This is a genomic window from Streptosporangium sp. NPDC049046, assembly GCF_040649155.1.
Classification (GTDB): Bacteria; Actinomycetota; Actinomycetes; order Streptosporangiales; family Streptosporangiaceae; genus Streptosporangium.
Map to the genome: position 1 here is coordinate 287746 of NZ_JBEZEZ010000004.1, position 57305 is coordinate 345050.

Sequence of the window (57305 nt, forward strand, 5' to 3'; positions counted from 1 at the left end):
GGGACTCGGTTATCGCTCGCCGCTGTGGGTCAGTGCGCTGCTGGTGGCCCTGGCACTCGCCACCGCCGGTGTCGCCTGGGGGATTCGGCGCGGGGCGGCCGGCTCCCACGAGGAAGTCGTCGCGCCGTAGCCGACCGGGATCGAGGCGGCGCCGGGTCGATCCGATCGTCCGGCGGTACCGGCGGAGGAGCATGAGGGAGCCGCCTCCGTTGCCCGGTCGCCTCCTGCTTGTCCGGCATCGTTGTCCGGTGCCGGACAAGCGGGGCGCGGAGTTCGAAAACGAATCGGGCAATGGAGTACCAGCCGGCCGGAGGGCAGGTTTCCCCAGGTCCTGGGGTCGGATAGCGAAGGAATAGGGGGCCGATGCCAGGCTTTTCTACGTTTCGGACATGAGCACTCCGATCTTCGCGCTTTGCGATGAGTACGTCACCCGCTGGGCGGCACTGGACCCGATCGCGACAGGTGCCGAGGGCATCGTGTCCGACTTCGTAGCCGCCACCGACCACAGCCCCGCCGGTAGCGCCGCCCGGGCCGAGATGATCCGTTCGACCCTGAAGCGCCTCGACGAGCTGGTCCCGACCGGTGAGCCGGACGTCAGGGCGGCCACCCACCTGCGGGAGCGGCTGGAGGCCGAGCTCGCCTGGCACGACACGGGCGAGCCGCTGCGCTGGGTGGCGGCGCCGTACGGGCTGCCCTACCGGGTGCGCTCCAGCGTCGTCCTTCTCCCCCACGGCAACGACGACGAATGGCGTGATGTCGCCGCCCGCCTCGCGGCGATCCCGGGGATGCTCGCCGGATGGCGGGAGAGCCTGGAGACCGGTCTGGCGATGGGGCTGCGGGGTGCCCGCAGGCAGGCGCTGGCCATGGCGGACCAGGCCGACCAGTTCTCCGGCGCCGGCGGGACTCCCCCGGCCCACGACGCCTTCGTCGCCACCTACGGTGAGGGCCCGGTCAAGGAGGAGCTGCTCAGCGCTGCGGCGGCGGCCCACGCCGCGTACGCCGACGCCGGGCGCTACCTGCGCGAGGAGTACGCCCCGAGGGCGGACGAGGCCGACGGGGTGGGCCCCGAGCGCTACGCGGTCGTCGCCAGGATCAGCCTGGGCGCCGACATCGACCTGCGCGAGGCCTACGAGTGGGGCTGGGCCGAGCTGGAGCGCATCGGAGCCGAGACGGCCGCCGAGGTCGAGCGGATCAAGCCCGGGGCGACCATCGAGGAGGCGACCGCGATCCTCAACGAGACCCAGGCCGTCGACTCGCTCGAGGAGTACCAGGCGTGGCTGCAGGAGCGCCACGACCGGGCGATCGAGCAGTTGAACGGCACGCACTTCGACATCCCCGAGCCGCTGCGGCGCATCGTGGCCGAGGTCGACGTGAGCTCCACCTCCGGTGCGGCCTCCTACAACGCGCCCAGCGAGGACCTGTCGCGGCCGGGTCGCACCCTGTGGCCGGTCGGGGGCCGGACCCGCTTCGCCACCTGGAGCGAGCTGACCACGATCTTCCACGAGGGCGTGCCCGGCCACCATCTGCAGTTCGGCGCGATGCGCATGGCCGGCGACACCCTGTCCAGGTTCTCCAAGGTCTCCTGGGTGGACGGCCACGGCGAGGGATGGGGCCTGTACGCCGAGCGGCTGGCCGACGAGCTCGGCTGGTTCACCGACCCCGGCACCCGGCTGGGCATGCTCAACTGGTCGGCGCTGCGTGCCGCCCGGGTCGTCATCGACCTGGGCGTCCACCTCGACCTTCCGCTGCCCGACGGTTCGTCGTGGACCTTCGAGAAGGCCTGCGAGGTGCTGCGTGAGCAGGGCCGCTGCGAGCCGCATCGGGTCGAGGCGGAGGTGGTGCGCTACTTCGGCTGGCCTTCCCAGGCCATCTCCTACAAGCTGGGCGAACGAGCGTGGGTGCAGGCCCGCGAGGAGGCCAAGCTGCGCCTGGGCGACGCCTTCGACCTGCGTGCCTGGCACACCGCCGCGCTGGAGCTGGGGCCTGTCGGCCTGTCCAGTCTCGCGGAGGCTCTGCGCCGCATCTGCTGAGCACCGGCGATCCGGCGCCGATGGTCTCGTGACCGGCCGGCACGACCGGTCACGACCGCCCGGAGAGGTCCCTTCCGGACCTCTCCGGCGGTTCGTCGCTCACGTCTTCGGAGTGCGACGGACCGCTCCCGCTCCGGACCGTTCGGCTCAGGGCACCGACATCCCTTCGCTTTCGACCCGGTCGAGTTCAGGACATTTCGCCCCGGTCGGGTTCAGGACAACGGTGCCCTCGCCCCGGGGCGCTCAGGAACTCGGAGCCCTCGGCCGTACGGTGCCCAGGATCTCGGGATTCGACCGTACGGGGCTCAGGACGCCGGGACCTTCCGTGCCCGGCCGGGCAGGCGTGCATGACCGGGCGAAGGAAGGTTCTCCAGCTGGGCGCGCACCCTGGCGGCGATCGCGGGGGGCATCGTGTCCGCCAGTTCGAGCGCCTCCTCGGAGACGCTCCGCGCCGCCTCCTCCTCGTCGACGGCGAGGTACGCCGCGGTGAGCATGACCAGGACGCGCACCTGGTGGAGCGGCGCGTCGATCTTGTGGAACAGGCCGAGGGCCTGGTGGAAGCGGCCGATCGCCTGTTCGGTCTGGTCGTCGGCGAGCGCCAGCTCACCGAGCCCGAGCACGACCCTCGCCTCGGCGAGTCTCTCCCCCGCGGTGCCCGCCACCTCCAGGGCGTTCTGGAGAGTGGTCTCGGCCTCCTGGAGGTCCCCCTGGCGCAGCTTCGTGATGCCCAGGCCGTGCAGGGCGTAGGCCTCGCCGGTCGGGTCGCCGATGTTGCGCACGGTCGTGAGCGCCTGCTCGAAGACCTCCGCCGCCGACGCGAACTCCTCCAGCCTGAGGTAGGTCTCGCCCAGCCGGTGCAGGACCTGTGCCTCCACCCTGCGGCTGCCACCGATCCTGCTGAGTTCCAGCGCCTCGCCCAGCAGACGTCTGGCCTCTTCGAGTTCGTCGCAGTCGAGCCTGATCTGGGCCATGCTGTGCAGCACGTAGGCGGAGGCGACCTGGTCGCCGGTGCCGCGGAAGATGCCCAGCGCGCGATCGTAGCGTTCCACCGCGTCGTCGAGCTGGCCGCTCATCCGGTCCAGGAAGGCGATGTTGCGGATGACGAGGGCAACCCCCAGGTCGTCCCCGGCCTCCTCGAACAGCTTGGCCGCGGACTCGAAGTCGCGCCGCGCGTCCCCGAAGCGCTGCTCGGCGATGTAGAGCGACCCTATTGAGTAGAGCATCGCCGCCTGCCCCCGGCGGTCCCCGGCCTGCCGGGTGGCCGCCAGCGCTATCTGGTGGGTCTCCCGCCAGTCGTCGAAGTAGATTCTCGACTCGAACAGGGTGACCGCGCTGATCGCGAGGTCCCAGCACAGCTCGACGAACCCGGCCTGCGCCGCCTGCCGGATGCCCGAGACCAGCGTCAGCCGCTCGCGCTCGTACCAGGGCAGCGGGGCCATGACCAGCTTCTCGACCAGCCGTCCCGGCAGCGGCCAGCGTGGTGCGTCGCTGTGGACCTGCACGTAGTCTCCGCCGTACTCTCGGCGGTGCGCCTCACCGGTCAGGAAGAGCAGGCCGCCGAGCACTCTCTGCAGCGCGGCGTTGCGGTCGGCGATCGCCTCCTCGCCGGCGAGACGCTCGCGGGCGAACACGTGGATCAGGTCGTGGAAGCGGTACTGGCTCTGCACGCCGTACCCGGCGTCGGTCGTCTCGACCAGCTGGGCGTCGGCCAGGTCGTCGAGCAGGTCCTGCGCGTCGGAGGGATGGCAGTCGAGCAGCGCGGCGGCGACCCAACCGGAGAAGTGCCGGGACTCCAGGATGGCGAGGCGCCTGAACAGGCGGCGTGCGTCCTCGCTCACGCTCTCGTACGTCAGCGAGATGCTCGCCCTGATGCCCAGGTCGCCGTGTTTGAGCTCGTCGAGCCTGCGGGTCTCGTCCTCCAGTCGTCCCACGAGCTGGTCGATCGTCCAGTGCGGCCGGGCGGCGAGCCGCGCGCCCGCGATGCGCAGCGCCAGCGGCAGGTGGCCGCAGAGGTCCGCCAGCTCGGCCGCCGACTCCCGCTCCGCCTGCACCCGCTCGATGCCCGCGATTCTGGAGAGCATGTCCACCGACTGCCTGGAGTCGAAGAGCCCGACGTCGAGGTGGGCCGCGCCCGGCAGGCCCGCGAGCCGGCTGCGGCTGGTGATGATCACCGCGGCCTCGGGGTTGCCGGGCAGCAGGGGCAGCACCTGGCTCTCGCTTCTGGCGTCGTCCAGGACGATCAACATCTTGCGCCCGGCGAGCAGCGCGCGGTACATCTCCGCCCGTTCGTCCACCCCGTCCGGGATCGCGTTGCCCGGCACGCCCAGCGCGCGGAGGAAGCGTTCGAGCACCTGCCCGGAACCGATCGGATGGGACTCCCCTCCGTGCAGGTCGGCGAAGAGCTGGCCGTCCTCGTAGCGTCCGGCGACGCTGTGCGAGACGTGCACCGCGATCGTGGACTTGCCGATGCCCGGTTTGCCGACGACGGCGATGACGGGGACGGCGAGCCGCTGGCGGTCCTCCGCGGCGAACGTGAGCTGGCGGCGGATGGCCTCGACCAGCTTGATCCGGCCGGTGAAGTCGGCGATGTCGGTGGGAAGCAGACGGGGAACCGTCCGGCGGGCGGCCGGCACCTCCTGCGTCTCCGGGTGGCGCTGGGAGGATTGCTGTTGTTGCTGTTGTTGCTGCTGCTGTTGCTGCCGCCCCGGCGCGTCGATGCTCTCGTCGGAGGTGAGGATGGAGTACTCGAGCTGCTGGAGGCTCTCGTTGGGTTCGATGCCCAGCTCGTCGATCATCGTCTGGCGGGCACGACGATAGACCGTGAGCGCCTCGGCCTGGCGGCCCGAGCGATAGAGCGCGAGCATCAGCAGGCCGCGCAGCCGCTCCCTGAGCGGGTGTTCCTCGACGAGCTCGCTGAGTTCGCCCACCAGCTCGTGGTGCCTGCCCAGTTCCAGTTCGATCTCGACGCAGTCCTCGTTCACCGTGATCCGGCGCTCGCTCAGCCTGCCGACCGCGGCCTGCACGAGCCGGCTCTCCTGGCCGTCGAGGGCGGGCCCTCGCCAGAGGGCGAGCGCGGCCCGATAGTGCCTGACGGCGTCCTCCAGCCGGCGGTCGTCGCGAGCCTGGCGGGCCTGGTTCAGCAGGCCCTCGAAGTTCTGGGAGTCGAGTTCTCCCTCGGCGACTCGCAGCGTGTATCCCTGGGAGTGGGTCGCGATGACGTCGGCTCCGCCATTGGCGGCGAAAAGCCGCCGCAGCGAGGAGATACAGATCTGCACCTGCGCGCGGGAAGTGCTGGGAAGATCCTCACCGTAGATCGCGTCCGTCAGCCGTCCAATGGTGACCATTCGGTTGGCCTCCAGCAGGAGGCAGGAGAGGACGACCTGTTGCCGAGGCGCGCCCAGATCCAGGCGGCGCGCGTCGGCGAGGACCTCCAGGGGGCCGAGGATTCGATACTCCACCGAATCTCCTTGCAGAATCGCGGCCTGACCAGGAATTCTCCGCACGGTTGGTGTAAGGGAGACATCAGGGATCTAACCGCTGCCTTAAAGCAGGCAACAATAGACTCAACCCCCACCTCTCCGCGATCTTCGGACATATAACCCGGCGATCACGGCGAGCAATTTTATATGCATGAAACGTGTTCTGTCCGGGATCATACAACGTCCCTGATGGGAGAACCAGTGGGGTTTGTGAAGGTCTGGCCCAACTTGCGACTAACGTGCGGGTTTGTGACATGAACAAGCGGCCGGGCCCTGGAAGGCTCCGACCGCTCCGGTGAACTCCCACCGCCGGCGACCCGCCGGGTGGGGGTGCGCTTCATCCCCAGGGGGTGTTGCTGGCGAGCACGGTGGTCTTCGCGGCCCCGTCGGCGACCGAGGGGACGACGGCGGCGAGACCGAGGCATCCGAGAACCGCGATGGCGGAGACGATGATCCGGAGGGTGTTGATGCTCGCGAATTCCCGCATTTTCTGTACCTCTTCTTCGTGTCTCGCAGGCCGTTCACTGCTGTCCGCCTGTCTGCTTCAAAACGTAAACAGCCCCCCTATCCACGCCTTATCCGATCTCTTCTGATCCGATATCCGGCGCAAAGATAGGCTCGGGTAGCCGATGGATAGCGGGCCGAAAGCGGACGGATAGCCCTCCCGTGGAGCCTGATAGGGCCGAGGTCGCGCGATACGGGTCACGCGGCCCCGAACCAGAAGATGGGTATCCTCACCATGAGCATCGCCACGCAGGCACTTGACGGCGTCTACGGCCGATCCGCGGCCGGTGTCCGAGCTCGCCTGGAGCGCGCCTCGGGTAACGGCTGGGAGCCGGTATCCGAGGGCGAGACCGACATCGACGGAAATGTTAAAGAATGGGTGGACGAATTCATGGAGCGCGGGCTCTATCGTCTCATCCTCGCCACCGACCACTATTTCGCCGGGCTCGGCATGACCACCTCCTACCCGGAGATCACGGTCATGTTCAGAATGCACGACGATCGCATGCCTTATCAGGTCCAGGTCGTGCTGGCTCCACACTCGTACTCGACGTGCTTCGGCGTCCGCGGGTGAGTCCGCGAGCGGCGGAGTCCGTCCTCCCAAGGGAAGCGAACATGCCCGTTCAACAATTGGCGAAAGCCGGCCCCCACAACCCCGGGCAGGACGAGGGCACCCCCTCGGTCATCGCCCGATGCCTGAGCAACTTCCGCCTGGAGGTCGACGGGCAGGCCGTCTCACACTGGCGGGCCGGCAAGTCGCGGGCCCTGTTCCAGTACATGCTGGTCAACCGTGAGCGGTTCGTCCACAGGGACCGGTTGCGCGAGGTGCTGTGGCCGGAGCGGGAGGGCCACCCCTCCAGCTCGCTCAAGGTCGCCGTGCACGGCGTGCGACGGGTGCTCAACGAGTTCGAGGGGAGGGACGGCTTCTCCCTGCTCCACCAGGACCACGGGTACGTGCTGCGGACGAACAGCGCGTGGGTGGACATCGAGGAGTTCCAGCGTGCCTTCGACCGAGGCCGGAGCGCGTGGGTGGCCAAGGACTACGACACCGCGATCGCGTGGTTCCAGCGGACCGCCGACCTGTACGTCGGGGACTTCCTCTCCGGCGAGACCGGCGGCTGGATCAACGAGCAGCGGCAGTGGATGCGCGCGACCGCCCTGCGTGCCCTGACCTCGCTGCGCACCGAGGCTCTGGAGCGCGAGGACTGGCCGGCCGCGATGCACTGGTGCCGCAGGGCCCTCGACGTCGATCCCCACCACGAGACCACCTACCAGACCCTGATGATGATGCACGGCGAGCTCGGCGAGCTCGGCCGCGTCCTGAGCTGGTACGAGGTGTGCCGCCACCGGTTGCGCACCGACCTCGACGTGGAGCCGAGCGAGCGCACCGAGCGGCTGCTGGCCACGCTCATGCGCGGCCGGAGCCGGCCGCCCCTGACAGGTCGGCACCGGTGAAGACGCCCGCGACCTCCCTTGACCGGGGGCCCGATCTGGAACGCCTGCGCGCGGCGGTCGGCGAGTTCGCCCGCTACGACGCGGCCGACAGGTCATGGGAACGGCTGCTATTGGCGACCGGGCCGCGGGTCGACCCCGCGCTCGCGGCCCATCGCCGGGCACTGCTCGCCTGGTTGAACGCGTGGGGGTGCCGGCTGCGCTATCCGCGTGACGGCGATCCCGATGTCTTCGGCGCGGAGACCGCGGCCTGGTGGGAGCGCTGGAGGAAGCACCTGCCCGGCCAGGACGCCACGCTCGCGACGCTGGGCGACCCGGAGATCGACGTGCTGGGCGGGTGTTACGCGGATCTGTCCGCGATGCGGGCGACTCCGGGGGCCAGACCCCGTTCCCTGGGGCCGACCGCCGCGACCAAGATGCTGCACGCCCTGCGCCCGAGGGCGCTGATGCCCTGGGACGCGGCCATCGCCGAGGCCCTGCACGGGGCGCGTACGGCGGACGCCTACCGTGCGCACCTGCGGATGGGCCGGGACTGGGCACGGCGTCTGCTCGAGGAGGCGGGTCTCGGCGAGGGGGAGCTGGCGGTGGAGCTGGGCCGCCCCGGGCGTCCGCTCGCGAAGATGCTGGACGACTACTGCTATCTCGCGTTCACCGCGGCGACCTGACAGTCCTCGCCGCGACCGGCGAACCCGCCACTCGGCCGCGGAGACGAGCGACCCCACCGGGCTCCTCTTCACCGCGGCGCTCACGACCGGCGACCCCGCCGGATGGCCGCCGAGACAGGCGCCCCCACCGGGCTCCCCCTCACCGCGGCGCTCACGACCGGCGATCCCGCCGGATCCCGTCTTCGGAGCGGCGGGGACGCGACCCGCACGGGCCGCGTCCCCGCGCTCAACGCAGCGACCTGACCAGGCTTCGCGCGGCCGTGCGGCTCGCGGCGAGCACGGTCTTGCCCGCACCGCCGCTCCCTCCGGTGAAGGTGTAGACGCCCTTGGCCAGGGGACGCAGTGACAGCCCTCCCGTGGGGTGGTAGCACTCGACCGCGGTGACGGCCTTGACCGACCCGTCGGCCGGCCGGTATCCGATCCTGGCCTCGGCGACGTCGAGGATCCTGCTGGTGAGCACGGGGTCGGTCGGCACGGTTCCAGGGGTGATGTCCCATCTGTCGGTCGGCAGCCCGAGCAGGACCCGCCCCTCGGCGTAGGACCTGCCGTACAACCCGGACGTCTCGTCGACGAACGCGTTGGGCCCCCTGCCCGAGGTGGGGCCGAGCACGTACTGGATCACCTTGGTGCGCAGCCCCGCGTCCGACAGGCCCGTACGGGCGAGAAGGCTCTGGGTCCACGCCCCGGCGGCCACCACGACGGCGTCGAACCTGGCCGGGCTGCCCTCGGCGGGGCGGACCTCGGCCTCGGCGGTGATGCCCTCCACCTGCCCGTCGGTGACGAAGGCGCCCGACCTGGCGAGCTCCACCAGGAGCCGGTCGCGGAAGGCGTTCGGGGAGAGGTATCCGGCGCGCTTCTCGACGACGGCCACGCTCCCCTCCGGCAGTTCGCGGAACGTGCCGCGGCTGCTGAGCTCCTCACCGCTGACCAGGGAGATCGAGCCTGGCAGGCGGCTGCGTACCAGCTCCACCAGGCCCTCGGTGCCCGGCCCGAGGCCGGGCAGCAGGTACACCGAGCCGGTCTCCCGGTAGGAGGCCCATTCCCGCAGCTCCCGGTTCGAGTGGAGCTCGGCCAGGCTGTCGGCGGCCTCCAGGCACAGGGCGGGGTCGGGCTCGAAAGCCCTGGTCAGGCCCCCGGAGGCGGCGCTGGCGTCGGCCCTCCTGTGCGGTTCTCCGGTGTAGAGGTGGACGGAGCTGCCCCTGACGACCTCGCACAGGCGCCAGGCGAGCATCGCCCCGGCGATCCCACCGCCCACGACGGCGATTCTGATCATGTAACTCCTCCGTTCATGTCGCCGAGGCGGTCGCGGTGCGCGACTCGTCGGCCTTGTTCGGGTCCCGCATGCCGATCAGGCCCGCCACGGTCGCGATCGCGGAGAGCAGGGCGGCCCACAGCCACACCGAGCGCCCCACCTGGAACCACACCAGGGTGCCGATCACCGGCCCGATCGCGGTACCGAGCCCGAAGACGCTCTGCATGGCGCCGATGTAGCGTCCGCGGAGCCGCTCGGGGCCGGCCAGGGCGGGGTAGGCGAACGTGGTGGGTCCGCCGATGATCTCCGAGAGCGTCCAGACCAGGGTGCCGAGCATGAACCAGATCGGGAGCGGGGAGATCGCGTAGATGGCGTAGCCGACCGAGACGAGACCGAGGCCGAGCAGCGCGGTCAGCCGGATCGGCCACTTCTGCACGACCTTCGTCATCGCCAGCTCGCAGGTGATGACGATCAGGCCGTTCAGCGAGACGGCCGCGCCGTACCACCACAGGCTGAGGCCGGCCGCGGAGATGTCCAGCGGGAGGGTGGCCGTGTACTGGCAGTAGACGATGGAGGTGAGCAGCATCGCGAGCAGGTAGACGCTGTAGCGCCAGTCGGCGAAGACCGCGAGGTAGCCGGAACGGCCCTCCGTCGACGCCGCCTTCGCGGCCTCCGCCTCCGCCTGCCTGGCCGCGGCGCGCACGGCCTTCGGCGCGCGCCGGGGCAGCGCGAACATCACGATGCCGCCGAAGATCAGTGCCGCGGCGGCCTCTCCCCAGAAGAGCGCGTTGTAGGAGACCGCGAGCAGCGCGGCGCCGATGAGCGGGGCGGCGGTCATGCCGAGGTTCAGGCCGAGCCGGTACATCGCCGTGATCATCACGACCCGGTGTCTCGGCGTGAGCTCGGTGAGCATCGTCTGGGCCGCGGGCCGGTAGAACTGGCCGACCGTGCTGACCATGAAGACGGCGGCCAGCAGCAGGGCGTAGGTCGGGGCGTAGAGGATGGACACGATCAGCAGGGCCGAGCCGCCCATGCTGATCAGGGTGACCGCCCGGGCGCCGAGCCGGTCGGAGAGCGAGCCTCCGGCCAGCGAACCCACCACCGCGCCGGCACCGTACACGCCCAGCGCGAGCCCCGCCTGGGTGGCGGAGAAGCCCCGGTCGGTCAGGAACAGCACCAGGTAGATCTGGATGAACGCGGCCAGCCTGCTGATGAAGCCGCCGAAAAGGAGTGCCTTGACGGCGCGCGGGGCCTCTCGCAGGGTGACGAACACCCCGTCGTCCTGCTTGCGCGGGGGTGTCCCGGACAGTTCGTTCTCGTTCTCGATAACGGCGGTCATGCGGCTGCCTTCACCTTCAGGTGTGCCTCGGCGGCGTCCAGCGCGGCCCGGCACTCGTCGACGGTCGGGGATAGCGCGGTGGCGTAGGCGATACGCCCCCACAGGGTGCCCTTGGGCGGTGGTGAGACGGTCGCGCCCGCGGCGACCACCGGGATCGCCCGGTCGATCTCCGCGGGCAGGCCGGTCTCGTCGAACTCGATCGACTCGATCGTGGTGTCGTCCTCGGCGACGTAGAAGAAGCGCACGCCGCCGACGAGCTTGCGCTCGGGGGCGATGTCGGGGGTGCGGCCACAGGCCACCGCCGCCGCGGCGAGGCCGGGGTCGATCCCGGTCGTGATCATCCCGAGGTAGGGGATCATGTCCCCGCCCAGGCGCGCGTTCACCTCGATGACGCGCAGTCCCCTGGAGGAGAGCTTGACCTCGGTGTGGGTGAAGCCGTCGGTGAACCCGAGCGCGGTGTGCGTGTCCTGCAGGACGCGGCAGAACTCGGGGTCCTGCAGCAGCTCGTCCTGGGCGTCGACGAAGTGGCCCACCTCCTCGCAGTAGGGCTCGTAGCCGAGGACCTTCCTGCCGAGGAAGAGCGGGGTCACCACACCGTTCTGGACGACGGCGTCGACGCTGACCTCGGGGCCGTCCGCGAACTCCTCGACCAGGACGGGGATCTCGAACGTCGCGCCACCGGGGACCCTCAGGTCGTGGACGAAGGCGAACCGCTCCGCCAGTTCCTCCGGGTCCTCGACCTTGATGACGCCCAGGCTGCCGCCGAGGCCGCGCGGCTTGAGGATGGCCGGGTAGCCGACCGTCTCGGCGGCGCGCAGGGCCTCGTCGAGCGTGGAGACCGCGAGCGACCTGGGCTGCGGGACGCCGAGCGCGTCGAGCGCGACGCGGGTGAGGTGCTTGTCGCGGCAGCGGCGCACCATCTCGGGGTCGCCGCCCGGCAGGCCGAGGGCCTCCGAGACGTGCGAGGCGGCCAGGATCGTCGCCTCGTCCCAGCAGAGCACCCCGTGCACGGGCTCGCGGGCGGCGAGCTCCAGCGCGGCGGCGGCCAGCGCGGGGCCGTCGGCCAGGTCGGCGACGACGGTCCAGCCGGTGACGTACTCCCGCTCCCAACCGGGCTCCGCGGTCACCATGAGGTGGACGCGGTACTCGGTGGCGATGGAGCGCAGCAGGTATTCGCGGTAGTGCCGCATTCCCGTCGCGACCACGAGGAGCAGCGGCCTGGTGTCGGTGATCATGTCACGCCTCCTTGGCGGTGGTCACGAGCTGTCTGTCGGCGCCGTCGGCGCCGTCGGTGCCCTGCAGGGTGTCGAAGAACTCCTCGCGGACGGCCTCGCCCTCGGTGGGGGCGATCCTGGCCGCCGCGAAGCGCAGCAGGGGCGGCGCCATCATCGAGGTCACGACCGCGACCAGGACGATGACCGTGTAGGACGCCGTGGTGAGCACGCCCAGGCGGAGGCCCACCATCGCGATGATCACTTCGATCACGCCGCGGGAGTTGAGGCCCGCGCCGAGCGCGAGGGCCTCCCAGCGGGTCCTGCGGGCGATGCGCGCTCCGAGGTAGGCGCCGGCGAACTTGGCCGCGATGGCGACGGTGAGCACCACGATCCCGGCCACCAGCACGGCCGGTTTGGCCAGTTCCGTCAGGTCCATCCGCAGGCCCGCCGTCGCGAAGAAGATGGGGGCGAGCACCGCGGCGACGAGTGTCTGCAGGGGCGCCAGCCTGGCGACCTTCAGGTCCGGGGAGGAGCCGACCAGCGCCCCGCAGACGAAGGCGCCGAGGATGGCCTCGAAGCCCATCGCCTGGGTGGTGGCGGCCGAGAGCAGGATCATGATCGTCACCGCGGCGATCGTGGTGACGCTCCCGCCCCTGTCCGCGAGGCGCAGCACCTTGGCGACCACCCGGCGGCCGAACAGGACCGACACGACCACGAGCCCGACGAGCAGCGCGATCGCGGTGAGCGCGGCCTGCCCGGTGCGCGCCCCGGCGGTGGCGAGCGCGGAGACCACCGAGAGCAGGAACCAGCCGACCACGTCGTCGATGACGGCGCTGCTCAGGATGAGCTGGCCGATGTCGCGGTGCAGCAGGCGCATCTCCATCAGCACCTTGGCGATGACGGGGATGGCGCTGACGCAGAGCGCGACGCCGAGGAAGAGGGCGAAGACGGTGTGGTCGACGCCTTCGGCGATCATCTCGGAGGGGGCGAGGAACCCGATCCCGACGCCGAGGACGAGCGGGACGGTCAGCCCCGCCCCGCTGATCCAGGCGGCGGCCTTCCCCTGCCTGCGGATGAAGCCCAGGTCGAGGTGCATGCCCGTCAGGCCCACCAGCAGCAGGACGCCGACCTGGCCGACCGCGTCGATCATGTGGAATCTGGCCGGGTCGGTGGGCAGCAGCCAGGCGGAGAACTCGGGGGCGACGTTGGCGAGCAGCGAGGGCCCGATCAGGATTCCCGCGCTGAGCTCACCGAGCAGGGCGGGCAGGCCCAGCCGGACGGAGAGACGCCCCAGGACGGTGGCCAGCCCCAGGAGCAGCCCGAGCTGCAGCAGGAGGATCATGAGGTTCTCGGCGGGGATGACGGCGACGGGAGCCATGGCGATCGGCGCGGCGATCGGCGCGGGGATCGGCATGGGGATCAGTCACCGTTCTCGACGTAGTACCAGTTCTCCGGGCTGATCATCCCGAAGGGGTTGATCGGCTCGAAGCCGCGGAGGTTGTTGGCGACCTCGAACAGCCGCAGCGAGAAGTTGGGGATGAAGATGACGGGGACCTGCTCGGCGATGTAGTCCTGGTACTCGTAGAGCGCGGCGGGGTCGTCGCTGGTCAGGGTGCGGTCGATGAGCTCGTCGGCCTTCGGGTCGGTGTAGTGGCCGAAGTTGCCGCCGGCGTCGGTCCGGAAGAGGATCTCGCCGCTCGGGTAGTGGTAGACCCAGCCGCCGCCCCAGGTGCTCAGCTCCCACAGGCACGGGCTGTCGGGTCCGACGACGCAGGGGGCGTCCTCGGCGACCAGGACCGAGCCGTAGACCTCCTGCAGCCGCAGCTCGATGCCGGCCTTGACCGCGTCGTCACGGAACTGCTCCATCAGCCGGGTGAGCGCGGGACGGCCCTCGGCGTACCTCAGCGAGAAGCTGAGCTTGGTTCCGCCGGGGATGCCCTCCCCGGCCTGGCCGGGGCCGGTGCCGGGGTTGACGCAGACGGCCGGCGTCGTGCTGGTGTCCCAGCCATTCGCCTCCAGCAGCTCGCGGGCCCGCTCGGCGTCGAAGGGCAGGATCGGCGCGCCCTGCAGGGTGGGCGAGACCAGGTCGCTCACCGGGTAGCGGGGCACCGGCCCGTCCTGCCGGTAGGCGTAGCCGTGGTAGATGTCGCGGGCCGCCCGGTCCTGGTCGAGCGCGTGCTGCATCGCCTGCCTGATGTAGGTCTGGGCGAGCATCTTCCCCGCGACGGTCGGGTTGTTGTAGTTGAGCGGGATATAGCGGATGCAGAAGGCCGCCTGCGGGACCAGCGTGTAGTTCTCACCCAGTGGGTTGGGACCGCCCTTGGTGGGGTCGTCGGTCGGCTCGGTGCTGAAGCTCAGCGGGAGGTAACCGACCTGGATGCCGTCGGGTCCGTCCGGTCCCTCCAGCAGTTTCTGGTACTCCTCCCCGTCGGACATGAAGGGGATCTGCCGGAACTCGTCCAGGTGCGGCTTGTTCGGCCCGGAGTAGTGCTCGTTGGGGACGAAGGTGACGACGCCCTCCATGGTGTAGCTCTTCAGCCGCCACGGGCCGCTGACCACGCTCCACACCGGGCTCGTCGCCCAGTGCACCCGATCGGAGTTGTCCTCCTCGATGACGCCGCCGTTCTCGCCCATCAGGAAGTCGTAGACCGCGGCGACGTTCTCCAGGCTGTACGAGGCGTCGGAGGGCCCCTCGGCGGTGCGGTCCCATGCCTTGGGCATCGGGGTGATGGTGCTGAGCTGGTTCATCAGCACCCAGCGCTTGGAGTAGACCTTGTCGAAGGTGAAGTAGACCTTGTCCTCGGCGAGCTTGCCGTAGGAGACGAGGTTGTCGGGGAAGCAGCCCGGCACGTACTCGCCGTAGCGCTCGCCCTTGACCGCCATCATGTTCACCCAGAACAGCACGTTGTCCGCGCAGATCGTCTCGCCGTTGGACCATTTCCAGGGCTTGACGGTGACGGTGACGGTAAGACCGTCCTCGCTCCACTGCGGGGGCTCGCCGATGCTGAGGTCGTAGTCGACCTCGGGGGTGCCGTGGGTGCCGAAGAAGTAGAGCGGCCGGTACATCAGGATCTGGAACTCGAGCAGGTTGCGGGTGCCGAAGCGCTCGGGCGGGGTGAAGGGGAAGATGATCGAGGGGGGGAATCCGGGGGCGCAGGCCCAGGTCACCGTGCCGCCCTTGACGGGCCGCTCCACGTTCGGACGGGCGATGGTGTTCAGGGTCATGATCAGCTCTCAGTCCTCTGGTGGGGCAGGGCGAAGGTCTCGGGGTCGATCTCTTCGAGCAGCGACACACCGCTGCTCGCGTGGGCTCCGTAGCGCTCCCACGTCTCGTGGAGCAGGACGCGGCCGTCCGGGAGGAGTTCGGGGGTGCTGCGGCAGTGGCCCGACACGACGGCGCCGGTGTCGAGGACCATGGTGTAGGCGAAGTCGAGGGTGCCGTCGGGGGCGCAGAGCCCGGTGAGGGTCCCCCGGCGGGCGTGGCCGCCGGAGAACTCGCCCCACAGCAGGTCGCCGTCCTGGCGGTACAGGGCGATCGGGTGCTCCTCCCCCGCCGGGACGCCGCCGGTGGTGAAGCGGCGTCCGTTGTAGTCGATCATGAGCGGGCCGCCCGGAGTTCGAGGGTGCAGCACTTGGCGCTGCCGCCGGACTTCAGCAGCTCGGAGAGCTCGACGCCGATGGGCTCGTAGCCGCGCTCGCGCAGCTCGCCCATCAGGTGGGTGGCCGCGGGCGGCAGCAGGACGTGGCGGCCGTCGGAGACGGCGTTCAGCCCGAACACCTCGGCGTCGGCCTCGTTGGCGATGATCGCGTCGGGGTACAGGACGCGCAGCACGCCCTGGCTCTCCCTGGAGAAGGCCCCCGGGTAGTACATGATCTGGTCGCGGTCGAGCACCGCGAGCGCGGTGTCGAGGTGGTAGAAGCGCGGGTCGACCAGTCTCAGCCCCGCCACGGGCATCCCGAAGAACCTCTCCGCCTCGCGGTGCGAGCGGATGTCGGTGCGAAAGCCGGTGCCGGCCAGCAGGTACCGTCCCGCGTGCAGGTAGTCGCCCTCGCCCTCGTTGACGAAGACGGCCTCGCGGGTCTGGTAGCCGCGGGCGCGGAACCACTCCAGGTAGGCGGGGCCTTCGGCGGCCCGCTCCTCGTGACGGAACCTGGCCGACAGCACCTTGCCGTCGATGACCGTCGCGCCGTTGGCGGCGAAGACCATGTCGGGGTTGCCGGGCAGCGGTTCGATGAACTCCACCTGGTGTCCCAGGGCGCGGAAGGCGCGCAGCAGGCCGTCCCACTGGAGCCTCGCCAGCGCGCCGTCGACCGGTTTGCCGGGGTTCATCCAGGGGTTGATGGAGTAGACGACGTCGAAGTGGGTGGGAGGGCACATCAGGTAGCGGCGGGTGCGGGCGACCCTCAGGGTCCGCTGCGGCGCCTCCTCGGCCAGCTGTGTCATGACGCTTCTCCGTCCTGGACGAACGTGACCTTGATCTTGGAGGCGTAGTCGAGCATCGTCTCCCTGGCGTCCTCCAGGGAGGTGCCGGTGGTGCCCAGGAAGCCGAGGATGCTGTTGCCCTCCGGCGGGCGCCGGACGACGTCCCCGGGCTTGGCGGTGACCTTGAGGAAGAAGACCCGCTCGGACTCGGAGACCTCCTCCGGCACGTCGATCGCGGCGATCTTGCCCGCGTCGCACATCAGGCACATCGCGGTGATGTGGACACCGGTCGGCCGGTAGTGGCGCACCCTCGGCGCGGCACCGCGGGCCACGTCCATCACGGCGCGGATCGGGTTGTGCGCGGCGGTGATCCCGGCGATGAGGTCCAGCCCGCCGCCACCGGGCCTGATCGCGATCTCCAGCAGGTACGGCTCGCCCTGGTGGAAGCGCACCTCGGCGTGCAGCACGCTGCGGCGCAGCCCCTGGGAGTGAGCGCCGGCCCTGACCACGCGGTGGACCGCGTTCACCTGCTCGGGGGTGAGGGCGGTCGGCCCGTGGTGCACGTCGTCGTCGAAGGTGCCTCCCTCGACGGTGATGCGGTCCACGATGGAGCCGAGGTAGACCTCGCCGTCCCAGGCCACCGCCTCGATGAGGAACTCGTCGCCGTCGAGGAACGCCTCGACGAGCAGGCCGTGCGGGCCGAGATCGAGGCCGTGCGCCTCCATCTCGAACCACGACATCCCCTCGATGCCCTCCAGCGCCTGCGGGAACAGCTCCGCCATCTCCTCGGCGTCGTCGACCTTGAACACGAAGTTGCTCGCGGCACCCAGGGTGGGCTTGAGGATGACCGGGTAGCCGAAGTCGCCGGCCGCGCCGAGCGCGGCCTCCAGGTCGGTGACGAAGCGGAAGCCGGGGTGCGGAGCATCGTATTTGCGGTGCGCCTCGCGCATCAGCAGCTTGTTGCGGCTGGTCCTGGCCGCCTCGACGCCCACGCCCGGCAGTCCGAGCGCCTCGGCGACGGCCGCGACCGTGGTCACGGCCGACTCCGAGAAGGTGATGATCCCGTCGAAGCGCTCCTGCTCGTGCCACTCCTTGGCCTCGGTGATGAGGTCGTCGATGTTCTGGGAGCCCACGACGCGGTAGCGGTCCTCCGGCCAGAAGTCCGGGGTGCCGATGCCGTTGAGGACGTAGAGTTCGGCGCCGTAGTCCTGAACCTGCTGGTAGCGGGAGTGGTAGTAGGTGGCGTTCTGACGGGCTTCCATGGCGAGGAGTTTCATCGGGGGCTCCCGGGCAGTCGCGGTAGCGTGAAGGCGTCGATCGTCTCCGCGGAGGTGTCGAGGGTGAGCTCGACACCGGCCGCCTCGGCCTCGGCCGCGACGTCGATGAGGACGGGGGCGGCGCAGGAGAGGAAGGCGCGCACCTCCATCAGGAGGTCGCCGGGCTCGTCGCGCTCGGCGGTCAGCAGCCTCGAGAGCTGGGTGACGATGTTGTCCGCCGCCCGGGTGAGGCTGAACGAGGTGAGGTCGTAGCAGAGCCGGAACCTCTCGACGACCACCGCGGCCCGGCGGCGTCCGGCGTCGGTGACCTTCAGCTCCTCCCCCGGGTCGGTGACGAGGGCGTCGAGGCGGTCGGCGAGCGCGTTCCACGGCTCGCGCAACCTGCGGGAGGTGACCTTGTCGAGCCCCTCCCTGGTGAAGTTGGCCCGCTGGTCCTCGGGGCAGGTCAGGGCGAGATAGAACCGGACGAGGTCGCGCGGCACCTCGGCGACCAGGTCGGCGCCGCGGATGAGGTGGTTGCGGCTGGTGGAGAACTTCTCGTTCTCCAGCTCATAGAACTCGTTGCAGATGTTGGTGTCGGGGGTGATGTAGCGGTCGCCGTGGGCGAGCAGCATGACCAGGTCGACCATGCCCCAGAAGTAGACGTTGTCGAATCCGTGGAAGTAGACGAGGCTGTTGCCGCTCTCGGCGAGCCATGCCTGGTCGACGGGGCCCGCCGGCTCGCCGGCCGCCTTCCAGGTGCTGTAGATCGAGGCGGGCATCGCCTCGACCCACGGGTAGAGGATCTGGCCGGGCGTCTCGGCGAAGGGGGCGTCGATCCCCCAGCCCGGCGAGGGCACCGTGATCGGGATCTCGGGGAGCGGCCTGGCCAGGATCTCGCGGATGAGCTGCTTGCTGTGTCCCCTCCAGGTGCTCTCGCGGGCGGCGTAGTAGGCGGTGAGCTCCTCCCGGTAGTTCTCGATGGGCAGGACCAGGACGGTGACCTCGCGCGAGGTCACCGGGTCGGCGGGGTCGAGGACCGAGCGCGGGTCGCCCAGGTCGTCGAAGTGGTTGGGGTGGCCGCAGCCCTCGCACGACCCGCCGCAGCTCTCGGTCAGGCAGGCCGGGCACTCGCCCTTGACCAGCCCGTCGAACAGGTAGGTTCCCGCGTTCTCCGCGTACGGCATTCGCACGGTCCGCGTCTCGAACCGGCCCTGCTCGTGCAGGGCGGTGACGAAGTCGAGCACGGTACGCCGGTAGACGTCGTCGATGGGCGGCATCGGGGCCAGCGAGATGCCCATCGCCTCGACCGACCGCTGGATGCGGGCGGTGGACGTCGCGCACAGCTCGGCGGGCGTGGTGCCGTGCTTGTGGGCGGTCGAGATCATGTACGACTGGCTGTCGTCGGTGCAGGTGTTGTAGTTGACCCCGCGGCCTTCGGCCCGCAGGTAGCGGGCGTAGACGTCTCCGGCGACGTAGGGACCCGCCATGTGACCGACGTGCAGGTCACCGTTCGGCGTCGGCGTCGCGGCGATGACGATCGTCTCCGTCATCTCTCCTCCTGGTGGCGGTTCTCGAACGTGCGGGTCATGTCGTGGTCCCACCAGATGCCGTACATCTCGAAGCTGGCGGTGCCGTCGTTGACGACCCGGTGGTCGGTGCCGGGCGGGAAGTAGACGACGTCTCCGGCGGAGAAGGGGCTGCTCTCGCCCTCGCTCTCCAGAACGGCCTCGCCGGAGACGGCGATGAAGATCTCGTATTCGTGGTGGGCGTGCCGGGTCGAGGCGGTTCCCGGTTCGATGACGCACCAGGCGCCTTCGAAGGGGGCGTTCAGCGTCTCCCAGGGCAGCAGCCGCTTGGCGAGCAGCCCGTTGTCCTGGCGCAGGTGGGCGGGGTCAAAGGTACGGAGGTCCACGGGGGTTCTCCTCGAAGGTTTCCGAGAGGCTCGGCAGGGGTCAGGAGGCGATCGGGAGGGCGAACGGCGTGAGGAGCTCGGCGGCGGCGTTGTTGCCCTGGATGTCGTAGACGATCTCCTCCGCCCGGTTGGCCAGCGTGCTGAGCAGGGAGTCGGCGATGCCGTGCGTGTCCTCGTTCACGCCCTGCAGGTAGCAGGCGGCGCCCGAGCCGGTGGGCAGGGACAGCTTGTAGAAGCGATCGACACCGATCTCGCCGAGGCCGGCCTTGGTGGCGAGGTCGCGGATCAGCGTGGGCATCCGGCGGTCGAAGCCGGTGCCGAGCAGCAGGACGTCGCAGGTCAGCTCGTCGTGGTCGCCGCTCTTCCTGTCCCGGAGGGTGAGGACGATCTCGTCGCCCTCGATCCTGGCCCGGGAGATCTCGGCCATCGTGATCATCCGGATCCTCTCCTGTCCGGCGAGGCGCTCCAGATAGATCTGCCGGTAGAGGTTTTCGAGCAGGCCTGGCGACAGCCCGGCGTAGTTGGTGCGGTGCATCTCGCCGAGGAGCTGGCGTCGTGCCTCGGGACGCGACCGATGGAACTCGTCGACGAAGGAGGCGTAGAAGAGCTCGTTGGTGAACTTACTGCTCTCGTAGCCGGTGAGGCCGATGGAGCGCATGATCATCGTGCACTGGGCGTTGGGCATGCTCTGGTGAGTGGCCCACAGCATCTCGGCCGCGCTCTGCGCGCCGCCGATGACCGCGACCCGGTGCGGGGCGTCGTGGTCGATCTCGGCGATCACCTGGCTGTACTCGGTGCTGTGGATGATCCGCTCGCGGGGGAGCTCGTCGAACACCTCGGGGATGTGGGCGTCACGGCCCGCGCCGACCACCAGGGTGCGGCAGCCGATGGTCGATCCGTCGGCGAGCCGGACGATCCACCGTTCGACGCCGCCATCCTCGGCCATGACCGGCTCGACCGCCACGCAGCGCCGGCCGTACTCGATGCGCACCTGGGCGAGCGACTCCGCCACCCAGAGCAGGTAGTTCGAGATCTCCGTCCTGTACGGGGTGAAACTGCCCAGATTGACGAATTCACTGAGCCTTCCCACGGAGTGCAGGTGGTTCACGAAGGAGAATCTGCTCTGCGGGTTTCTCAACGTGACCAGGTCCTTGAGAAAGGAAACCTGGCTCTGGGCCCAGGGCAGCAGCATTCCCCGATGCCAGACCACGTTCTCGTGCTGTTCTATGATCAGCGTTCTTGTGGCCAGTTCCGGAGCGAGCTCTTCGAGGGCCACGGCGAGGGCGAGGTTGGACGGCCCTGCGCCGAGAGCGAGTAACTCGACTTCCTGGTGCTTCACGATGGTCGCCTCCCGGACGACTTCTCGGGCTCGGTGCCCGTGACGAATGGTTTTCTGGGTCTCTCCTGGTCGGCTCACTGCCAGCCGGCGCCGCCCGCCGGGGTGCGGGCCGCGGTGGCCGCGAGGCCGGCCCTCATCCCGGGCACGGCCGCGGCGACGAGAAGGGCGGTGAGAGAGTGGGCGCCGAGTGCGGGGGCGATGCGACGGACCGTGGTGCTCATTGTTCTTCTTTCCTTTCGACCGGCGATTCTCGGCGCCCTTTTTCTGTTTCGCGGGCGATCTCCGAATTTCATTTCCGGATATTTCCCGCTTCGTTCTGACACTTCGATTCTTGGGCGATCGCGGTTGGTTGCGGAAGCCCTGGAGCCTGTCAGCGCGCTGCAATGGCAGGACGCTGACAGGCCTCCTCGTCGAAGGACTCAAGACGCCCGAGCGCGAGGTCGAGGTCGGTGCCGCAGGCCACCAGCGACCACCCGGAGAGTTCGGGAACGCCGTGCAGGGCACGCAGGCACAGCCGGGCCGCGGCGCTCTCGGCCTCGTCGAGGGTGGGCCTGCGGATGAAGAGACCGAGATGGATTCCGGCGGGATGCTGCTCGCTGTAGATGTGCTCTATCCCGTCGGCGGGCTCCGCCAGTACCAGAAGGAGATGGCGGAGCTCACGCGCGGGCATCCACCCGCCGTCCGGGGCCAGGTGGCCTTCGATCTGGGGGGCACGCAGGCGCGCGTTGATGAGATACATGAATCGACCGTGGTTCGCGCGTGGCGAATCCACCAGGTGTTTCCCCTGTCAGGTCCATGGCGTGGCAGCATCATGCCAGCGCGCTCCGGCTCCCGCGCCCCGGCGCCGGCGGCCCCACACGGCGTCCCCGCGGACCCCGCGCACCGCCCCGGCAGGCCCCTCGGAGGACGCCCCCCACACCCCGCGCCCGAAGGGCGATCCCGGCGGACCGGCACGCCCCGGCGAGGGCGGGGCGATCGCGTAACCCGGTCATCACTGCGCCCGGCTACTTTTCAGGCTGTGATCGTCGTGGGTCCCGCCCACCGGATCGTGTCTCGGTCATGCTCGAACCGTGGAGGAGTCGTGCTCATGCTGCTTGGCATCGGGTCCGCCGAGGAAACCGTCTACCGCACCATTCTGGAGAACCCCTCCTTCGGGGTGACCGAACTGAGTCTGGAGCTGGGATGGCCGGTCCACCGGATCCGCGCCACCCTGGACGAACTGGCCAAGTTGTCACTCCTGCGCCCCTCCTGGGAGGAGCCGGACGTGCTGCGCCTGGTCCGCCCGGAGGTGGGACTCTCCGCGCTGCTGGCCAGGGAGGAGGCCGCGCTGCTGGCCAAGCAGCAGGAGATCGAGCGGAGCCGGACGGCCGTCGCCCAGATGATCGCCGCCTACGGCGACCACCACCCGGCGCGCTCGGACGGCGACTCCGAGGCGCTCGTCGGCATCGACACGATCCGCGGCAGGATCGAGGAGCTGGTCGGCGGGTGCCGGCAGGAACTGCTCGGATTCGAACCCAAGAGCGCCCAGACCCCGGAGAACCTCCTGGCGAGCCGCCCGCTGGACGAGGCTCTGCTCGACCGTGGTGTGGCGATCCGCATCATCTACCCCGACAGTGTCCGCAACGACCAGGCGACCACCGGATACGCGACCTGGCTCACCGGTAACGGCGGCCAGGTCCGCACCACCCCCGGGCTCCCGCTTCGCATGCTCATCTTCGACCGCCGGACGGCCCTGCTGCCGACGGACCCGGCGGACAGCAGCGTCGGCGCGGTTCTGCTGCGCGGGGCGGGCGTGGTCGCCGCCCTGGTCGCCCTGTTCGAGCAGACCTGGGGGACCGCCGGCCCGCTGGGCGAGGAGCGCAGGCGCGACGAGAAGGGCCTCAGCGACCAGGAGCGCGAGGTGCTCCGCCTGCTCTCGACGGGGCTGACCGACGAGGCGGTGGCCCGCAGGCTCGACGTCTCGGTGCGCACCCTGCGGCGCGTCACCGCCGAACTGATGGAACGGCTCGGGGCTCGCAGCCGGTTCCAGGCCGGGTGCCTCGCGGCGGCCAAGGGATGGCTGCCGTCCTGCCCGTGACGGCGCGGACCAGCCGTACGGCGATCGATCAGGGTTCGTAGGCACGCGAGCGGGGCCACCAGCCCGGCACCGCCGCACGGTATCTCTCGTAGTCGGCGCCGAACGCGCGGCGCAGGGTCGGCTCCTCGTACCAGCGGACGAACGCGACGACCGGCACGGCCACGGCGACGGCGTACAGCAGCAGGACGGGGCGGCCCAGGAGCAGCGCCTGCCCGCAGATGACCGCGAGGACCGACACGTACATCGGATTGCGGACGTGGGCGTACAGCCCGCCGACGACCAGGTGCTCGGTGGGCGCGATCGGGGCGGGGGTGCCGAGACCTTCCACGACGAACCGGACGAACGCCCTGACCAGCACCGCGGTCCCGGCGAGAACGAGTGCCGCGCCCGCCAGGCGCAGCGGCACCGCACCCCAGAGCGGCGCCGCGCGCAGGAGGTCCCCCTCCTCCCAGCGGGTGATCCACCAGGGCAGGAACCCCGCGACGGTTCCCGGCGCCAAGGCGAAGAAGATCGTGGTCCCGACCGCGGCGGATGTCCTGCGCATGGCGTCACGCTCCCGTGCCGTGGCCGCCGCAGACGTCCCGGCCTCGCCGTGCGGCAGCTAATTCACTATGCGTTGAGTTTAAGATCGCACCGAAAGGGACGTCAACGCCCGGTAGGCCCCCACTGCCATCTGGGTGAAATATGCCCGAAAGGGAAGGTTCATGTGAGGTACGGCCTCACGGAGGAAACGCGTTAACCCCGTGCACGTAGGCTGTCCCGGGCCCACAGGGGGCGTACACATGGGGGAAGACAGTGATTCCGTTACCGGCCGGCACCGGTGTGCCGTCGCGAGCGCTCCTGCCCGGAGGGGCCGCGCCGCAGGTCAGGACGTTGCTGGACATCCTCGACCAGACCACGCGACGGCACCCCCACGCGCTCGCCCTGGACGACGGCAAGACCCGTCTCGACTACACCGGGCTGCGGGCCGAGGCGAACCGGATGGCCCTGGAGCTGCGGGCGGCCGGGATCGGGCGCGGGGACCGGGTCGGGGTGCGGATCCCCTCGGGCACCGTCGGCCTGTACGTCGCGATCGTCGCCGTGCTCACCGCCGGGGCCGCCTATGTGCCGGTGGACGCCGACGACCCCGACGAGCGGGCCGACCTGGTCTTCGGCGAGGCGAATGTCCGCGCCGTCATCGGCGACGGCGGGAAGATCTCCCCCTACGGCGACCCGTACGAGCACCTGGGCGCCCCCTCCTCCGGTGACGGCGCGGCGCACCCGGCCGGCCGCGACAGGCACCCCGGTGAACCCTCCGACGAGCAGGGTGCCGGATGTGAGATTCACCACCCTCACGGCCCCGAACACCTCACGCCCGAGCCCCGGCGCACCGGCGGCTCCGAACTCGACTACGCGGCCGAGTTGCACGGCGGGGGTCCGTACAGCAGGCGCGGTGCGGACGCGACGGACGGGAGAGCGGGCGAGGAGCGAAAGCGGGTCGGCGAGCGCCCCGGCCCCGAGGACGACGCGTGGATCATCTTCACCTCCGGCTCCACCGGCAGGCCCAAGGGGGTGGCGGTGACCCACCGCAGCGCCGCGGCGTTCGTGGACGCCGAGGCGCGGCTGTTCCTCGCGAAAGAGCCGATCGGCCCCGGTGACCGGGTGCTGGCGGGGCTGTCGGTGGCGTTCGACGCCTCCTGCGAGGAGATGTGGCTCGCCTGGCGTCACGGCGGCTGCCTGGTGGCGGCGCCGCGCGCGCTGGTGCGCACCGGCATGGACCTGGGGCCGTGGCTGCTGGACATGGGCATCACGGTGGTGTCGACCGTACCGACGCTGGCGGCGCTCTGGCCCGTCGAGACGCTCGACGACGTACGACTGCTGATCTTCGGCGGCGAGGCGTGTCCCCCGGAGCTGGCCGAGCGGCTGGCCGTGCCGGGCCGCGAGGTGTGGAACACCTACGGCCCGACCGAGGCGACGGTGGTGGCGTGCGCGGCGCCGCTCACCGGCGAGGGCCCGGTGCGGATCGGGTTGCCGCTGACGGGCTGGGACCTCGCCGTCGTCGGCAAGGACGGCGAGCCGGTGGCGATGGGAGAGACCGGCGAGCTGGTCATCGGCGGGGTCGGGCTCGCCAGATACCTGGATCCGGTCAAGGACGCGGAGAAGTACGCGCCGCTCACCTCGCTCGGCTGGGAGCGCGCCTATCGCAGCGGCGACCTGGTGAGGGCGGAGCCGGAAGGGCTCGTCTTCGTCGGGCGGGCCGACGAGCAGATCAAGCTCGGCGGGCGCAGGATCGAGCTGGGCGAGGTGGACGCGGCGCTGCAGGCGCTGCCCGGGGTCGCCGGGGCGGCCTCGGCGGTCCGCACGACCGGCGGCGGACACCAGTTGCTCGTCGGCTACGTCGTGCCCGGTGAGGAGTTCGACCAGCAAGACGCCAGAGACCGCCTCCGCCACTCCCTGCCCGCCGCGCTCGTCCCCAGGATCGCCCTCGTGGACGAGCTCCCGACCCGCACCTCCGGGAAGATCGACAGGGACGCGCTGCCCTGGCCGCTGCCCGGCAGACCGGGAACGCCGGAGACACCGGACGCCGGGGTGCCGGACGTCGACCCGTGGGTGACCGAGTGCTGGACGGACATCCTGGGCGGCGTCGAGGGCGACTTCTTCGCCGAGGGCGGCACCAGCCTCGCGGCGGCGCGGCTGGTCTCGACGCTGCGGACCCGCTACCCGGCGGTCACCGTCGGCGACGTCTACGACCACCCGACGCTGGCCGGGCTCGGCAGGCACCTGTCGGCGCTCGACGCGCCGGAGATCGTGACCACCGACCGGATCGTCACGCCGATGCCGCGCCGCGCCGCGATCGCGCAGGCGGCGCTCACCGTGCCGCTGCTCAGCGTCGGCGCGCTGCGCTGGGTGGTGGCGCTCGCCGCGCTGAACAACCTGGCCGGATCTCCCTGGGCTCCCGCCGTCTCGTGGTGGTGGGTGCTCGCCGGCGCGCTGCTGTTCGTCAGCCCCGCCGGGCGGATCGCGCTCGCCGCGGGCGGCGCCAGGCTGCTGCTACGAGGTCTTGAGCCCGGCACGTACCCCAGGGGCGGCGGCACGCACCTGCGGCTGTGGTTCGCCGATCGGCTCTCCGAGCGGCTCGGCGTGGGCGAGGTCTCCACCGCCCCGTGGCTCACCCACTACGCGCGGGCGCTCGGCGCCCAGGTCGGCGACGACGTGGACCTGCACTCGATGCCGCCGATCACCGGAATGCTCAAACTGGGCAGGTACGCGGCCGTCGAACCCGAGGTCGACCTGAACGGCTACTGGATCGACGGCGACCAGGTGCGCGTCGGCGAGATCAAGATCGGCGCCTCCGCCACGGTCGGCGCCCGCACCACCCTGTTCCCCGGCACGAAGATCGGCAAGAACGCCCAGGTGGCGCCCGGTTCGGCGGTGGCGGGCTCGGTGCCCTCCGGGGAGCGCTGGGCGGGCGTGCCCGCGAGCCGGACGGGCAAGGCCCGTCCCGCGGCCGTCGACCGCCCCCCGCGCTCATGGCCCTGGGCGACGGCGTACGGGCTGTCCGCGCTGGTCCTGAGCCTCTTCCCGGTGATCGCCGCGCTGCCGGGCCTCGCCGTCCTGCTGCGCGACGGCGCACCCTCCCTCGCCTCCGTCCTGTACGGGGTGCCGCTCGCCACCCTCGCCTCGGCGGCCACCCTCGCCCTGCTCACCGTGGCGTCGGTGCGGCTGCTCTCGCTCGGCCTGCACGCCGGGCAGCACCCGGTGCACAGCCGCCAGGCCTGGCAGGCGTGGGCGACGGGCCTGCTCATGTCGATGGCGCGGGTCTGGCTGTTCCCGCTGTACGCGAGCATGGTCACCCCCGCCTGGCTACGTGCCCTGGGCATGAAGGTCGGCCGTGACGTGGAGCTGTCGACCGTGCTGGCGCTGCCGTCGATGACCTCGGTCGGCGACGGCGCCTTCCTCGCCGACGACACGATGGTCGCGCCGTACGAGCTGGAGGGCGGGCGGCTGCGGGTCGGCCACGTGCGGATCGGCAAGCGCGCGTTCCTCGGCAACTCGGGGATGACCGCGCCGGGGCGCAAGGTGCCCAAGGACGGGCTGGTCGCGGTGCTGTCCGCGGCGCCGAAGAAGGCCAAGGCTGGCTCGTCGTACCTGGGGATGCCCCCGGTGGAGCTGCGCAGGTCCGCCGAGGAGAGCGATCGGAGCCGCACCTACGACCCACCGCCGAGGCTGAGGTTCGCCCGCGCCGCGGTCGAGGTGTGCCGCGTGGTGCCGCTGATGTGCACGGTCGCCGTGGCCGTGCTCGTCGCGGCGACCGTGGAGTGGCTGGCCGGGGCGTACGGCTTCGCGGTGGCGGCGGCCCTGTCGGGCGTGGCGGTGCTGGGCGGCGGGGTGCTCGCCGCGGCGACGGCGACCGTGGCCAAGTGGGTCCTGGTGGGCAGGATCGCGGTGGGCGACCGGCCGCTGTGGAGCTCGTTCGTGTGGCGCAACGAGCTGGCCGACACCTTCGTGGAGGTGCTCGCCGCGCCCTGGTTCGCCCAGCACTGGCTGGGGACGGCGCCGCTGAACCTGTGGCTGCGCTCCTTGGGGGCGCGGGTGGGCAGGGGCGTGTGGTGCGAGACCTACTGGCTGCCGGAGGTCGACCTGGTCAGCCTGGGTGACGGGGTGTCGGTGAACCGGGGATGCGTGTTGCAGACACACCTGTTCCACGACCGCGTGATGAGCATCGATACTGTCGTCATGCGGGACGGATCCACACTCGGCCCCCACGGGGTGGTCCTGCCCGCGGCGACGATCGGGGAGAACACCACGGTCGGACCGGCGTCCCTGGTGATGCGCGGCGAGTCCGTGCCCGCCGGGACCCGCTGGTTCGGCAACCCGATCGCGGCCTGGGCCCGGCGAGGATAGCGCGCGAACAGAGGAAGCCGGTGTGGCTTTGAGCACGACCTCCACCCTCCAGCTGTACTTCCCTATGCACGGCGACGACGGCTACCGGGTGGAGCACTACGACCTCACCCTCGACTACCGGGTGGGCCCCAACCGCCTGGGCGGGGTGGCCAGGATCTCCGCGGTGGCGCTGCGGCCGCTCACCCGGGTCGCCTTCGACCTCGGTGCCCTGCGGGTGAGCGGTGTGCTGGTCGACGGCGCGCCGGCGCGTTTCACCCACCGCGGCGGCAAGCTCCACCTGTCGCCCGCCGGGCTGCGCCCCGGCCGGTTCACCGTCGAGATCCGCTACGCGGGCACCCCCCGCCCGGTGAGCAGCCACTGGGGCGGGCTCGGCTGGGAGCAGCTCACCGACGGCGTCATCGTGGCCGGCCAGCCGATCGGGGCGCCCTCGTGGTTCCCGTGCAACGACCGGCCGGACGACAAGGCCACCTACCGGATCTCGGTCACCACCGCCTCGGTGTACCAGGTGGTCGCCAACGGCGAGCTCGTCTCCAAACGCCGGGCGGCCTCGACGACCACGTGGGTGTACGAGCAGGCCGAGCCGATGTCCTCCTACCTGGCGAGCGTGCAGATCGGCCGCTACCAGCAGGCCGAGGCCGGTCCGGGGACGCGGCTGGTCTTCCCCGCCGGATACGCCACGCGGGTGCGCCACGACTTCGGGCGCCAGGAGCGGATGATGGAGGTCTTCAGCGAGCGGTTCGGCCCCTACCCGTTCGGCTCCTACACCGTGGTGGTCGTGGACGACGAGCTGGAGATCCCGGTCGAGGCGCAGGGCATGTCGATCTTCGGGGTGAACCACGTGGACGGCAGACGAAGCGAGGAGCGGCTGGTGGCGCACGAACTGGCCCACCAGTGGTTCGGCAACAGCCTCACGGTGGCCGACTGGAGCGGCATCTGGCTGCACGAGGGGTTCGCCTCGTACGCGGAGTGGATCTGGTCGGAGAGTTCCGGCGGCCTGTCGTCCGACGACCACGCGCACCGCTGGCACCGCCGCCTCTCCGCGCTCCCGCAGGACTTCACGCTGGCCGACCCGGGTCCCCGGCGGCTGTTCGACGACCGCGTCTACAAACGCGGCGCCCTCACCCTGCACGCGCTCCGGCGCACCGTCGGCGACGACTCCTTCTTCGCGCTGCTCAGGGAGTGGACGGCCGGGCACCGCCACGGGACCGTCACCACCGACGCCTTCACCGCGCTCGCCGCGCGCCGCACGACGCGGCCGCTGGACGACCTGTTCGCCAGCTGGCTGCACGGCCGCCCCCTGCCCACCCTCCCCTGAACTTCGTACATCGGACGACTCGATGGCCCTGATGGAAGATCCCTCCTCCCGCACGCGCCTGCTCGCCGCGTTCGCCGCCGTGGCGACCGTCGCGGCCGGGCTCACCGTCCGCGCGGTCACCGGCGGCTGGTTCGGCAAGTACGCGGGCGACGCCCTCTACACCGTGCTCGTCCACGCGCTGGTGGTGCTGGTGTGGCCCCGGATCACGCCGGTGCGGGCCGCGATCGGCGCGCTGGCGTTCAGCTGGGCGGTCGAGCTGGCCCAGCTGACGCCCGTTCCCGCCGCGCTCTCCGAGGTGAGCGTCGTGGCCAGGCTGGTGCTCGGCAGCACGTTCGGCGCGGCCGACCTCGTGGCGTACGCGGCCGGAGCCCTGCTCGCCGCGTCGGCCCACGCCCTGGCCCGGCGCCGTTCCCGGCGTCGGCGGGAGCGGGCGTCCGCGGTGCCCTGAGCATCGCCGCGCGGATCGTATGATTCTCACAATCATGCCTGAAGGACACACCATTCATCGCCTCGCCCGAGAGCACCGGCGGGCGTTCGGGGGGCGGGCCGTGCACGCGGAGAGCCCCCAGGGACGGTTCGCCGCCGGAGCCCTGCGGATCGACGGGCGGGTGCTCACCGAGGCCGACGCCCACGGCAAGCACCTGCTGCTGGGTTTCGACGACGAGCGGTGGCTCCACGTCCACCTGGGCATCTACGGCAAGTACGCCTTCGGCCCGGTCCCCGTGCCCGCCCCGACGGGGATGGTGCGCCTGCGCCTGAGCAACACGGGCGAGTACGCCGACCTGCGCGGTCCCAACACCTGCGAGCTGCTCGACCCCGAGGGAAAGGCCGCGCTGCACGCCAGGCTCGGGCCGGACCCGCTGCGCGCGGACGCCGACCCGGAGATCGCCTGGCGGCGGATCAGCCGCAGCCGCGTCTCCGTCGGGGTCCTGCTGATGGACCAGTCGGTCGTCGCGGGGGTGGGCAACATCTACCGCGCCGAGGCGCTGTTCCGCCAGGGGGTCGACCCGTCACGGCCCGGCCGCGACCTCACCCACGACCGGTGGGAGGCGATCTGGGCGGATCTGGTGCTTCTGATGGCCGACGGCGTCCGGGTGGGCCACATCGACACGGTCAGGCCCGAGCACACGCCGCAGGCGATGGGCCGCCCGCCCCGCGTCGACGGCCACGGCGGCGAGGTCTACGTCTACCGGCGCTCCGGCATGCCCTGTTTCCTGTGCGGCACCGAGGTCCGCACGAGGGTGCTCGCCGGGCGCAACCTCTTCTGGTGCCCTGCCTGCCAGGTCGGCTGACCTCCTCCTCGGTGGGAGGTGCGCCGCGCGGGCCGCGGGCGTCGGAGAATCCGGAGGATCCCGGAGGAGCCCGGGGTGAGGCGCCGGGAAGCGCCTCACATCAGGGTTCTGGCCGTCCAGAGTTCGGGGAAGATCTCCCGTCGCATGCTCCGCTCCAGCCAGCTCAGGCCGCTCGACCCGCCGGAGCCCGGCTTGGCGCCCATCGAGCGGCGCACCGCCATCAGGTGCCGGTAGCGCCACTCGGAGAACTGCTCGGCCAGGTCGGTCAGCGCCTCGGCCAGCGGGGCGAGCGGACCGCCGTACACCTCGACCCAGACCGCCTCGACCTCGGGGACGGGCTCGTGCTCGGTGGCGAGGTCGCGATCGAGCACCGCACGGGGGACGGCGTGGCCCGCACGGGCGAGGAAGGCGAGGACCGAGTCGTAGAGGCTCGGCCGGTGCAGGGCCTCCACGAGCTCCTCGTACGCCTCGGGGTTGCGGCGGTGCGGCCGGATGAGCGCCTCGGACTTGTTGCCGAGCAGGAACTCCACGTGGCGGTAGAGGGCCGACTGGAAGCCGGACCCCTCGCCGAGCGCGTCGCGGAAGGAGTTGAACTGCGCGGGGGTCAGCCAGCTCAGCGCGGCCCAGGCGGCGTTGAGCGCCTCGAAGTGCCGTACGGTGCGCTTGATCGTCGAGATCGCGGCGTCGGCGTCGTCCTCGTCGAGCTGCCGCTGGGCGAGGTGCCACTCGGTGCGGAGCAGTCCGAAATAGAGTTCCATCACCTGGGTGGTGACCAGGAACGGCAGTTCCTCCGGAACGTCGGTGAGGGTGCGCTGGATGCCGCGCAGGGCGGCGGTGCCCACGTAGTCGTCGTAGGGCGTGCCCTCTTCGAAGCCCAGCGTCGGCAGCCCTTCGTTGGCCTCGGCGCGCGCCTTACGGTCCTGCTCTGTGAGCTGCTTGATGCCGGTCATCACTCCTCCTCCGCCTGATACCTCCATGGTGGTCTGTATCGGTCTGTACGGAAATAATGGAAGAAAGGTGATTATTGGACTGAGCCTTCGGAACGTAAGGCATCGGGCAGATCAAGTTACGACGTGACGGAGCGTGACCGTGGACGCGATGGATTGGGCGCTGCTGGCCGAGTTGCAGGACGACGCGCGCCTGTCGTACAGCGAGCTCTCGCGCCGGGTGCACCTGTCCGCTCCGGCGGTGGCGGAGCGGGTGCGGCGGCTGGAGGAGACCGGGGTGATCACCGGCTACCACGCCCGGGTGGACGCGGCGCTGGCCGGGCGCGGGGTGGCCGCGCTGATCAGGATGTCGTGCTACGGGCCCCGCTGCGTGCTCCGCGACGATCAGGCGCTCGCCTGGCCGGAGATCCTGGAGGTGCACCGGGTGACCGGTGACGCCTGCTGCCTGCTGCGGGTGGCCGCCTCCTCGATGACGGCCTTCGAGGAGATGATCGACCGGCTCGCCCCCTACGGCCACCCGTCGAGCATGATGGTGCTGTCCAGCCCGGTCCCCTGGCGCCCGCTCTCCTCGCTCTGACGGGCCTCCGACGGGCCCCTGAGGGGCCTCTGGCGGGATGGACCGCAGGTGGTTCCGCCTGGTCGGGCGACTCGGCTCGGTGGACCTTCGCCGGTCGGCGCCGACCTTCTTCCTGCCGGGCTGTCGGGCTTCCTGCCAGGCTGTCGGGGGACCTTTCAGGAGTCCTTCGACCGGCGAAGGCGCGTCAGGAGGGGGTTCTGTGCTCGGCGACCGCCCCGGCGGTGGCCCGCCAGATCGGTGAGGCGGGGTCGATGACGTCAAAATGATCGCCCGACATTTCGAGATATGTCACTTGATCGCCCGCCGCCTGGGCGGCTCGCGCGTAGCGGCGGCTGAAGTCCACCAGGTCCAGGTCGTCCCCGCCGCCCTGCACGATGAGCTGGGGCACTCCCACCGGAAGCCGTTCCAGCGGCCCCGAACTCCGGTAGACGTCGGGCACCTCGGCGAGGGATCCGCCGAGCGCGGCGGCGACCGCGCCGGTGCCCGTGTGCCTGCGATCCCCCTCGGCCAGGTCGAGCACCCCCGCCAGGGAGACGGCCAGGGTGATCCGGTGGTCGTCGGCGGCGGCGCGCAGCGCGAGCTGTCCGCCCGCCGAGTGGCCGATCACCACGAGCGGGCCGTTCGCGCTCTCCGCCGCGAGGGCGACGCCTCGGGCGACGTCCTCGGTGGTCGCGTCCCAGCCGTGCAGGTCGGGGCGGCGGTATTCGAGGTTCCAGGCGACGAACCCGCGCTCGGCGAGGTCGACGGCGAGCGCGTCCATCAGGTCCGCCCCCCAGACCGAACGCCAGAAACCACCGTGCAGCAGCACCGCGGTAGACACCTGTTCGCCGCTCTCCCCCGGCGCCGCGAGGTCCTGCCCGTCGCCTCCGTACGGGGAGCGCACCTCCGACCACTGGTCGGGGTGGTCGCCATAGGCGATCCTGCGCGCGGGCCGGCGCAGGCGGTGGACGGCGTGCCTGATCGCCCAGGTCAGTCCCCAGATTCCCCGCCCGTGCATGTGGGTGCCCGACACGGCCCGGGTGGCTCCGGTGGCGCCCGCGCCACCGGCGGCCCCCGTACCGCCCGTGGAGACCGCGCCGTCCGCGGTCCCGGTGCCCGCCTCGGCCGCCGGAAGGGGCGCGTCGGCCTTCGCCGGGTGGGGCCTCATCGTCAGGTCGAGCCAGACCGCGTCGGGACGCTCGGAAGCCAGGCGGCGGGCCTCTGGATCCGGGCCCGGCAGGACGACCAGGACATCTGGGGACTCCAGCGCCGCCCGGAAGCCGGGCACGTCCGGGGTCGCCGACACCGTACCGCCGACACCGAGCGCCGCGAACTCCCGACCGGCCACCTCGGTGAGCAGGCGGAGGTCCGCGACCACACCGGGGCCGATGAGCACGATCACACGCGGATTCGGAGGAAGCATCCGCCCATTGTGCCGCATTACACCCCATTTACGGCTAGGGGATATATGCCTTTATCAGTAGTTTCTCGGCGTCGTCCAGGTAGGTTTCCAGGGCCTGCTCGGCCTCGGCCACCCGTCCGGCCTCCATGAGCTCCACCAGCTCCATGTTGCGGACCACGAAAGGCTCGTGGAAGGCGCGGGGGTTCTTCATGACGTGGAAGACCAGGCGGAGCTCGGCCAGCAGCTGACGCATCACCTCGTCCAGGCGCGGGCTGCCGTTCAGGGCGGCGAGGTTCTGGTGGAAGCGGATGTTGGCCGTCCCGACGTCCTGCCAGCGCCCCTCGCCGGCGGCACGGGACGCCTCGGCGACGGCCTCCCTGATGACGGCGAGAGTCTCCCGGGTGGCGTGCGCGCTGTTTCGCACGGCGGCGCCCTCGATCACCCTGCGCATCCGGTAGAGGTCGGCGACGTCCTCCACCGACAGCACGCGCACGAACACACCCCGGTTGAGCCGATGCTCCAGCAGGCGCTCGTGACCGAGCAGCCGGAACGCCTCGCGCAGGGTGTTGCGCGAGACTTCGAGCGCCGCGCCGATGCTCTCCTCGGACAGGCGCTGACCTGGGACGAAGAGTCCTTCGGCGATCCGGTCACGGAGAATGTCGGCGACCACCTCCGCCGCACTGCTGCGCCCGAGACGACCGCGATCGCGTTGTAGCGCTGCGGTGACGTTTTCCACGCCCCCAAGAAATCATCAAACAAACCTATTGTCGAATTGTTGAACGATTCTTATGTTGATGGGGACCGCAACACGAAGCGAACTCACGGGACCTCCCCCGACGAGAAGCTAAGGAGCACATGCGATGGCAAGCTCCCAGACCAGACGGGTCATCGTGGCCGGGCTGGTCGGCACCTCCCTGGAGTGGTACGACTTCTTCCTCTACGGTTCGGCCGCGGCCCTGGTCTTCAACAGGCTCTTCTTCCCCACCTTCGAACCGCTCACCGGCACGCTGCTCGCGTTCCTCACCTACGCGATCGGGTTCGTCGCGCGGCCGCTCGGCGGCATCGTGTTCGGCCACTTCGGCGACCGGGCCGGCCGCAAGAACGTACTGGTGGTCACCCTGCTGCTGATGGGCGTCGCCACCTTCCTGATCGGCCTGCTGCCCGGCTACGCCACCATCGGCGTGGCCGCCCCGCTGCTGCTCGTCACCCTGCGCTTCCTGCAGGGGCTCGGCCTGGGCGGCGAGTGGGGCGGAGCCGTCCTGATGTCCATCGAGCACGGCGACTCCCGCCGTCGCGGGTTCAACGCGAGCTGGCCGCAGGTCGGCGTACCCGCGGGAAACCTGCTGGCGGCGGGCGTGCTCGGGGTGATGTCCGCGGCGCTTCCCGAGGAGGCGTTCCTGTCGTGGGGATGGCGGGTGCCGTTCCTGCTGTCGGGCGCGCTCGTCGTCGTGGGTCTGTGGATCCGCCTGCGGATCGTGGAGTCCCCGCTGTTCGCCCAGGTCGAGCGGGCGGGCGCGAAGGCACGGATGCCGCTGCTCGAGGTGCTGCGCACGCACCCGCGCGCGCTGATCTCCGCGGGCCTCGCGCGCATCGGCGTGGACGTCGCCTTCTACATCTTCGTGACCTATGTCCTGGCCTACGTCACCGGTCCCCTCGCACTCGAACGCGGGGTCGCGCTGAACGCGGTGCTGATCGGCTCCGCCTTCCAGCTCTTCCTGATCCCGCTGTTCGGCGCGCTCTCCGATCGGGTCGGCCGCCGCCCGGTCTACCTGGCGGGCGTGATCGGGGCCGCGATCTGGGTGTTCGCCTTCTTCCCCCTGCTCGACACCAGGTCCTTCCCGCTGATCGCGCTGGCCTCCGTCGTCGCCCTCGCCTGCCACGCGGCGATGTACGGGCCGCAGGCGGCCTTCATCGCCGAGCTGTTCAGCACCCGCCTGCGCTACAGCGGCGCGTCCATGGGTTACCAGGTCGCCGGGATCTTCGGGGGCGCCCTCGCCCCGATCATCGCGTTGTCGCTTTTCGACCGGTTCGGCGGCACCCTCGCCATCTCGCTCTACGTGGTCGCCGCGCTCGCCGTCACCGCCGTGGGCCTCGCCATCGCGCCCGGGACCCACACCGACCTCCCCGGAACCCCCGACCTCGGCGGAGCCCAGGGCGGGGATTCCGGCGCCACCGGCGACGGCGTTCCGGGAACGCGCACGGGGACCGCTTCCCGGGACGCCTGAGCCCTCTCGCGGCCACCGCCCCTCTCCGGTGGCCGCGACCTTCTCCGAAGCAGGAGAACCACCCGGTGAATTCGCCACGATTCACCGAACTCGCCGACCCGCCGGCTCGTTGTAACCCCATACAGGCCTATCGGAGTACGTCAGAACCACCAGAGCCCGCCACGAGGGGAAGCCGGGCGGGCCGGTGGCAGGGGACGGCCATCCCCGGCCACCGCCCTCCGGTGCCCTCCCCGCGAAAAAGGATGATCGACATGTCCGTCGAAGACGGCGTCGCTCCCCGCGAAGTGAAGCGGACCCCCACGCGAGGCCGACCGCACGGGAGCCGGCCCGTGTCCGATTCCGGACACGGGCGAGACCGTGTCGCCTGAGTCGTGGCACAGGAATCCTGGCCCTGGGCACACACAGAGCCATGCGTATAAGATCACTAAAATGATGGTATGTCCGCTTACCGGAAAGATCTCTAGCCGTAGGCGCTCCGAGACGTTAGCGTCTGCGCATGCGCCACGTTGAGATCTCGGGCAAGAGACTCCGGCTCAGGGAAATCACCATCGATGACGTGGACGCCCTGCACGCCGTATACGGTGACCCGACGGCCACCGAGCACCTGCCGTTCGACCCCCGCACGCGCGAGGAGGTCGAGGAAACGATCATCGAGGCGATCAAGGCCGCGGAGGTCGAGCCTCGGCGTCTCTACGTGCTGGCGGTGACCGACCTCGACAACAGCGATGCCTTCGGCGTCGCCCGGCTGCACATCGAGGCCGACCACCCGCACAGCGCGGAGATCGGCCTCGGGCTCCGTCCCGACCACTGGGGCCGGGGCATCGGCACCGACCTGATCCGGCTGATCCTGACGTTCGGCTTCCGCGATCTGCGCCTGCACCGCATCTGGGGCGCCCGCTCCCCCGCCAACACCGCCGCCCAACTCGCGATGCTGGTCGCCGGGATGGTCGAGGAGGGCAGGATCAGGCACCACGTGCGGGCCCGCGGGGTCTGGCGCGACTCCATCGTGCACTCGGCTCTGGAGGACGAGTGGGAGGGGCACCGTGACGTCTGACCCGACGGGTTTCCCGGCCGCGCACCGCCCGCCCACCCACCATGAACCGGTCACCCGCCGGCGCGCCGGTCGTGACCCGGTCGCACGCCGGACATGAGCCCACCCCGTACCGGCCGCGAGCCGGTCGCATACCGGCTGTGAGCTGGGCGCACGACCGGTCACCGACCCGCCCGGGGGCGGGTTCCCCACCCCTTTCCACAAATGTTGTGACGGAAATGCTGCCGTTTCCGGTCACGGGAAGTGTCAAATGCCCCTAGAGTCCGCGCATGTGAGCGAGAGTCCTATCCTCCCCGTACGAGGGCGCCCGGTACGGCCCTCCGGAAGGCACCGCAGGCCCGTGCCCTCCCAGCTCCCGCCCGAGGCGCCGGCGCTCGTGCTGGCCGCGCTCGGCGACGCCTCCGGCACCGCCGCGGAACTCGCGGCCCTCATCCGAGGGGACAATCCACAGATCCAGGTCCGGTTGGCCGCGCTCGGCGAGGACGGCAAAGGACTGACCTCCGAACTGGAGGCGGCGGCGAGGGAGCGTCCCGAGGACGCGACGGCCGCCATCGTGGTTCCCCTGCTGACCGGCCCGCACCCGGTCGCCGACCAGCTGATCTCCGCGGCGGTCGCCGCCGGCAAGGTCCCGGTGACGGTCACCGACCCCCTGGGGCCGCACCCGCTGCTCGCCGAGGCCCTGCACATCCGCCTGTCGGAGCGAAGCCTGGCGCGGGCCGACCGGATGCGGCTGCTCAACGTCTCCAGCCCGGTCGACGCGGTCATCCTCGCCACCGTCGGCGGCGAGATCGCGGCGGCGGAGGCACAGCCGACGGCGGTGCTGCTGGCCTCGCGGCTCACCCTGCCCGTCCTGGTCGCCTCCCTCGACAGCGCGCCCACCGTGGCGGACGCGGCCGGGCGGCTTCGCGGCATCGGCGCCCAGCGCATCGCCGTCTCCCCCTGCCTGCTGGGCCCTGAGGCGCCTCCAGGGCTCGCGAACGCGGCCGCGGAGGAGGTCGGAGCCGAGTGCGCCGAGGTTCTCGGCGCGCACGATCTGATCGCGGACCTGGCCGCCCGCGCCTACGGGAGCATCCTGTCGGCGGATTGATCGACCCGGTGTGACGGATCCCCTCTGACGGGTATTGACCCGCGTAATCGTCAGAGGGGATAGATCATGCTGTTCGGAAAAGAGCATGTGGAGAGATATCAGGCGACCGACGGCGCCGAGGGACACGAGTGGCAGGGCACCACGACCCTGATCCTCACCACCATCGGCCGCAAGTCCGGCCAGCGGCGCTCCACCCCGCTCATCTACCAGCGTCACGGCGACGACCTCCTCGTGGTCGCCTCCAAGGGGGGCGCCGACGATCCGCCGCTGTGGTACCTCAACCTCCAGGCGGATCCCGAGGTCGAGGTCCAGGTGCTGGGCGACCGGTTCAAGGCCAGGGCGCGCACCGCCACTCCGGAGGAGAAACCGGAGATGTGGTCGATCATGGCCGCGGCCTGGCCCGCCTACGACGAGTACCAGACGAAGACCGAGAGGGAGATCCCGGTGGTCGTGCTCGAGCGTGCCGCGGCGTGACGGACACCGCGTGACCGGGAAGGGCCGGGCGGGTCCCGTGGGCGACCTGGACCGGCCTTCCCTCCGTACGCGGGCCGGGACCGGGGTGAGGACGGGTCAGGCCTCCAGCCAGACGTAGCCCGCGAACCTGCCGGTCGTCCCCTCCCCGCGATGGGAGAACAGGTCGGGGCTCTCGATGGTGCAGCGGGTGTCGTGGGTGATCTCCCCGACACCCGCCTTGCCCAGTTGCGAGGTGATCGCGGCCCGCAGGTCGAGGGCCGGGGTGTCCTGGCGGGTGATCGACCACACCTCGGGAAGCATCACCGCGACCTCCTCACGCATGTCCGCGGGGACCTCGTAGCAGGTGCCGCAGGCCATCGGGCCGATCAGCGCGGTCATCCTCGCCGGGTCCGCTCCGCGTTCGGCCATCTCCTCGACCAGGGCCGTGACGACGCCGGACATGGTGCCGACCCGGCCCGAGTGCGCGGCGCCGACCAGTCCGGCCTCCGGCTCGGCCAGCAGGACGGGCGCGCAGTCGGCGCAGAGCGCGGCCAGGCCGAGGCCGGGAACGTCGGTACAGACCCCGTCCAGCGGCGGCGGGTCGTCACCGAAGGGTTCCCTGACATATTGGACATCGGCGCTGTGGACCTGCCGCATGAACACGACCCGATCCAGGCCGAACTCGGCGGCCGTCCGCGCTCTGTTCTCCGCGACCGCGTCCGGCTCGTCGCCGCACATGCCTCCGAGATTGCGACTGCGGTACGGACCGGTGCTGACACCACCGTGACGATCGGTGATCCTCATCTGAAAGTTCACGGGCCGACCTTACCCGCCCAGGAACCTGACCCCCGGGACGTTCGTTTCACAGAGACACAGATCCCCCTACAGATTGCGAACGTCATGGCTCAGGTTGTGTACGACCGCAAGGAGCAGTACCAGCAGATCGAGAGCGGCCTCATGCCCGGCGAGCAGATCATCGCCGTCTACGACGCCATCGGTACGGGCACCGGTTTCCTGGGGCTCACCGACAAGCGGGTGATCGTGCAGGACAAGTCGTTCGTCGGCAAGAAGATCGCCATCACGAGCATCCCCTACAACAAGGTCTCCGCGGTGAGCGTGGTGAGCAACAAGTCGCTCGCGGGCTCGTTCTTCTCCTCGGGGGCCATCGCGATCCACGTGGGCACCCACACCTACGAGGTGGAGTTCCGGGGCGACAACAAGGCGCATCACGTGCACAACGTGATCCTGCACTTCATCACCGCCTAGGACCCCACCTCGTCACCGCCGGAGACCACGGGGAACCACCGGGGAACCAGCGCGGGAGACCACCGCCGTAGACTCCGCCTCGCGAGGGACCGTCACCCGGCGCAGGCCCGCGCCTACCGGCGGGCGACCTGCCGGTAGAGCTCCATCGTCCGCTCGGCGATGCGCTCCCAGGAGAAGTGCTCCACCGCGCGGATCCTTCCCGCCTCACCCATCCTGGTGGCGAGGGCGGGGTCGGCGAGCAGCCGGTTGACCCGCTCGGCGAGGTCGGCGGCGAAGGCGTCGGGGTCGTGCGGGGTGCCGTCGGCGGCCTGGTCGATCGGGACCAGCAGACCGGTCGAGCCGTCTGCCACGACCTCGGGGATGCCACCGGTGGCGGTGGCCACGACGGCGGTCTCGCAGGCCATCGCCTCCAGGTTGACGATGCCCATCGGCTCGTAGACGGAGGGGCAGACGAACACGGTGGCGTGGGTGAGGATCTGGATCACCTCGGGACGGGGAAGCATCTCCGAGATCCACACGACGCCCTCGCGGTCGAGTCCGCGCACGAGCGCGGTCACCTCGGCGGCGATCTCGGGAGTGTCGGGGGCTCCCGCGCAGAGCACCAGCTGGGCGTCGGGGTGGAAGTCGCGTGCCGCGTGGAGCAGGTGCACGAGACCCTTCTGCCGGGTGATGCGCCCCACGAAGACGACGTAGGGCCTGCTCGGGTCGATGCCGTGCCGCTCCAGGACGTCGGTGTCCCGGTCGGGGGCGTACTCGCCGGTGTCGATCCCGTTGTGGATCACGGTGACCCTCTCCGGCGGAATCTCCGGATAGCTCGCCAGCACGTCGCGGCGCATCCCCTCGGAGACCGCGATGATCGCGTCGGCGCTCGCCAGCGCGCCGCGCTCGGCCCACGACGACAGCGTGTAACCGCCGCCCAGCTGCTCGGCCTTCCACGGCCGCAGCGGCTCCAGGCTGTGCGTGGTCACCACGTGGGGTGTCCCGTACAGCATCTTGGCGACGTGGCCGGCGAAGTTGGCGTACCAGGTGTGGCTGTGTACCAGGTCGGCGCCCTCACACCCGGCGGCCATCTCCAGGTCGACGCCGAGCACCTGCAGCGCGGCGTTGGCCGTCTCCAGCCCGCCCGGCACCCGGTAGGCCGCGACGCCCTCCTCCGGCCGTGACGCTCCGAAGCAGCGGACCCGGGTGTCGGCGAGCCTGCGCAACTCCCGGGCGAGGTATTCGACGTGAACTCCCGCCCCTCCGTAGACGTCGGGGGGGTATTCACGGGTCAGCAGATCCACTCGCATGCGATCAGCCTAGTGTTTCATCCCTGTTCATCAGGTTAAGGTCCACCTATGAGAGTCCTCGCGATCGTGCTCGCCGGTGGAGAAGGTAAGAGGCTCATGCCTCTGACAGCTGATCGAGCGAAGCCTGCGGTGCCTTTCGGGGGGATATACCGGCTCGTCGACTTCGTACTGTCCAATCTCGCCAACGGCCACTACCTCCAGATCGTTGTGCTGACGCAGTACAAGAACCACAGTCTCGACCGGCACATCTCCCGGACATGGCGCCTGTCGGCGATGCTCGGCAACTACGTCACACCGGTCCCCGCCCAGCAGCGCCTCGGGCCGCACTGGTTCTCCGGTTCCGCCGACGCGCTGTTCCAGAATCTGAACCTCATCTACGACGAGATGCCCGACCACGTCATCGTGTTCGGCGCCGACCACATCTATCGCATGGACCCGCAGCAGATGGTGCGTCAGCACATCGAGAGCGGAGCCGAGGTGACCGTGGCCGCGATCCGGCAGCCGCTCTCGCTCGCCGACCAGTTCGGGGTCATCGAGACCGACCCCGCCGGACGCAAGATCACGGCCTTCCGCGAGAAGCCGAAGGACGCGGTGGGCCTGCCCGACGCGCCCGACCAGGTCTACGCCTCGATGGGCAACTACGTCTTCAAGACCCAGTCGATGATCGACGCGCTGAGGGAGGACGCACTCGACCCGACCAGCAAGCACGACCTGGGTGGCAACATCATCCCGATGATGGTGAAGTCGGGCAGCGCGGAGGTGTACGACTTCGCCGACAACATCGTGCCCGGCTCCACCGAGCGCGACCGGGGCTACTGGAGGGACGTCGGAACGCTCGACGCCTACTACGAGGCCCACATGGATCTCATCTCGGCGCATCCGGTCTTCAACCTCTACAACAGCCGCTGGCCCATCTACACCGGCCACGATCCGCTCCCCCCGGCCAAGTTCGTGCACAACGACGGCGACCGGGTGGGCAGGGCGATCGACTCCCTCGTCTCCGCGGGCGCGATCGTCTCCGGCGGGCTCGCCGAGCGTTCCATCCTCTCCCCCGGCGTGGTGCTGCACTCCCACTCCCAGGTCGAGGACTCGGTCCTGATGGGCAACGTGAAGGTGGGCCGCGGCGCCGTCGTCCGCAAGGCCATCATCGACAAGAACGTGATCATCCCGGACGGCGCCAGGATCGGCTTCGACCTGGAGTACGACCGCAGCCGCTTCGCGGTGACCAACGGCGGCATCGTCGTCATCGGCAAGAACGAGATCGTCGAGCGCTGACCTCTTCACCGGACACCGGCACGACCCGCGTCACCGGACGTCGGCGGCCTCGTCGAGGCCGCCGACGACGTGCGGACGCACGTCGTGGCCTTCGTCCGCGAGCCGGCCGCCGTAGCGAGGGCCAGCTGAGCTGCAGGCTCCGGCGGAGCTTCCCGAAACAGAACGAAGCGGATGCCCCGGCCCCCCTGTCGTCTCAGACCGGATCCGGCTGGTCTCCGCCCCGCTGGGCGAAGCCGTCCCGCTCGCCGGTGTCCCCGCCCAGGCCGCGTGACATGAGCCCCGCGCCCATCAGGCCGGTGAGCGTCCCGGGAACGGTCGCGGACGGGGGTGGGGTCTCGACCCGGAAGCGGGGCAGCGCCTCGGGATACCTGTCGCGGACGAAGGCCACCATGTGCTCGCGCATGTCGCACTTGAGATCCCAGGCGCTGGCGGAGTCGGCGGCGCTCATCAGCGCGCGCAGCTCAAGCAGCCCGTTGGGAAGGGTGTCGGTGACCTGCAGGGTCCAGTCCTTCTGGTCCCAGAGCGGGTGTTCGCGCAGGGCCCGGTAGAGCTCGGCGCGCAACTCGTCCACCGGCACCGACCAGTCGACCCGGATCATCACGTGACCGATCACCCGGCTGCTGTGCCGGGTCCAGTTCTCGAACGGGTTCGCCGTGAAGTAGGAGACCGGCAGGACGAGCCGTCGCTCGTCCCACAGTCGCAGTACCACGTAGGTCAGGCTGAGCTCCTCGATGCGGCCCCACTCCCCCTTCACCACCACGACGTCGTCCAGGCGGAGCGCGTCGCTGAAGGCCAGCTGGAGCCCGGCGAGCATGTTTCCCAGGGTCGACTGGGCGGCGATGCCGACGACGACCCCGGCGATACCGGCCGAGGCGAGAAGTCCGGCTCCCAGCGCCCGCACCTGCGGGAAGGTGAAGAGCATCGCGCCCAGAGCGAGCACGATGATCACCGCGGAGGCGACCCTGCGGACCAGGGTGATCTGGGTGCGGATGCGGCGGGCCCTGCGGTTGGCCTCGCCCTCGACGGCGATCAGGCGTTCCAGCACCACGTCGGTGACCGCGTAGGCGGCCTGGATGACCAGCCAGGTGGCACACCCGATCATCGCCAGGCTGAGAGCGCGGTCGATCACCTGGCTGAGCGCGCCCTCCACCATCTCAGGTTCGTAGATGGTGTGGGCCGTCGCCACGGCGGCCGTGGCGAATCCCGGCCAGGCGCAGCGGTGCACGAGCGGACCGGCGAGAACCCACTTCTCGCCGATCAGCCGCGAGCGCAACACCCGTCGCACCACCTCCACCGCCACGACGGCGGCGACGATGGAAACGATCATGATGATCCAGCTGGACACGTGAGGCGTCCCCCTCGACGTCTTTCGTCCTCGTCCTTCTCTTTTCCGGACCAACAGCTAATCAGAAGGACTCGTCGAACGTGACATTCCCTTCGACGGCTACCTGGTAGGCGGAAACCCGGCGTTCGAAGAAGTTGGCCAGCTCCTGCACGTCCTGCAACTCCATGAACGCGAACGGGTTGGCCGTGCCGTACCTGACGGGCATCCTGAGCCTGACCAGGCGCTGGTCGGCCACGTACTCCAGATAGCGGCGCATCTGGTCCACGCTCATCCCCAGCAGGCCGTCACCGCACAGGTCGGCCGCGAAGGCCAGCTCCGCCGCGACCGCCTCCTCGATCATCCGGGTGACCTGTTCGACGAGCTTGTCGTCGAACAGGTCCGGCTCCTCGGCCCGTACGGTCTCCACGACGCCGAAGGCGAACTCCATGTGCATGGACTCGTCGCGGAAGACCCAGTTCGTCCCGGTGGCCAGGCCGCCGAGCAGGCCCCGGGAGCGGAACCAGTAGACGTAGGCGAAGGCCCCGTAGAAGAACAGCCCCTCGATGCACGCCGCGAAGCAGATCAGGTTGAGCAGGAACGCCCGCCGGTCCTCCCTCGTCTCCAGCCGGGTCAGCCCGCCGAGCGAGTCGATCCAGCGGAAGCAGAACTCCGCCTTGTCGCGGATCGAGGGGATGTGCTCGACCGCGGCGAACGCCTTGACCCGCTCGTCGGGATCGGGCAGGTAGGTGTCCAGCAGGGTGAGGTAGAACTGGACGTGCACCGCCTCCTCGAACAGCTGCCTGCTGAGATACAGGCGCGCCTCGGGGGCGTTGAGGTGCTGGTAGAGGTTGAGGACGAGGTTGTTGGCCACGATCGAGTCGCCGGTGGCGAAGAAGGCCACGAGACGGTTGATCAGGTGACGCTCCTCGGGCGTCATCCTCGCCAGGTCCGCCAGGTCGGAGGTGAGGTCCACCTCCTCGACCGTCCAGGTGTTGCGGATCGCGGCCCGGTAGCGCTCGTAGAACTCCGGGTAGCGCATCGGCCGCAGGGTGAGATCCATGCCGGGGTCGAGCAACATCGGAAGAATCGCCTTTCTGAAGGCTGCTGAGGACTGCTGAGGGCTGTCGACGGACCGGACGGCTACTGGCAGGCGTCGCAGTACTCGGGGTTCTCCAGGGAGCAGGCGACGGCCTCGGACACGACTTCGGACACGACCCCGGACACCGCCCCGGGCTCGGCCGCGGCCCGTTCCGCCGGGGCCGCCACAGTGGCCTGCGCGATCCGGGTGGCCGGGCGCGAGCGCAGGTAGTAGGTGGTCTTCAGGCCCGACTTCCACGCGTAGGCGTACATCGAGGAGAGCTTGCCGATGGTCGGCGTGGCCATGAAGAGGTTCAGCGACTGCGACTGGTCGATGTACGGGGTGCGCGCGGCGGCCAGGTCGATCAGCGCCTTCTGCGGCAGCTCCCAGGCGGTCCGGTAGAGCAGCCGCAGGTCGGCGGGGATCTCGGGGATGTCCTGGACCGAGCCGTCGGCGCGCTTGATCGCGTCGCGGATCGGCGCCGTCCACAGGCCGCGGGCCTGGAGGTCGCGGACGAGATAGCGGTTGACCTGGAGGAACTCCCCCGAGAGGGTCTCGCGCTTGAAGACGTTGGAGACCTGCGGCTCGATGCACTCGTAGCAGCCGGCGATGGAGGCGATCGTGGCCGTCGGCGCGATCGCGATCATCAGCGAGTTGCGCAGGCCGGTCTCCGCGATCCGCCCCCTGAGCTCCGTCCACGCGGCCGACGTCGCGGCCCCGTAGTGGTCGGGGTGCAGCACCCCGGCGGCGGCCCTGGTCTCCTCGTACGAGGGATGGCGGCCACGCTCGACGGCCAGGTCCGAGGAGGTCCGGTAGGCGGCGAGCGCGATCTCCTCGGAGATCCGGGTGGACAGCTCCAGCGCGCGCGGCGAGTCGAACGGCAGCCGCAGCGCGAACAGCACGTCGGCCAGGCCCATCAGGCCGAGCCCGATCGGACGCCACCGCCGGTTGGCCGCCTCCGCCTCGGGAGTCGGGTAGAAACCCAGGTCGATGGTCCGGTCGAGGAACCGCACCGCGGTACGGACCGTCGCGCGCAGCCGCGCCCAGTCGATCCCGTCCTCGAGGTCCCCTGACAGGTGGGCGGCGAGGTTGATCGAGCCGAGGTTGCAGACGGCGGTCTCGGCGTCGCCGGTGACCTCCAGGATCTCGGTGCAGAGGTTCGACAGGTGGATGACGTTCTCGGGCCTCGCCGTCTGGTTGGAGGTACGGTTCGCCGCGTCCTTGAAGGTCATCCAGCCGTTGCCGGTCTGGGCGAGCGTGCGCATCATCCGCCCGTACAGGGTGCGGGCGGGGATCCGCCGGGTGAAGCGGCCCTCGGCCTCGGCGGCCCGGTAGGCGTCGTCGAACGCGGCGCCGTACAGGTCGGTGAGGTGCGGGACCTCCTTGGGGTCGAACAGCGACCAGAGGCCGTCGGCCTCGACCCGGCGCATGAACTCGTCGGGGATCCAGTTGGCCAGGTTCAGGTTGTGCGTGCGGCGGGCCTCCTCGCCGGTGTTGTCGCGCAGTTCCAGGAACTCCTCGACGTCGGCGTGCCAGGGCTCCAGGTAGACGCAGGCCGCGCCCTTGCGGCGGCCTCCCTGGTTCACCGCGGCGACGCTGGAGTCGAGCGTGCGCAGCCAGGGCACGATGCCGTTGGAGTGTCCGTTGGTGCCCCGGATCAGCGAGCCCCGCGAGCGGACCCTGGTCCAGGCGATCCCGATGCCCCCCGCGTACTTCGACAGCCGCGCGACCTGCCCGTAGCGCTCGTAGATGGACTCCAGTTCGTCGCGGGGCGAGTCGAGCAGGAAGCACGAGGAGAGCTGGGGCCTGCGCGAGCCCGAGTTGAACAGCGTGGGCGAACTGGGCAGGTAGGACAGGGTGGCCATGAGCGCGTACAGCTCGGCGGCCTCCTCGACGGTCTCGGCCAGGCCGCAGGCCACCCGCAGGAAGAAGTGCTGCGGGCGCTCCAGGACCTTGCGGGTCCTCGGGTGGCGCAGCAGGTAGCGGTCGTAGACGGTGCGCAGCCCGAAGTACTCGAACCTGGCGTCCGCCTCCGGATCGACCAGCGCGTCCAGGACCGCGGCGTGGGCGGACACGAACCTCGCGAGCCCGTCGGCGACCAGCCCCGCCTCGTGGGTCGCGGCGACGGACTCGGAGAAGGCGCGGACGCCGTGCTCGGCGGCCTCGTCGGCGATCAGCTCGGCCAGCATCGCGGCGGCGACCCTGGAGTTCTCGGGATCGGTGATCACCCGGGCGGCGGCCTCGTCGATGGCCAGCCTGCGGGCGTCCGTGGCGCTCCCGATGCTCCCGGCGCCGTCGTCGCCCGTCGCGGCCACCGCGGCGCTCCGCGCGTTCCCGGTGTTTCCCGTGCCGCCATGGCCCGTCGCGGTCACCACCGCGCCTTCGACGCCGCTGTCGCCCGTCGCGGTCGCCGCCGTGCTCCCCGTCGCGGTCTCCGCCAATGCCTGTGTCACCTGGTGCCCCTCGCTCGATCGGACTCGCCACAGGCTCCGCCGGATGGCACGCGTCCGCGAGCGATCCCGGGCACGCCGGATCGCCTCGTTCCGCGGGCCCTCCCACGAGGCCCTGGACATTCACGTCACCGGCAGGTCTTCGGACTCACGGGCGCAACGCGCATGCCTACCGGCCGTCGCTTCCCAGGTATGGATCACCCAGTGCTCAATGACGGCTTTCGTTCCCGTTCACCGCTGCGGGGCAGTCCCGGAATCTCACCGGGTTCCCTCTTGCCTCGCCCCCTGCGGGGCGAACCAGCAACGAGCAGGATCCTACATCTAGGGGCGCCTGACGCAACTACCCCAACAGGTTGTGTCGGAGGACTTCAGTAGCCCGAGCTCGTGAAGCACACCGCGGGCGCGGGCCGTCTCGGTGGCGAGCCACTGGCGAAAGTCGTCGCCGCTGAGATAGACCCGGCTCCAGCCGTGGGCCGCGCACAGGGAGCGCCAGCGTGGCGCGGCGTCGAGCCTGTCGCACAGGGCGATCGCGGCGTCCCTGTCCTCCGGGCTCATGTCCTTGGGCCCCAGCAGGCCGCACCAGTCGCTGTACTCCAGCCGGACGTCGACCTCTCTGAGCGTCGGCGCGTCGATCCCGTCGATCCGGTCGCCGGAGGAGACCGCCAGGGGCCGCATACGGCCCGCGGCGATCTCGGAGCGCAGGGCACGCGCCGATCCCAGCAGGGCCGCCACCTGGCCCACCTGGAGCGCCTCCACGGCGTCCTCGGGGGTGAGGTATCCGGCATACTCCAGCAGCCGGGTGTCCACCCCGAGGCACTTGCCGATCATGCCGTAGAGCACGTGCTCGGAGCCCCCTTCCGACCGGCCGCCGACCGCGAGCCCCGCCGGGTTCCGGCGCAACCCCGCGGCGAAGTCCTCGAAGGTCAGCAGGCGGGAGTCGGCGGGGACGACCAGGACCGCCCAGTCGCCGACCAGGCGGGCGATGGGAGTGGCGGCGTTCACCACGGCGACGGTGTTGGCGATCTCCGCGGCCGCCACCATCGGCATCGCGGTGACGAGCAGCCTGCCCTCTCGCGCGAAGGGGCCACCGAAGGCACCGAAGGCACCGAACGCGTCGCGAGGGGCGGAGCCCAGGGCGCCACCCCGCTCGACGGCCATCGCGGTACGCGCCAGTCCCGCCTGGACCGCGACGGTCGCCAGCCTGCCCGCGATCCTGTCCCAGCCGTGGCCGTCGGCGGTCGGTTCGAGGAGGAGCAGGCGCTTCACCACCGAGCCGGCGTCGTTCGCGCCACACCCCGCGGCGAGCAGCACCCCCGCCGCCAGCGCGAAAAACCCCCTACGGCGCATAAGCGCCCCTTCCCCCAAGAACCCCCTATACCACAGGTTAGTACCCCATCACTATCTGTGACGAGACGGGGGGAGGGAAAGGGCGCGGGGCTCACTCCACCGTGACGCTCTTGGCCAGGTTCCTGGGCTTGTCGACGTCGCGGCCCAGGGCCACCGCCGCGTGGTAGGCGAAGAGCTGCAGCGGGATCGAGAGCAGGATCGGGTCCAGCTCGGTCTCGTTCTTGGGCACCACGACGCAGTCGTCGGCTAGCTTGGGGTCGGCGTCGCGGTGGCCCACCATGAGCACCCGGCCGCCCCGGGCGCGGATCTCACCCAGCGTGGTGAGGTTCTTGTCCAGCAGCTCGTCGTCGGGGACGATCGCCACCGTCGGCATGTCCGGGCCGATCAGCGCCAGCGGCCCGTGCTTCAGCTCGCTCGCCGGATAGGCCTCGGCGTGCACGTACGAGATCTCCTTGAGCTTCTGCGCGCCCTCGCGGGCCACCGGATAGCCCCTCACCCGGCCCACGAACATCATGCTCGGCGACTCGGCGTACTTACCCGCCAGTTCCTTGATCTGCGGCTCCAGCGCCAGGATCTCCTTGATCTGGTCCGGCAGCCTGCGCAGGCCGTCGCAGATCCTGCGGCCGTCGGCGGGAGACAGGTCGCGCACCCGGCCCAGGTGCAGCGCGAGCAGCGCGAAGGCCACGGCGGTCGAGGTGAACGCCTTGGTGCTCGCCACCGAGACCTCGGGGCCCGCGTGCAGGTAGACGCCGCCGTCGCACTCGCGGGCGATCGCGCTGCCCACCGTGTTGACGATGCCGAGCACCCTGCCGCCCTTGCGCTTGAGCTCCTGCACGGCGGCGAGGGTGTCGTAGGTCTCGCCCGACTGACTGATCGCCACGTAGAGGGTGTCGGCCTCCACCACCGGGCTGCGGTAGCGGAACTCGCTCGCCGGCTCCGCGTCGGCGGGGATGCGCGCCAGTTCCTCGATGAGCTGCGCGCCGATCTGGCCCGAGTAGTAGGCGGAACCGCAGCCGATGATCTTCACTCGGCGGAACGAGCGGCTCTCCCGCGCGTCCATGTTGAGACCGCCCAGGTGGGCGATGTGGAAGCGGTCGTCCAGCCGCCCGCGCAGCGTCCTGGCCACCGTGTCGGGCTGCTCGGAGATCTCCTTGAGCAGGTAGTGCTCGTAGCCGCCGGTGTCGTAGTGCCCGGCCTCCCAGTCGACGGTCAGCGTCTCCTTGGCCGTCTCCCGCGCGTCGCTGGCGAAGGTGTTGAACCCGTCGGCCCGCAGCACGGCGATCTCGCCGTCCTCCAGGTGCACCACCTGGCGCGTGTAGCGGACCAGCGCGGCCACGTCGGACGCGGCGAACATCTCCTTCTCGCCGATGCCCAGCACGATGGGGCTGCCGTTGCGCGCCACGACCACCTCGCCGGGACGCTCGGAGTCGATCACCGCGATCCCGTACGTGCCGACGACCCGCTTGAGCGCGGTCCGCACGGCCTCCTCCAGCGAGTCGGACTCCTTGACCGTGCGGGCGATCAGGTGCGACAGCACCTCGGTGTCGGTCTCCGACAGGAAGATCGCACCATCGGCCTCCAGCTTGGCGCGCAGCTCGTCGGCGTTCTCGATGATGCCGTTGTGCACGACGGCGATGCGCTCGTCGGTGGACAGGTGCGGGTGGGCGTTGACGTCGCTGGGCGCGCCGTGGGTGGCCCAGCGGGTGTGACCGATACCCAGGCCGCCCTTGAACCGCGCGGGCACGACCGCCGCCAGGTCGGCCACCCGGCCCTTGACCTTGCGCATCTTGAGGCCCTTGTTGGAGATCACCACACCGGCCGAGTCGTAGCCCCGGTACTCAAGACGCTGCAGGCCCTCCAGCAGGATGGGCGCCGCGTCCTTGGGCCCTACATAGGCCACGATTCCGCACATGTAACCGCTCCTTATCCATGAACATCGCTAAACGATCGAGGTACCGTCGCCTGTTACCCGTAGACGATCCGGCGAAGCTGTCTCAGGGAGAGTTCGGGTGCCGCGACACGGCGTACCGCCAGCTCGGCGGCGACCCTGGGGAAGATCTCGTCGTTGACCAATCCCCTGGCCCTGAGCTCCGTGTGGCGCCGCCGGACGAACTCGTCGACGGGCTCGGAGAAGTAGGCCAGCACATCCGCGACGACCCGCGCCGCCTCGCCGGGACCGAGCGCGCTCGTCCGGATCAGGTGGGTGATCAGATCCTCATGCGGATTCCGTGCCGTGGACACAGATCAGGACCATACGCATCCCGGAGGGAACACACCAAGTTTCCTGCCCGATTTCGGGCAGAGAATCTCCTCAACATCACAACCTCACCACAATGCACGACAGTCGGTAATCTCTGATAACTCTAGGTAGTCGCCAGAGGGGGAGGAACCGCCATGCGCCGCCTGCCAGGGATCACCGTCGTCACCGCTCTCGCCGTCCTCGCCTCGGTCGCCCCCGCGCAGGCGGCACGTCCCGGGGATCGGCCGGCGCACCCCCGGACGCCCTCACCCCTCTCCGGGACCTCCACACCGTCCGGCACGGCGACGGCGGGAACGAGCGCGCGGTCCGGCAGGCAGGCCGCCTTCACCAGGGCCGCACGGACGTACGGGGTGCCACAGAGCGTGCTGCTCGCGGTCTCCTACCTGGAATCCCGCTGGGAGGGCCACGACGGGCGGCCCAGCGTCTCCGCGGGATACGGCCCGATGCACCTGGTCGACGGCCGGGCCGCAGCCGGACGGCCCCACGGCACCGGGGAGGACCCGCGCGGCGACGAGACCCGGCCTCGCCTGATCGCCGTTCCTTCCGTCGCGAAGGACCGGCCGCGAGACACCCTGCGGCGGGCCGCCGAGCTGACCGGCCTGTCCCCCGACCGGCTGCGCGAGGACGCCTCCGCCAACATCATGGGCGGCGCCGCGCTGCTCGCCGACTACCGGCGCCGTGCCGGCGGGAGCCCTCGCGACGACCCGGCCGGCTGGTACGAGGCCGTCGCCCGATACCCCGGCACCCGGGAGAGGGGCGCGGCGGACGAGGATGCCGCGTTCTCCTTCGCCGACGAGGTCTACGCGACGATCAGGGCCGGTGCCGCCCGGGTGACCGACGACGGCGAGCGGGTGGTCCTCCCCGCCACACCCGACCTGCCCACGCCCCTCTCGCCCTCTGCGCCTTCTGCACCTTTTGCGCCTCCCGCGCCCTCCACGCCGCCTTCCGCGTCTCCCGCGTCTCCCGCGTCTCCCGTGTCTCCCGCGTCTCCCGCGTCTCCCGCGTTCCTCGCGGCCTTCGCGCGGCCCGCCCCGGCGAAGCCCTCGGGACCGTCCGAGCCACGAGCACCGCTCCCCCTGGAACGGCGCGCCTCGCCCTCCGAGCCACCCACCGAACCACCCGCCGAGCCGCCCTCCGCGTCACCCACCCCCACCCCGACGCCCGTCCCCGCCACCAAGAAGATCGCCATGATGCCCGCTCCGGGGCCCGACTGCCCGAAGAGCGTCTCCTGCGAGTGGCTCCCCGCCGCCTACGAACGGCTCCCCGGCGGCGGGTACGGCAATCACGACCGCTCCGACGGCCCTCGGGAGATCGACTACATCGTGATCCACGACGGGGAGACGAGCTACGACGCGATGACCCGCCTGGCCAAAGACCCCACCTACCTGAGCTGGCACTTCACCATCCGCTCCGCCGACGGCCACATCGCCCAGCACCTGCGGGCCAGGGACATCGGCTGGCACGCCGGAAACTGGTACGTCAACTCCCGTTCCATCGGCCTGGAGCACGAGGGCTACCTGGCCAAGGGCGGCGCCTGGTACACCGAGGCGATGTACCTCGCCTCGGCCAGGCTGGTCCGCCACCTCGCGGCCAAGTACGACATCCCCCTCGACCGGGCCCACATCCTGGGACACGACAACGTGCCGGGCACCACCCCGGAGACCGTGGCAGGCATGCACGAGGACCCCGGCCCCTACTGGGACTGGGCCCACTACTTCGAGTTGCTCGGCAGGCCGCTGCGCGCCTCGGGGGGCGACGCCGCGCGCTCGGTGCTGATCAGGCCCGACTACGGCACCAACAGACCGGGGTTCACCGGCTGCGGCGGGGGGTGCCGTGACCTGGGCGCCGCCTCGGTCTGGCTGCGCACGCGCCCCTCCGCCACCGCGCCGCTGGTGAGGGACATCGGCAAGCACCCCACCGGCGACTCCACGTACAGCGTCTACGACCACGCCGCCCGCGCCTCCACCGGCCAGCGGTACGCACTCGCCGAGCGCAGAGGCGACTGGACCGCGATCTGGTACCTCGGCCAGAAGGCGTGGTTCCACGACCCGGCCACGGCCCCCACCTCCGTGCGCGCGTCCGGCCCCCTGGTGACGCCCAGGCCGGGCCGTTCCCCGGTCAAGGTGTACGGCAGGGCCTATCCGATGAAACCCGCCTACCCGAGGGGCGTTCCCACACAGGACCTGACCCCGCTGCAGTACTCGATACCGGCCGGGCAGGCCTACAGCTCCGGCCCGGCGACACGGGGCTCGTACCTCAGGGCGGCCTCCTTCGACCCGTCGAAACACCGCGTCGTCACGGGCGACGCCCGCTACCGGCAGATCCAGTTCGGGCACCGGATCATGTTCGTCCGGGCCTCCGACGTCCGACCGGTCACCGGATGAGGCTCTCCGATGATCCGGCTCGTTGCGCACATCCGCCCTGCGGAGGCGCTAGAGTTTTCACGTGCCCCGGAGCCGTTTACCGGGGATCACGCGGAAGTGGCTCAGTGGTAGAGCATCACCTTGCCAAGGTGAGGGTCGCGGGTTCGAATCCCGTCTTCCGCTCCGGCGGGCCTCCAGGGGCCTGACCGGTGGAGTGGCCGAGAGGCGAGGCAACGGCCTGCAAAGCCGTCTACACGGGTTCAAATCCCGTCTCCACCTCAACGCACGACCATCGGACCCTCCGGGATCCGGTAAAGTGGTGCGGGCGCCGAGGGGAAACCCGAAGCGAATACGCGGAAGTGGCTCAGTGGTAGAGCATCACCTTGCCAAGGTGAGGGTCGCGGGTTCGAATCCCGTCTTCCGCTCTGATTCACCCGAGGACGATTAGCTCAGCGGGAGAGCGCTTCCCTGACACGGAAGAGGTCACAGGTTCAATCCCTGTATCGTCCACCACCCCCATGGAATCCATGGGTCGATCACGTCGAATGGCCGCCAAAATCCCCGCTCAGGGGCGTTGGCGGCTTTCTGCTTCGTATAGCCCGCCGGAATCCGGCCGCCCCCGTCCGGCGGGGACGCCCCCTGGAGCCGGCCCGCCGAGGGCGGACCGGCTCCGGAGTCACGTCACATCACGGTCACACGCGGTTCCATCTCTGGCTGGTGCTGCCCTGGCAGGTCCAGATGTGCGCTCTGGTGCCGTTGGCCGTGCCGGAGTTGGACAGGTCCAGGCACTTGCCGCTGCCGATCGCGGTGATCGTGCCGTCCGAGTTGAAGCGCCACTTCTGGTTGTTCTGACCGTTGCAGTCCCAGATGATCAACACCGTGCCGTTCGCGGTCCCGGCCCCGTTCACATCCAGGCACTTGTTGCCGTACACCCGCAGCTCACCCGCACTGGTCGAGGTCCACCGCTGGTTGGCCTGGCCGTTGCAGTCCCAGATGTTCACCGCCGCACCGTTGCTCTGCGAGGCACCGCTGACGTCCAGGCACCGGTTCGACGCCACCCCGCGCAACGCGCTCGTGCTCGCGGTGGGCGTCGGCGAGGGCGTCGGAGTTGGCGTCGGGGTCGGGGTCGGGTTCGGGGTGGTCAGTTCCTTGATGCGGATGTTGCGGAACGCCGCCACGTCGCCTGACCCGTGGTTCTGGATGCCGATGTAGCCCTGCTGGAGCGAGCGGACCGGGTCGGTGTTGGTGAAGTCGTTGATCTTCGCGCCGTTCAGGAACACCTGCAGCCGCTCACCCTCCACCAGCAACTCGTAGGTGTTCCACTGGCCCGGCGGGTTCAGCGCCGCGTCACGTGCGGCGATGTCCGCCGCCTTGAAGCCGTAGATCGCCCCCGTCGTCTTGTCGGCGCTGTCGGTCGCGTCGATCTGCACCTCGTGTCCGGTGTTGAGCGCCGCGTTCGGGTCACTGGTGGCCGGGAACCCGACGATCACCCCCGAGTTGGAGTCGCCGGTCAGTCTCCAGTCGAGCTTGAGCGAGTAGGAACCGAACTCCTTGGCGCTGTACCACAGCATGCCCATGCCACCCTGGGAGGTCAGCGTGGCGTTGCTGTTCGCGAACGACCCCGGACCGGCCTGCGACCAGCCCGTCGTCGCCCCGTTGTACAACGCCGTGTAGCCGGTCTCCGGGCGGCAGTCGGCGTTGACCGCCTTGGCCGCGTACCGGATTCCGCCCAGCAGCAGCGTGCGGAAGTTCGAGTCCGAGTACGACGCCTGGGTGTGGCCCAGCCCGGTGTAGAACGAGCGGCCGGAGGCCTGGGGACGGCACCAGGTGATCGGGTGGTCGCCCATGCCACCGCCGCTGTAGCTGCTCTCGTCCAGGTTCTGCAGGACCCGCACGTTCGGACGGGGGTTGCTCCGATAGCTGTACCACTCGTCGGACCGGGACCATGTCGTCCCCAGATGGGCGGTCGCGGCGTGCGCCCGGTCCTCGTTCCGCACCGTCGCCTGCTGGATCGCCGGATGGCTGTTGAACCAGGCACCCACCAGTTGCCCGTAGTACGGCCAGTTGTACTCGGTGTCGGCGGCCGAATGCACTCCCACATACCCGCCGCCGCCGTCCACGTACGACTGGAAGGCGTTCTGCTGGGTGTCGTTCAGCACGTCACCGGTGGTGTTGAGGAACACCACCGCCTTGTACTGGGCGAGGTTGGACCCGCTGAAGGCGTTGGAGTCCTCGGTCGCGTCCACGGTGAAGTCGTTGGAAGCCCCCAGGTCACGGATGGCCTGGATGCCGACGGGGATCGCGTCGTGCCGGAACCCGGCCGTCTTGGAGAAGACCAGCACCTTGAAGGCGGCGGCCTGGGCGGGGACGGCGGGGACCATCATCGTGGCGGCGGCGGCGGTGAGCGCCACCGCGGCGGCCGAGAGGCGTCGCAGCACGGGTGTCCTCCGGTCGCCGCCCGCGGCGGATATCAGATGTCGAAGCATGGTCGTCCTTCCATCGTGGCGCCCGGCGGGGCCTTTTCGGCGATGAGCCGGGCCGCGCCGGGCGCCACATCGATGAGGTGCTCGTGGAGTGGTCGGGGTCGCGTAGGAGGCGGACCGCCTCAGACGCGGTTCCATCTCTGGCTGGTGCTGCCCTGGCAGGTCCAGATGTGCGCTCTGGTGCCGTTGGCGGTACCGGAGTTGGACAGGTCCAGGCACTTGCCGCTACCGATCGCGGTGATCGTGCCGTCCGAGTTGAAGCGCCACTTCTGGTTGTTCTGACCGTTGCAGTCCCAGATGATCAACACCGTGCCGTTCGCGGTCCCGGCCCCGTTCACATCCAGGCACTTGTTGCCGTACACCCGCAGCTCACCCGCACTGGTCGAGGTCCACCGCTGGTTGGCCTGGCCGTTGCAGTCCCAGATGTTCACCGCCGCACCGTTGGTCTGCGAGGCACCGCTGACGTCCAGGCACCGGTTCGACGCCACCCCGCGCAACGCGCTCGTGTCACCGGAAGGCCCGGAAGGCGTCGGCGTCGGAGTCGGGTTGGGCGTCGTGCCGGTGCCGAAGGTGAAGGAGTCCAGGTCGAACAGGTAGCCCTGACCGGTCGCGCCGCGGAAGACGAGGTACAGCGTCGTGGCGCCGCTCGGCCCGCCGCTGATGTTCGCCGAGACGTTGGCGAAGGTCTCCCAGCTACCGGTGCTCGTGACGTTCACCGATCCCAGCAGCGTGCCCGTGGCCGATCCCGCCCGTACCTCGATCCGGCCGCCCGCGCCCGCCGAGGACACCCGCGCGGTGAAGCTCGTGACGTTGCTCAGGTTGTACGGCTGGAAGGAGATCCAGTCGCCGTCGTCGACGAAGCCGGCGGTCCTGCCGCCATCGGCGCTGGCGTGGTCCGCCGTCTGCACGCCCTGCTGGGCGCCGAAGTGCTCGGCCTGCCGGTACCGTGGCTGCAGCGTCCGGCTGCTGGTGGCGGTCAGGCCGCCCCCGTCGGTGTAGGAGGCCACGAAGACACCGAAGATGTTCGCCGCGGAGTCGTGCTCACCGTCGACCGGCACCGCGATGGAGCCGCTGCAGCCGTTCCTGGAGGTGATCTGGTGAGCGTGGCTGTCGTGGCCGAGCGAGTAGGTGACCGTCACCTTCGAGCAGTCGATCGTGCCGTCCTCCGGGTCGCTCACGCTGACCTGGAAAGGCACCGTGTCACCGAAGGAGAACAGCTGACCGTCGCCCGGCGACGTGAGCGTGACGGACGGGGCGGTGTTGCCGACGGTCACGCTGACACTCGCGCCTCCGGTCAGCCCCTGCGGGTCGCGCACGGTGAGCGTGGCGGTGTACGAGCCGTTGGTGGTGTAGGTCTTGGTCGGGTTGGCGGCGGTGGAGGTGGTGCCGTCGCCGAAGTTCCACGAGTACGTCAGCGCGCCGCCCTCGGGGTCGGAACTGCCCGACGAGGAGAAGTTCACCGTCAGCGGAGCCGCTCCCGAGGTCTTGTCGGCCGAGGCCTTCGCGATCGGGTTGCGGTTGGCCGCCTGGCCGATGTACTCGATCCGGTAGAGCGCCTGGTTGTTGTTTCCCGTGCCGTAGTCCAGCACGTACAGCGCTCCGTCGGGACCGAAGGCCATGTCCATCACCTGTGTCCCCGACCAGGGGAACGAGGAGATCTCGCCGTAACCGCCGTCGCTCTTCACCTCGATGGCCTTGATCCAGCGACGGCCGTACTCGCCGGCGAAGAACCGTCCGTTGAGCGAGGCGGGGAACTTGACGCTTGAGTTCAGGTTCGCGTCGTACCGGTAGACCGGACCGCCCATCGGCGACTCCGAACCGCTGCCGAACTCCGGCGGCGAGCCGGAGTCACCGGCGTACTTGATCCACGCCGGCTTGGCCGGGGGCAGCGTGGTCAGTCCGGTGTTGCGGAAGGAGTTGTTGGTCGGGCCTCCCGAGCAGTTGTACTTCGGGCCGGTGCTGTTGGAGGCGAAGTTCCACTCGTTGTAGGTCTCGGTGGTGGTGTTGCTGCCC

The 57305-nt window shown here is 70.4% G+C and carries 47 protein-coding genes, 4 tRNA genes and 1 riboswitch (2 of these 52 only partly in view); of the genes, 22 read left to right on the top strand and 29 right to left on the bottom strand.

The annotated features are described in order from the left end of the window. Positions 1–130, top strand: partial view of a Cmx/CmrA family chloramphenicol efflux MFS transporter gene (locus tag AB0B96_RS07685; protein ID WP_362897097.1) — the 3' portion only. It extends 1049 nt beyond the left edge of the window; 130 of the gene's 1179 nt are visible here — the last part of the coding sequence; the start codon falls outside the window, past its left edge; it ends in the stop codon at positions 128–130. 259 nt (positions 131–389) lie between these two features. Further along, positions 390–2030 (top strand): DUF885 domain-containing protein, encoded by a 1641-nt coding sequence (locus AB0B96_RS07690; protein WP_350943808.1) that lies wholly within the window; start codon positions 390–392, stop codon positions 2028–2030. Positions 2031–2335: 305 nt separating this feature from the next. On the opposite strand, the gene AB0B96_RS07695 is transcribed toward AB0B96_RS07690, so the two are convergent. Together AB0B96_RS07695 and AB0B96_RS07700 are read right to left on the bottom strand one after the other, a co-directional pair. After that, complete coding sequence (locus tag AB0B96_RS07695; RefSeq protein ID WP_362897098.1) at positions 2336–5488, bottom strand: BTAD domain-containing putative transcriptional regulator; 3153 nt, start codon at positions 5486–5488, stop codon at positions 2336–2338. 358 nt (positions 5489–5846) lie between these two features. Further along, the gene (locus AB0B96_RS07700; protein ID WP_350943812.1) at positions 5847–5996 is read right to left on the bottom strand and encodes a hypothetical protein; all 150 of its coding nucleotides are present in this window, start codon (positions 5994–5996) and stop codon (positions 5847–5849) included. A 252-nt stretch (positions 5997–6248) separates the two neighbouring features. Between AB0B96_RS07700 and AB0B96_RS07705 the strand changes: the two genes are divergently transcribed. From AB0B96_RS07705 to AB0B96_RS07715, 3 genes are read left to right on the top strand one after another with little or no spacing between them, the layout of a single operon-like run. Continuing rightward, a complete protein-coding gene (locus AB0B96_RS07705) occupies positions 6249–6587 on the top strand; it encodes a hydroxyisourate hydrolase (RefSeq protein ID WP_350943813.1) in 339 nt (112 codons plus the stop codon). 41 nt (positions 6588–6628) lie between these two features. Beyond that, positions 6629–7468 (top strand): BTAD domain-containing putative transcriptional regulator, encoded by an 840-nt coding sequence (locus AB0B96_RS07710; protein ID WP_362897099.1) that lies wholly within the window; start codon positions 6629–6631, stop codon positions 7466–7468. Beyond that, on the top strand, positions 7465–8130 hold the full coding sequence (locus AB0B96_RS07715) for a hypothetical protein (protein ID WP_362897100.1): 666 nt from the start codon (positions 7465–7467) through the stop codon (positions 8128–8130). Before AB0B96_RS07710 ends, AB0B96_RS07715 begins: the two co-directional genes overlap by 4 nt. Before the next feature lie 226 nt (positions 8131–8356). Here AB0B96_RS07715 and AB0B96_RS07720 read toward each other — a convergent pair whose 3' ends face one another. From AB0B96_RS07720 to AB0B96_RS07780, 13 genes are all read right to left on the bottom strand, one after another. Continuing rightward, entirely contained in the window at positions 8357–9403 is a 1047-nt protein-coding gene (locus AB0B96_RS07720) for an FAD-dependent oxidoreductase (RefSeq protein ID WP_350943818.1), read from the bottom strand. Between the two features lie 13 nt (positions 9404–9416). Beyond that, complete coding sequence (locus AB0B96_RS07725) at positions 9417–10721, bottom strand: MFS transporter (RefSeq protein ID WP_362897101.1); 1305 nt, start codon at positions 10719–10721, stop codon at positions 9417–9419. Beyond that, positions 10718–11956, bottom strand: coding sequence for an ATP-grasp domain-containing protein (locus AB0B96_RS07730; protein ID WP_350943820.1), 1239 nt, complete (start codon positions 11954–11956; stop codon positions 10718–10720). The genes AB0B96_RS07725 and AB0B96_RS07730 overlap by 4 nt, the downstream gene beginning before the upstream one ends. 1 nt (position 11957) lies before the next feature. Then, positions 11958–13349 carry a cation:proton antiporter gene (locus tag AB0B96_RS07735; protein WP_362897102.1) on the bottom strand — a complete coding sequence of 464 codons (1392 nt, stop codon included), beginning with the start codon at positions 13347–13349 and terminating at the stop codon, positions 11958–11960. A 5-nt stretch (positions 13350–13354) separates the two neighbouring features. Further along, positions 13355–15160: an ABC transporter substrate-binding protein gene (locus AB0B96_RS07740; RefSeq protein ID WP_350943823.1), complete on the bottom strand. Its 1806-nt coding sequence runs from the start codon at positions 15158–15160 to the stop codon at positions 13355–13357. A 2-nt stretch (positions 15161–15162) separates the two neighbouring features. Further along, the gene (locus AB0B96_RS07745) at positions 15163–15534 is read right to left on the bottom strand and encodes a hypothetical protein (protein ID WP_350943825.1); all 372 of its coding nucleotides are present in this window, start codon (positions 15532–15534) and stop codon (positions 15163–15165) included. Continuing rightward, positions 15531–16379 carry a dimethylargininase gene (gene ddaH / locus AB0B96_RS07750; RefSeq protein WP_350943826.1) on the bottom strand — a complete coding sequence of 283 codons (849 nt, stop codon included), beginning with the start codon at positions 16377–16379 and terminating at the stop codon, positions 15531–15533. Before ddaH ends, AB0B96_RS07745 begins: the two co-directional genes overlap by 4 nt. Beyond that, positions 16376–17620, bottom strand: a complete 1245-nt coding sequence (locus AB0B96_RS07755) for an ATP-grasp domain-containing protein (protein WP_362897103.1) — start codon at positions 17618–17620, stop codon at positions 16376–16378. The genes ddaH and AB0B96_RS07755 overlap by 4 nt, the downstream gene beginning before the upstream one ends. Before the next feature lie 11 nt (positions 17621–17631). After that, complete coding sequence (locus tag AB0B96_RS07760) at positions 17632–19167, bottom strand: class I tRNA ligase family protein (RefSeq protein ID WP_362897104.1); 1536 nt, start codon at positions 19165–19167, stop codon at positions 17632–17634. Then, on the bottom strand, positions 19164–19529 hold the full coding sequence (locus tag AB0B96_RS07765) for a cupin domain-containing protein (protein ID WP_350943832.1): 366 nt from the start codon (positions 19527–19529) through the stop codon (positions 19164–19166). Before AB0B96_RS07765 ends, AB0B96_RS07760 begins: the two co-directional genes overlap by 4 nt. Before the next feature lie 40 nt (positions 19530–19569). Further along, complete coding sequence (locus tag AB0B96_RS07770; RefSeq protein WP_362897105.1) at positions 19570–20868, bottom strand: SidA/IucD/PvdA family monooxygenase; 1299 nt, start codon at positions 20866–20868, stop codon at positions 19570–19572. A 74-nt stretch (positions 20869–20942) separates the two neighbouring features. Next, a complete protein-coding gene (locus AB0B96_RS07775; RefSeq protein ID WP_362897106.1) occupies positions 20943–21089 on the bottom strand; it encodes a hypothetical protein in 147 nt (48 codons plus the stop codon). A 149-nt stretch (positions 21090–21238) separates the two neighbouring features. After that, on the bottom strand, positions 21239–21607 hold the full coding sequence (locus AB0B96_RS07780; protein WP_350943838.1) for a hypothetical protein: 369 nt from the start codon (positions 21605–21607) through the stop codon (positions 21239–21241). A gap of 348 nt (positions 21608–21955) precedes the next feature. Between AB0B96_RS07780 and AB0B96_RS07785 the strand changes: the two genes are divergently transcribed. Then, positions 21956–22945 (top strand): LuxR C-terminal-related transcriptional regulator, encoded by a 990-nt coding sequence (locus tag AB0B96_RS07785; protein ID WP_362897107.1) that lies wholly within the window; start codon positions 21956–21958, stop codon positions 22943–22945. 28 nt (positions 22946–22973) lie between these two features. Here AB0B96_RS07785 and AB0B96_RS07790 read toward each other — a convergent pair whose 3' ends face one another. Continuing rightward, positions 22974–23489: a methyltransferase gene (locus AB0B96_RS07790; RefSeq protein ID WP_362897108.1), complete on the bottom strand. Its 516-nt coding sequence runs from the start codon at positions 23487–23489 to the stop codon at positions 22974–22976. Positions 23490–23740: 251 nt separating this feature from the next. On the opposite strand from AB0B96_RS07790, the gene AB0B96_RS07795 reads away from it, so the two are divergent. The 4 genes from AB0B96_RS07795 to AB0B96_RS07810 are packed head-to-tail and all read left to right on the top strand — an operon-like array spanning position 23741 to position 30436. After that, on the top strand, positions 23741–27829 hold the full coding sequence (locus tag AB0B96_RS07795; protein ID WP_362897109.1) for a Pls/PosA family non-ribosomal peptide synthetase: 4089 nt from the start codon (positions 23741–23743) through the stop codon (positions 27827–27829). 22 nt (positions 27830–27851) lie between these two features. Continuing rightward, entirely contained in the window at positions 27852–29144 is a 1293-nt protein-coding gene (locus AB0B96_RS07800) for a M1 family metallopeptidase (RefSeq protein ID WP_362897110.1), read from the top strand. A 31-nt stretch (positions 29145–29175) separates the two neighbouring features. Next, on the top strand, positions 29176–29592 hold the full coding sequence (locus AB0B96_RS07805) for a DUF2809 domain-containing protein (protein WP_350943846.1): 417 nt from the start codon (positions 29176–29178) through the stop codon (positions 29590–29592). 34 nt (positions 29593–29626) lie between these two features. Further along, on the top strand, positions 29627–30436 hold the full coding sequence (locus AB0B96_RS07810; RefSeq protein ID WP_350943848.1) for a DNA-formamidopyrimidine glycosylase family protein: 810 nt from the start codon (positions 29627–29629) through the stop codon (positions 30434–30436). A gap of 95 nt (positions 30437–30531) precedes the next feature. On the opposite strand, the gene AB0B96_RS07815 is transcribed toward AB0B96_RS07810, so the two are convergent. After that, positions 30532–31386 carry a tryptophan 2,3-dioxygenase family protein gene (locus AB0B96_RS07815; RefSeq protein WP_350943850.1) on the bottom strand — a complete coding sequence of 285 codons (855 nt, stop codon included), beginning with the start codon at positions 31384–31386 and terminating at the stop codon, positions 30532–30534. A 148-nt stretch (positions 31387–31534) separates the two neighbouring features. Here AB0B96_RS07815 and AB0B96_RS07820 point away from each other — a divergent pair, with 148 nt between their 5' ends. After that, positions 31535–31960 (top strand): Lrp/AsnC family transcriptional regulator, encoded by a 426-nt coding sequence (locus AB0B96_RS07820; protein WP_350944243.1) that lies wholly within the window; start codon positions 31535–31537, stop codon positions 31958–31960. A gap of 184 nt (positions 31961–32144) precedes the next feature. On the opposite strand, the gene AB0B96_RS07825 is transcribed toward AB0B96_RS07820, so the two are convergent. Both AB0B96_RS07825 and AB0B96_RS07830 read right to left on the bottom strand, forming a co-directional pair. Next, on the bottom strand, positions 32145–33362 hold the full coding sequence (locus AB0B96_RS07825) for an alpha/beta hydrolase fold domain-containing protein (RefSeq protein WP_362897111.1): 1218 nt from the start codon (positions 33360–33362) through the stop codon (positions 32145–32147). A 34-nt stretch (positions 33363–33396) separates the two neighbouring features. After that, positions 33397–34077 carry a GntR family transcriptional regulator gene (locus AB0B96_RS07830; RefSeq protein WP_362897112.1) on the bottom strand — a complete coding sequence of 227 codons (681 nt, stop codon included), beginning with the start codon at positions 34075–34077 and terminating at the stop codon, positions 33397–33399. A 124-nt stretch (positions 34078–34201) separates the two neighbouring features. Between AB0B96_RS07830 and AB0B96_RS07835 the strand changes: the two genes are divergently transcribed. The 4 genes from AB0B96_RS07835 to AB0B96_RS07850 all read left to right on the top strand — a co-directional run bounded on the left by AB0B96_RS07835 (position 34202) and on the right by AB0B96_RS07850 (position 38178). Beyond that, positions 34202–35566 carry an MFS transporter gene (locus AB0B96_RS07835; RefSeq protein ID WP_362897113.1) on the top strand — a complete coding sequence of 455 codons (1365 nt, stop codon included), beginning with the start codon at positions 34202–34204 and terminating at the stop codon, positions 35564–35566. Between the two features lie 496 nt (positions 35567–36062). Further along, entirely contained in the window at positions 36063–36620 is a 558-nt protein-coding gene (locus AB0B96_RS07840) for a GNAT family protein (protein WP_362897114.1), read from the top strand. A gap of 268 nt (positions 36621–36888) precedes the next feature. Continuing rightward, complete coding sequence (locus AB0B96_RS07845) at positions 36889–37704, top strand: CbiX/SirB N-terminal domain-containing protein (RefSeq protein ID WP_350943858.1); 816 nt, start codon at positions 36889–36891, stop codon at positions 37702–37704. A gap of 66 nt (positions 37705–37770) precedes the next feature. Further along, entirely contained in the window at positions 37771–38178 is a 408-nt protein-coding gene (locus AB0B96_RS07850; RefSeq protein WP_362897115.1) for a nitroreductase family deazaflavin-dependent oxidoreductase, read from the top strand. A 96-nt stretch (positions 38179–38274) separates the two neighbouring features. On the opposite strand, the gene pgeF is transcribed toward AB0B96_RS07850, so the two are convergent. Continuing rightward, positions 38275–38961 (bottom strand): peptidoglycan editing factor PgeF, encoded by a 687-nt coding sequence (pgeF, locus tag AB0B96_RS07855; protein WP_362897162.1) that lies wholly within the window; start codon positions 38959–38961, stop codon positions 38275–38277. A 96-nt stretch (positions 38962–39057) separates the two neighbouring features. On the opposite strand from pgeF, the gene AB0B96_RS07860 reads away from it, so the two are divergent. Beyond that, positions 39058–39423: a PH domain-containing protein gene (locus tag AB0B96_RS07860; RefSeq protein ID WP_362897116.1), complete on the top strand. Its 366-nt coding sequence runs from the start codon at positions 39058–39060 to the stop codon at positions 39421–39423. A 113-nt stretch (positions 39424–39536) separates the two neighbouring features. Here the strand turns inward: AB0B96_RS07860 and glgA are convergent, their stop codons facing one another. Then, positions 39537–40712, bottom strand: a complete 1176-nt coding sequence (gene glgA / locus AB0B96_RS07865; protein ID WP_362897117.1) for a glycogen synthase — start codon at positions 40710–40712, stop codon at positions 39537–39539. A gap of 48 nt (positions 40713–40760) precedes the next feature. On the opposite strand from glgA, the gene glgC reads away from it, so the two are divergent. Then, positions 40761–41987 carry a glucose-1-phosphate adenylyltransferase gene (glgC, locus tag AB0B96_RS07870; RefSeq protein WP_362897118.1) on the top strand — a complete coding sequence of 409 codons (1227 nt, stop codon included), beginning with the start codon at positions 40761–40763 and terminating at the stop codon, positions 41985–41987. A gap of 193 nt (positions 41988–42180) precedes the next feature. Here glgC and AB0B96_RS07875 read toward each other — a convergent pair whose 3' ends face one another. The 6 genes from AB0B96_RS07875 to AB0B96_RS07900 all read right to left on the bottom strand — a co-directional run bounded on the left by AB0B96_RS07875 (position 42181) and on the right by AB0B96_RS07900 (position 50427). After that, the gene (locus tag AB0B96_RS07875; protein ID WP_350943868.1) at positions 42181–43332 is read right to left on the bottom strand and encodes a mechanosensitive ion channel domain-containing protein; all 1152 of its coding nucleotides are present in this window, start codon (positions 43330–43332) and stop codon (positions 42181–42183) included. Between the two features lie 61 nt (positions 43333–43393). After that, positions 43394–44389, bottom strand: a complete 996-nt coding sequence (locus AB0B96_RS07880; RefSeq protein ID WP_350943870.1) for a ribonucleotide-diphosphate reductase subunit beta — start codon at positions 44387–44389, stop codon at positions 43394–43396. A gap of 62 nt (positions 44390–44451) precedes the next feature. Continuing rightward, positions 44452–46842 carry a ribonucleoside-diphosphate reductase subunit alpha gene (locus tag AB0B96_RS07885; protein WP_362897119.1) on the bottom strand — a complete coding sequence of 797 codons (2391 nt, stop codon included), beginning with the start codon at positions 46840–46842 and terminating at the stop codon, positions 44452–44454. Positions 46843–46954: 112 nt separating this feature from the next. Next, positions 46955–47156, bottom strand: a riboswitch (cobalamin riboswitch). 4 nt (positions 47157–47160) lie between these two features. Beyond that, positions 47161–48186, bottom strand: coding sequence for a tripartite tricarboxylate transporter substrate-binding protein (locus AB0B96_RS07890; RefSeq protein WP_362897120.1), 1026 nt, complete (start codon positions 48184–48186; stop codon positions 47161–47163). A gap of 91 nt (positions 48187–48277) precedes the next feature. Continuing rightward, positions 48278–50098 (bottom strand): glutamine--fructose-6-phosphate transaminase (isomerizing), encoded by a 1821-nt coding sequence (gene glmS, locus AB0B96_RS07895; RefSeq protein WP_362897122.1) that lies wholly within the window; start codon positions 50096–50098, stop codon positions 48278–48280. 53 nt (positions 50099–50151) lie between these two features. Then, the gene (locus tag AB0B96_RS07900; protein WP_350943877.1) at positions 50152–50427 is read right to left on the bottom strand and encodes a hypothetical protein; all 276 of its coding nucleotides are present in this window, start codon (positions 50425–50427) and stop codon (positions 50152–50154) included. Positions 50428–50580: 153 nt separating this feature from the next. Between AB0B96_RS07900 and AB0B96_RS07905 the strand changes: the two genes are divergently transcribed. From AB0B96_RS07905 to AB0B96_RS07925, 5 genes are all read left to right on the top strand, one after another. After that, a complete protein-coding gene (locus tag AB0B96_RS07905; protein ID WP_362897123.1) occupies positions 50581–52830 on the top strand; it encodes a peptidoglycan recognition family protein in 2250 nt (749 codons plus the stop codon). Between the two features lie 90 nt (positions 52831–52920). Beyond that, a tRNA-Gly gene (locus tag AB0B96_RS07910) sits at positions 52921–52992 on the top strand. A 25-nt stretch (positions 52993–53017) separates the two neighbouring features. Continuing rightward, a tRNA-Cys gene (locus tag AB0B96_RS07915) sits at positions 53018–53088 on the top strand. A 74-nt stretch (positions 53089–53162) separates the two neighbouring features. Continuing rightward, positions 53163–53234 (top strand) — tRNA-Gly (locus AB0B96_RS07920). Positions 53235–53247: 13 nt separating this feature from the next. Next, positions 53248–53322, top strand: a tRNA-Val gene (locus tag AB0B96_RS07925). 179 nt (positions 53323–53501) lie between these two features. On the opposite strand, the gene AB0B96_RS07930 is transcribed toward AB0B96_RS07925, so the two are convergent. Both AB0B96_RS07930 and AB0B96_RS07935 read right to left on the bottom strand, forming a co-directional pair. Then, positions 53502–55295, bottom strand: a complete 1794-nt coding sequence (locus AB0B96_RS07930) for a lectin (protein WP_362897124.1) — start codon at positions 55293–55295, stop codon at positions 53502–53504. 119 nt (positions 55296–55414) lie between these two features. Then, positions 55415–57305 carry the 3' portion of a lectin gene (locus tag AB0B96_RS07935; RefSeq protein ID WP_362897125.1) on the bottom strand. The gene runs 1061 nt beyond the window's last position, so 1891 of the gene's 2952 nt are visible here — the last part of the coding sequence; its start codon lies beyond the right edge, outside the window; the stop codon is at positions 55415–55417.

What these genes read in the sequence shown, in the direction of transcription:
- glgA (WP_362897117.1), bottom strand. Translation starts at nt 40,712, where the DNA reads ATGCGAGTGGATCTGCTGACCCGTGAATACCCCCCCGACGTCTACGGA.
- glmS (WP_362897122.1), bottom strand. Translation starts at nt 50,098, where the DNA reads ATGTGCGGAATCGTGGCCTATGTAGGGCCCAAGGACGCGGCGCCCATC.
- AB0B96_RS07860 (WP_362897116.1), top strand. Translation starts at nt 39,058, where the DNA reads ATGGCTCAGGTTGTGTACGACCGCAAGGAGCAGTACCAGCAGATCGAG.
- AB0B96_RS07745 (WP_350943825.1), bottom strand. Translation starts at nt 15,534, where the DNA reads ATGATCGACTACAACGGACGCCGCTTCACCACCGGCGGCGTCCCGGCG.
- AB0B96_RS07705 (WP_350943813.1), top strand. Translation starts at nt 6,249, where the DNA reads ATGAGCATCGCCACGCAGGCACTTGACGGCGTCTACGGCCGATCCGCG.
- AB0B96_RS07740 (WP_350943823.1), bottom strand. Translation starts at nt 15,160, where the DNA reads ATGACCCTGAACACCATCGCCCGTCCGAACGTGGAGCGGCCCGTCAAG.
- AB0B96_RS07690 (WP_350943808.1), top strand. Translation starts at nt 390, where the DNA reads ATGAGCACTCCGATCTTCGCGCTTTGCGATGAGTACGTCACCCGCTGG.
- pgeF (WP_362897162.1), bottom strand. Translation starts at nt 38,961, where the DNA reads ATGAGGATCACCGATCGTCACGGTGGTGTCAGCACCGGTCCGTACCGC.
- AB0B96_RS07780 (WP_350943838.1), bottom strand. Translation starts at nt 21,607, where the DNA reads ATGTATCTCATCAACGCGCGCCTGCGTGCCCCCCAGATCGAAGGCCAC.
- AB0B96_RS07785 (WP_362897107.1), top strand. Translation starts at nt 21,956, where the DNA reads ATGCTGCTTGGCATCGGGTCCGCCGAGGAAACCGTCTACCGCACCATT.
- AB0B96_RS07835 (WP_362897113.1), top strand. Translation starts at nt 34,202, where the DNA reads ATGGCAAGCTCCCAGACCAGACGGGTCATCGTGGCCGGGCTGGTCGGC.
- glgC (WP_362897118.1), top strand. Translation starts at nt 40,761, where the DNA reads ATGAGAGTCCTCGCGATCGTGCTCGCCGGTGGAGAAGGTAAGAGGCTC.
- AB0B96_RS07825 (WP_362897111.1), bottom strand. Translation starts at nt 33,362, where the DNA reads ATGCTTCCTCCGAATCCGCGTGTGATCGTGCTCATCGGCCCCGGTGTG.
- AB0B96_RS07840 (WP_362897114.1), top strand. Translation starts at nt 36,063, where the DNA reads ATGCGCCACGTTGAGATCTCGGGCAAGAGACTCCGGCTCAGGGAAATC.
- AB0B96_RS07850 (WP_362897115.1), top strand. Translation starts at nt 37,771, where the DNA reads ATGCTGTTCGGAAAAGAGCATGTGGAGAGATATCAGGCGACCGACGGC.
- AB0B96_RS07760 (WP_362897104.1), bottom strand. Translation starts at nt 19,167, where the DNA reads ATGACGGAGACGATCGTCATCGCCGCGACGCCGACGCCGAACGGTGAC.
- AB0B96_RS07815 (WP_350943850.1), bottom strand. Translation starts at nt 31,386, where the DNA reads ATGACCGGCATCAAGCAGCTCACAGAGCAGGACCGTAAGGCGCGCGCC.
- AB0B96_RS07930 (WP_362897124.1), bottom strand. Translation starts at nt 55,295, where the DNA reads ATGCTTCGACATCTGATATCCGCCGCGGGCGGCGACCGGAGGACACCC.
- AB0B96_RS07775 (WP_362897106.1), bottom strand. Translation starts at nt 21,089, where the DNA reads ATGAGCACCACGGTCCGTCGCATCGCCCCCGCACTCGGCGCCCACTCT.
- AB0B96_RS07790 (WP_362897108.1), bottom strand. Translation starts at nt 23,489, where the DNA reads ATGCGCAGGACATCCGCCGCGGTCGGGACCACGATCTTCTTCGCCTTG.
- AB0B96_RS07700 (WP_350943812.1), bottom strand. Translation starts at nt 5,996, where the DNA reads ATGCGGGAATTCGCGAGCATCAACACCCTCCGGATCATCGTCTCCGCC.
- AB0B96_RS07725 (WP_362897101.1), bottom strand. Translation starts at nt 10,721, where the DNA reads ATGACCGCCGTTATCGAGAACGAGAACGAACTGTCCGGGACACCCCCG.
- AB0B96_RS07735 (WP_362897102.1), bottom strand. Translation starts at nt 13,349, where the DNA reads ATGCCGATCCCCGCGCCGATCGCCGCGCCGATCGCCATGGCTCCCGTC.
- AB0B96_RS07880 (WP_350943870.1), bottom strand. Translation starts at nt 44,389, where the DNA reads ATGTTGCTCGACCCCGGCATGGATCTCACCCTGCGGCCGATGCGCTAC.
- AB0B96_RS07710 (WP_362897099.1), top strand. Translation starts at nt 6,629, where the DNA reads ATGCCCGTTCAACAATTGGCGAAAGCCGGCCCCCACAACCCCGGGCAG.
- AB0B96_RS07905 (WP_362897123.1), top strand. Translation starts at nt 50,581, where the DNA reads ATGCGCCGCCTGCCAGGGATCACCGTCGTCACCGCTCTCGCCGTCCTC.
- AB0B96_RS07755 (WP_362897103.1), bottom strand. Translation starts at nt 17,620, where the DNA reads ATGGAAGCCCGTCAGAACGCCACCTACTACCACTCCCGCTACCAGCAG.
- AB0B96_RS07805 (WP_350943846.1), top strand. Translation starts at nt 29,176, where the DNA reads ATGGAAGATCCCTCCTCCCGCACGCGCCTGCTCGCCGCGTTCGCCGCC.
- AB0B96_RS07720 (WP_350943818.1), bottom strand. Translation starts at nt 9,403, where the DNA reads ATGATCAGAATCGCCGTCGTGGGCGGTGGGATCGCCGGGGCGATGCTC.
- ddaH (WP_350943826.1), bottom strand. Translation starts at nt 16,379, where the DNA reads ATGACACAGCTGGCCGAGGAGGCGCCGCAGCGGACCCTGAGGGTCGCC.
- AB0B96_RS07730 (WP_350943820.1), bottom strand. Translation starts at nt 11,956, where the DNA reads ATGATCACCGACACCAGGCCGCTGCTCCTCGTGGTCGCGACGGGAATG.
- AB0B96_RS07890 (WP_362897120.1), bottom strand. Translation starts at nt 48,186, where the DNA reads ATGCGCCGTAGGGGGTTTTTCGCGCTGGCGGCGGGGGTGCTGCTCGCC.
- AB0B96_RS07810 (WP_350943848.1), top strand. Translation starts at nt 29,627, where the DNA reads ATGCCTGAAGGACACACCATTCATCGCCTCGCCCGAGAGCACCGGCGG.
- AB0B96_RS07820 (WP_350944243.1), top strand. Translation starts at nt 31,535, where the DNA reads ATGGATTGGGCGCTGCTGGCCGAGTTGCAGGACGACGCGCGCCTGTCG.